This is a genomic window from Mesorhizobium amorphae, from assembly GCF_014843845.1.
Taxonomy (GTDB): domain Bacteria; phylum Pseudomonadota; class Alphaproteobacteria; order Rhizobiales; family Rhizobiaceae; genus Mesorhizobium; species Mesorhizobium amorphae_A.
Genome location: NZ_JHQS01000124.1, coordinates 1 through 43,223, shown reverse-complemented (window position 1 = coordinate 43,223; position 43,223 = coordinate 1). Strand labels below are relative to the sequence as shown.

Genomic DNA, 43,223 nt, shown 5'->3' with positions numbered 1-43,223 from the left:
AAAGCTGAACGCCCAAGGCGACCGGGGTGTCGGTCAGGCGATGCTTGCAGCGGCTGTCCGGAAGTCCAAACAGGGCTGAGGAAGTTGCCCCATCGCATTGTGACCTTTGCTAGGCTTTGTCCGCGGCAATTATTGATTGACCGGTCCCCAGCCTCGGTCAGGAGATTTGAGGTGGCGGATCAAAGGCGGGAGCAGCGACAATGTCGGTTCCTTAGAGGCTCTTGGCCTGTCCGGCCGGTTAGACATCTACTCCGCACGTGTGGCTTTTGCATAGGACTTCTCCCTAAAAGTCGTGCGTCCCTCGGACCGGTGGACCTGCCGCGGTGAAGGCCGACGGCCAGCTTTCCGCCTAAAAGGGCGAGGCCTTGACCTCGCTCCACGAACCGTCCGCCAGCGGCGTCGTCCACAGCCCATTCGCCCAGGCGATCACCTTCTCGTCGCCTTGGGCTGTAGCTCTTGCCTTTAGGCGAGTCGCTTCGGCATCCACGCTATGCATTGTTCGAGGCGTGCTAGACGAGCCTTCTGCGACCGAAGCTCGTGACCAACGTTTTGCAACTTGGATTTGCCTTTCGACGCTGCCGCATTGATCAGTTCGCATTCAAGCCAAGCGATTCGATCCCGCATCTGCTGAGCTTCAGCCTGCCGTATATCTCTGATCCAACCTGGGCCACGCATATTGCTCACCATCCATGCAGCATGGGTAGCATCTGAAAACTAACGTCGGCCGAGTTGAAAAACTCGAATTTTAACATTTGCTAAAATTCGCCCCTCTGTCGGCAACTTGCTCGCCGTCTCGCCCTCGGACGGCGGCATTTTTGCTTCCTTGCCCTTCGCGTCCCGAATAATCTTAATGGACTTGGTAACGGCTTGTTCAGCGCCAATGTCTAAAGAAATAACGCCAATGCCTAAAGAAACAAAGAAACAATATGACACCGCGCACCAAGCGTATTCTGGCCAAATCCCTAGTCGTGACGATAATTGCAATCGTCGCCACCTTCGGTCTGTCGTTTACGGCAAGAATCGCCTTGCAGATGCCGATCGACTGGCTGAGTTGGCTGGAATGTACATTCATTCCCATTCTCATTGGGATGCCGGTCAGCGCCTTCATCTTCACCCAGGCGGAAACGATCCAGGAAACGTGTGACAAGTTGGAGAAGTCCCATGCAGCCCTGAAAGAGACGCATGGCAGGCTCACCTTCGTCACCAGTCATGACCCCATGACGGGACTCCTTAGTCGCGGTGAATTCATGGCAAGGATGGACAGAAGCCGCGATGAAGGCGAGTGCGACACCCTTCTCCTTATCGATCCTGATCACTTCTCTTCAATCAATGATAAGCACGGACACGCCAAGGGTGACGAGGCTCTGGTCCGGATTGCGAAGGCGCTCGTCTATACGACGCGCCCGGGGGACTCGATCGGTCGCCTTGGCGGGGAAGAGTTTGGGGTGTTGTTGCGCGACGTCCCTAAAGGGCAGGCAAATACCATTGCGGAGAACATCCGCCGTTATATCGAGGGGATTCCGTGGGGGAAAGGGCAACAAGACGGCGTGAAAGTGACGGTCAGCATCGGTGGTGCGGAAATCCCGCACGATGCAGATACTCAGGATGTCCTTCGCACTGCCGCACGATGCCTTCTTGAAGCGAAACAACGTGGGCGGAACCGCGTTTCGTTCGACTATGAAGCAGCCAGGTTGCGAGTTGTGGCACCGTAGCGCATCCCGCTTGGAGACAGACTGATGGAAAAAGCACTCGGCGGTCTGGGATAGTTCCTTAGGCGCGGCAGTGGCCATTGCGATGTTCGCTCCGGGTTCTCTACCATAAAGACATGGAACCTCACGCTGGACGGTACGTGAGGAGATACAGCCGCCGATCAAACCGGGCCTTGCAATTTTCTCATTCTTGCTTGCGCCTAACTCCAAAGTTTCGGCTATGAATCGGGACTGGCCTAACGGCCTATGAGCGTCGCTTGCGCACAGCCAGTCTTTGTCCCGTATAGCCGGTAGACGCGGCTGATACTCGATGCCTCGCCCTCGCGCCTGAGCCGAATGAACAGCCGCCCATAGCCGAAGCGCCTGCACTCGTTGCAAGGTTGCGTAGTGGGTACACTAGGCCGAGCTTGCGTAGAGACGAGCGACGCTTGCCCCACTTCCATCTACCTGCAGTGGACAAAAAGATGGTCGATATCACGGACGACTGGACGGAAGATGATCTATTGGGCCTCATAGTCCTCGTCAGGAGTCTCTGACCAGCAGCGTCAATCAAGCTGGGTTAACTGGACATGACGCGAGTTAGAGCTCCGGACCTTCGAGCCACCCTTGCGTGTTGCTTGTAGGGCGGCATACATTGCAATCACGCTCCTAGCGTCGCTCGTCAGGCGAAGCGGACAAGATGCGGCCGAAAGAACTCAATAACAGCGCCTAACTCGACTTGGCTGAAAAAGCAGTAACATCAAGTTTCATCCTCTCGCGCGCTGGCAACGATGAGACAGCAACGCAGGTCCTGGCAGGTTTGTGGGGCGCTAAGGCATTCAGATACACCGCGTTGACGCGGTCATAGTCTGCCATGTCTGTCAGGTAGACAACGACTTTGACGATATCATCAGGGCGACAGTCGCACGCCTTCAGTATGGCCATGACGTTTGCAAGGGACTGCTTTGTTTGCTCGACTATATCGTCGGAGACAACTTCCCTTGTCCGAGGATCCATGCCCCCCATGCCGGAAACGAACACCCAAGGTCCTACGACCGCTGCATGCGAGAACGGACCATCGGGGGCATCCGGTGTTGTAACAAATCTTGTCATGCTGCTTCCGAGCTCTCTTGAACTTCGGCATGCTATCTGGCTCCAATGAAATGTGAACCGGGAATTCAGCACTTCAGTGTTGCCGAAATTGTAACACCAACCCCAACCATGCAGATCTAATACGCATGACAGTGTCGCCGGGGAACTTTGATGTGAAGCCGCCGAGGATAGCGATAATCGGCTACGGGTCGATAGGCCGGGCTGTGATTGACATCGCCCACCATGCGCTTCCCGCAGACACAGCATACGCCGCATTGACCAGGACTCCTCAAAAACTGAAAGACATTAGGCGGCTAGAAGCGCTTTCGACCTTGGATGATCTCGTCGCCTTTGGCCCTGACATCGTGGTCGAGGCTGCAGGCCATGGGGCGCTCGAAGCATATGCTCCCGCTATTCTGGCCAATGGCATATCGCTGATCACAGCGTCGGTAGGGGCGTTGGCGCAGCGGGATCTTTTCGAGCGTCTTTCGCTTTTGGCAAGTTTGCATTCTGCGAAGCTCGTCATCCCATCGGGTGCGATAGGGGCGCTGGATTATATCTCCGCGGTTGCGCTCATCCCAGGCACGAGGATCGACTACAAGAGCAGCAAGCCCATCGCCGCTTGGTCCAACGAGTTAAAAGCCATGGGCATTGAGGCGGGAACGCAGATTAGTCCCTTCGAGATCTTCGCCGGCGATGCGATCGAGGCAGGCCAGACCCATAAAAACAACGCCAATGTCGCGGTCGCGCTCGCGCTGTCATCCGGTACGCTTGATGTGCCGCTGGCCAGGTTGGTCGCCGACCCGCAACTCACCCTGAACACCCATGAAATCACCGTCACGGGTCCAGCAGGCAACATGCACATCAGGATTGAAAATCGCCCGATGGATGACAACCCAAAAACCTCTTACGTTACCAGCGCAAGCATCGTGGCGGCGATCAAAAACCTGCTCGCCCCAATCCGGTTTGGCTGATTTGACCAATGGGCGACAGCATCAGACGGCTTTGAAAGTGAATTCGCCGGCCGCTGGTTCGCCAGAACATTCCCATATATACACTCTGAAATGCTCGATCAGTCACTTAGGTGCTTTACCGAGGTCATCAATGCCAAGTCAATCAGGCTGGCGGCTGACCGGATACACATCGCTCCGAGCGCCATCAGCCGACGAATAGCCTTGCTCGAGCATACACTTGGCACGCCACTCATAGTCCGGACGACCAAAGGCGTCTCACCAACCGAGCAGGGTCGGCTTCTGTTTGAATATGCAACGCGTGCATTGCTCGATGAAGAGCGGTTCCTCAAGGAAATCGACGATGTTGGGGCGCTTCGCCTCGGGAAGGTTTCGATTGTCGCCGTAGAAGCGACCATAGGGCGCATATTGCCACAGGCGATACAAGCGTTCCGAACCCGGTTCCCTGGAATCAGAATTGCCGTTCATATCGTTGGGGCTCACGAAGTGACCGAAGCTCTAATCCACAGCAACGTGGACATCGGGGTGACCCTCAATCCGGCGCAAAAGAGTGAGATCCTGCTGCGAATGCGGTGGCCCCAGCCATTGCGAGCGGTCATGCGGCCTGATCATCCTTTTGCCGGGCGTCAAAGAATGTCGATCGCCGAGCTGCTCCGCCACCCTTACGCTCTCCCCGACCGCAGCTTCGGAATACGGGTCTTGATCGAGAGGGAAGCGGTGCGTCAGTCGATCGATCTCAATCCTACAATTGAAGCCAATTCGCTTCAGCTCCTCAAGCGGGCTGTCGAAGAGAGTGATCTTGTGACTGTCCTACCACCCGAGGCAATGCGGCTGGAAATCGAGGCCGGTACGCTTGTGGCCGTCGAACTGGTCGAGCCGCCGTTGAACAAGGCGGAGATCTGCGTTTTGACAGCCCGCGGCCGGCCGTTGACCCGCGCTGCCGGCGAGATGTTGAAATGCATCAAGGCGATGATTGCCGACGTCATCATAAAGTAAGCCGCTGCTCCGGCGTCGTGTTCTAATTTCGGCATCACTAGGTTCGCCTAATTGAGCACGCCAGCCCATCGCGGTTCTGACATCGTCGGGTGATCGACAGCCTCCTGGTAGCTAAATCAAGGACACCTCGTGAACAATATCAATTCCGAAACAATCTGGTCACCGTTCGATGGCTCTCCGGTCGGCCTGATGCCAATCGCTGACGAAAAAGACGTTGAGGCAGCCACTGTGGCCTCGATCGAGGCCTTCGGCGTGATGAAGGCGTTACCACGCTTTGTCAGAGCCGACATCCTTGATCGCGCTGCCCAAATTATAAAGAGGCGCCGCGCCGAATTCGCGTCAACCATAGCAAGCGAGGCTGGAAAGCCATTGTTTGACGCGCGCGGCGAAGTTTCGAGAGCCATCTTCAATTTAACCAATGCGGCGGCGGAAGCTCGCCGGTTCGTGGGTGAAGAGGTACCCCTCGATGTCGATGGCGGCGTCCATGAATATCAAGTCACAGGAACCGATGGACATCGAATTGAGATCGAAAAGGCGCAACTGCAGGAATTAAAGGCAAGCAGACAACGTGTCGGCATCGCACGGCGATTTCCAATTGGACCGATCCTTGCGATTGCGCCGTTCAATTTTCCGCTCAATCTCGTCCTTCACAAGGTCGCGCCAGCCATCGCGGTGGGAAATAGCGTCGTTCTCAAGCCGGCGCCGCAAACGCCGCTGACCTCGGCCTTGCTCCTGCAGGTGTTCGAGGAAGCCGGGTTACCGCAAGGGGCCCTGCAGGTTGTACATTGCTCGGTCGCCTTGGCTGAGAAGATGGTTCGAGACGACCGTTTCGCTATGGTCACCTTCACCGGTTCAGCCAAGGTTGGCTGGCACATCAAGTCAATCTCCGGACGAAAGAAGGTGGCTCTTGAGCTCGGAGGGAACGGAGCCGTCATTGTTTGTGACGACGCCGACGTCGACCTTGCCGTTGCTCGATGCGCGCGCGGAGGTCTCGTCTACGCCGGTCAGTATTGCATCGGTGTTCAACGGATCCTGGTCGCCCGCGAGATCTATGACGTCTTCTGCGAGAAACTGATTGCAAAAGTGAAATCCTTCAACGTGGGCGATCCGCTTGTCGAAGGTGTGGATGTGGGGCCGGTCATCAATGAGGAAGCAGCGAAAAGGATCTCCGCCTGGACGGAAGAGGCGCTCTCTACCGGCGCAAAACTGCTTTGCGGAGGAACCCGCAGCGGAACTTTAGTTCAACCGACATTGCTCAGCAATACGACCCCTTCAATGAAGGTGGAGTGCGAGGAAGTGTTCGGACCCGTCATGACAGTCAACCCGTTCGACAACTTCGACGACGCGCTCAATCGGGCAGCATCCGGAAACTATGGCCTGCAGGGCGGGCTATTCACAAACAACCTTCGACGTGCGTTCCAGTCGATCGAAGAGTGGGATGTTGGCGGCTTGATCGTGAATGACGTTCCTATCTTCCGCATTGACAATATGCCGTTTGGAGGTTGGAAGCAGTCGGGTCTGGGTCGGGAGGGAACACGCTATGCCATGGAAGAAATGACCGCGATCAAGCATCTGGTCCTCAACTATTCTTAGGGCCATTGCCAGATGTTTAGTCCCGATTCAGTCGTCAGCTTTAAAAACGTAAGCAAAACGTATGATGGAAAGACGTTTGTTGTCAGGAATCTCAACCTTGAGCTGAAGAAGGGTGAATTCCTGACCCTTCTCGGCCCGTCAGGATCGGGTAAGACAACCACACTGATGCTTATTGCAGGTTTCGAGCATCCCACGACGGGCCTCATTCAAATGGGCGGCAAAGTTATCAATGACCTGCCGCCCTCGCGACGAAACATAGGGATAGTTTTCCAGAATTACGCGCTTTTTCCGCACATGACGATAGCGGAAAACGTGGCATTCCCATTACAGGTGCGCCGGGTTTCCAAACCCGAGATACAGGAACGGGTCTCGGCGGCCCTGGTGAAAGTTCAATTGACCGGGTTTGCCGAACGCAAACCTTCGCAACTTTCAGGGGGACAACAGCAACGCGTGGCCTTGGCGCGAGCTCTGGTTTTCAACCCCTCACTGGTGCTCATGGACGAGCCTCTGGGTGCCCTCGACCGCAGGTTGCGGGAGGTGATGCAGTTGGAAATCCGCTCCTTGCACGCCGCTTTAGGCACGACCTTCGTCTACGTGACCCATGATCAGTCCGAGGCGTTGACCATGTCCGATCGCATCGCAGTCTTCCATGAAGGGGCCGTACAGCAACTCGCGACCCCAACCGACATATACGAGAACCCCCGCAATGGTTTTGTTGCGCGCTTCGTGGGCGAGAGCAATCAATTCCCCGCCATCCTGCGTGGGACCGAAGACGGTTGCGCGATTGTCGAAACGCCTGACGGCGTTCTCAAAGGTCGCCATTTCCTCGCCGACGAAGCAGGAGGCGACCAGGTTCTCGTCTCGATAAGACCCGAAAACATCAGTTTCGACGGCAATGCGGGTGACGACAATTGCATCGGTGCCAAGGTCATCGACCGCATTTTTCACGGAGACCACGTTCAGCTCAGCCTCGAAACCGCAAGTGGAATCAAGTTCGTCGGCAGAAGCAGTGCCGAATTAGGGCTGCAACAAGACGATGATGTTGTGGTTCGAATAAGGAAGGAGAAGTGCATCATTTTTTCCCAAAAGTAAAGTGCAGTAAAATAACAGAGTGTTGCTAATCCAGAAAGGGAACAGGGATGGAAAAAACAATCAAAGAGGCAATAAGGCATCTCGCCGTCTTAGGCTTGGTGTTTTGCTTGCCCAGCGTCGCCTTGTCGGCTTCGGCGAAGGAACTGACCGCCGTTTCATACGGCGGCAGCTACCAGACGAGTCAACGGAAGGCCTATTTTGAGCCGTTTGCCCGCGCGACCAACACGAAGGTCACCGAGGATGAGTGGACGGGTGAAATCTCCAAGATCAGCGCGATGGTCCAGTCCAATCAGGTAACCTGGGACGTTGTCGACGTCGATTCCTATAGTATGCAGCAAGGATGCGATGACGGCGTTCTGGAGAAGATCGACTACTCAAAGCTTCAGGGCAAACAGATCTTTGAAGGCGGGATAGCCTTCGAATGCGGGGTTCCAAGCGTCATTCTGGCGACCGTCGTTGCCTATAACGCCAATAAACTCAAGGATGGGCCCACAACCATCAATGATTTCTTCGATCTGAAAAAATACCCCGGTAAGCGTGGCATGTGGCGCCGGCCGGTGGCGAATTTGGAGTTCGCCCTCATGGCAGATGGTGTTCCGGTGGATCAGGTCTACAAAATGTTGGGCACCAAGGAGGGACTTGATCGCGCCTTCGCTAAGCTTGATTCCATCAAGAACGACATCGTTTGGTGGGAAGCAGGCGGACAGCCTCCTCAATTGCTCGCATCCGCCGAAGTTGTGATGTCCACCGCCTGGAACGGAAGAATCTACAGCGCTAACAAGGACGAGGGCGCAAATCTTAAAATCGTTTGGGACGGCCAGGTCCAGGATTGGGATATCTGGGCTATCCCGAAAGGAGCGCCTAACCTCGAGACGGCATACGAATTCATCAAATTTGCGTCCCAGCCTGAGAACCAGGCAGAACAGACCAAATACACCTCCTATGCCCCGGCGGTGGCAGCGGCCAAGGACAAGGTCGATCCAGCCGCGCTCGAGAACCTGCCGACCGCTCCCCAGAATTCCAAGCGTGTCCTGAAGACGGACGCTCAATTTTGGGCCGACAACAATGATGCTGTGCGGAAGCGTTTTGACACCTGGTTGTCGAACTGACAGATGGCCCTGCAGGGACGGAGGTATCTACAAGGATACCTCCGCGCTCTCGCTATCTCATAGGAGCACAGAGTTGGAAATCGTCGATGACCAGATCGGCAAGCAGTTTCGACGCCAGAAGCGGCGCGAGAGCGGTCGCGGGGTGTTGCTGGTATTGCCGGCGTTCCTGTTCCTACTTGTTGTTTTCGTTGTGCCGATTGGCTCAATGATAATCCGCGCCTTTGACAATTCGGAGACGGCCGCGCTGCTGCCGCGCACAGCTGAAGGCCTGAAAAGCTGGAATGGAGTCGGCCCGCCACCCGCCAAGGCCTTCAGGGGATTGACCCAGGACCTTCGGCAGGCGACAGCCGACCGAAGTGTTGGCGCGTTGGCCAGAGCCCTCAATCAGCAGTCCGACGGCCTTCGCACATTGGTAATGAAGACCTCGCGCGCTCTGCCTGATACGGAACTCAGCAATGCCGCGGACGCATTGGCCGCCATTGACTCGCGGTGGCGCGAAGCGGACGTCTGGTTCGCACTCAAACGGGCCAGCGCCTCTCTGACGCCGACCCATTTCGTAAAGGCGGCAGATCTCGAATATGGCGCCGATGGAAAGATCACGCCGCTCGGTCCGTCTGAAAAGCTATTTCAGTGGGTGTTCTTGCGAACTTTCGCCATTGCCGGGACGGTCACCTTGATTTCGATCCTGTTAGGCTACCCGGTTGCTTACCTTTTGGCGGCATCAAGCGGCGTGCGTCGCCGCGTCGTGATGATGTTCGTCGTAATTCCTCTGGCCACGTCAATCCTTGTGAGAGCAATCGCATGGCTCGTGCTCTTGCAAACGCATGGTCTGGTCAACGACGCTCTCAGTCTGATCGGGATTATATCGGAGCCGGCGCAGCTGCTTCATACGCGGACCGCCACGATTCTGTCGATGGTGCACATCCAGCTTCCCTTCATTATACTGCCGATTTTTGCTGTTATGACCACGATTTCACCGAACTATGTCAGGGCTGCACGATCGCTTGGCGCGGGGCCTATTGTGACGTTCCTGCGGATCTATCTTCCCCTCAGTATGCCTGGCGTTGCCGCGGGCGGATTGATCACGTTTATCCTGTCGCTGGGACATTACATCATTCCCGCCCTGGTCGGAGGGTCGACGGACCAGATGGTCAGCTACTACGTGGCGCTCTATACAAATAGAGAGCTGAATTGGGGATTGGCGTCAGCCTTGGGAATAATCCTGCTGGTTGCGACCATCGTAATCTACGGTGCCTTTGTGCGGCTGATCGGCGCCGAACGCGTAAGCCTGGTGCCAAGATGATACGGTTTCGCCCCGCGTCCACTGTTGGAGCACGGTTAGCGTTCCTGACCGTCTGCGCTCTGGTGTTGCTGTTTCTGGTTCTTCCGGTGGTGGCAATCGTGCCGCTGTCGTTCAGCGCAGATCCCTGGTTTACTTATCCGCTCCCAGGTTGGTCGCTGAGATGGTATCAGGATCTTTTTGGATCCGAGCAGTGGCGAAACGCTTTTTTTAATAGCCTGATTGTCGGATCGGCATCAACGGTCTTGGCAACACTATTAGGAACGCTGGCCGCTTTTGGCCTCGCCTTTCACAGGGTGCCTTTCCGCTCGCTCGTCATGGCGATCGTGATTTGTCCGATGATTGTCCCGGTTGTCATCACGGCGGTGGCGATGTACTTCAGCATGCAAGCCGTCGGCCTCGCAAATTCGTATACCGGGATAATATTGGCCCATACGGCGTTGTCATGCCCGTTTGTCGTCCTGACGGTTATGGCGGTTTTAAACAGGTTCGACCGGAATCTGGAGCGAGCTGCCGCAAGCTTGGGGGCAGGACCTATCACGGTGTTTCGGAAAGTCACGTTCCCGATCATTGCCCCGGGTATTGTCTCTGGCGCGCTGTTTGCCTTCTTTACCTCGTGGGATGAGGTCATTGTCGTCCTTTTTCTCGGCGCACCCGATCAGCGGACACTGCCCCGGCAAATGTTCAGCGGCATCCGCGAGCAACTCAGCCCTACCATTATCGCCGCCGCTACGCTGCTGATAGCGGGGTATATAATTCTGGGTATATTCATGGCATTCAGGAGGGACACGGGGGTCCAGCGATAACAACTGCGAGTTCCGGCAGAAGTTTCCTGATGGACAGAACAAAAAGCTTGCTTTGGCTAGAAATATTAAGTCTAGACTCGGGTGGGCGCGCTGCGACCCGTGTGTTCCGCCAGGGTTCAAACCGTCACCGATTGGTGCAATTGCTGTAACAGCAGTCTGCTCCAGTCGCCAAGAAAAGACAACACCCGCACCAGCCCCTCAAAACGCACCACTATTCCTTCCGATCCACGACAGAGAACTGCACGCTCAAAGTGGCATCCATCTCAAGGAGCCGATGATACCACTTTCTTAAAAACTGGACTTCTTTTACGCGAGGTCACTCTGACATGGTGCCCAGCACGAACTTTTCCAGAAAGGACCAAACGGTGACTAAAGCTCATTCTATTGCGGTAAGTGACATCCCCGATCTCGTGGAAACTGCACATACTCGGACCGCCGGCCATATTCACCGCACCCCTCTACAGCGGTCCAACTACTTCAGCAGCCGGGCTGGGGCGAACGTTTTCTTCAAGCTTGAACAGCTTCAAGTTTCTGGTTCCTTCAAGGGCCGCGGGGCGATGAACAAGATCGCCTCGTTGTCAGACGCCGAGCGTGCTAGGGGGATTGTCGCTGCTTCTACAGGAAACCATGGCGCTGCTGTTGCGTATGCAGCAAATGCATTCGGAGCAAAAAGCCTGATCTTCATGCCCGAGAACGCCTCGTCCGTTAAGGTAGACGCAGTCCGCGGCCTCGGTGCAGAGGTTCGCTTTCACTCGAACGACGCCGGACAAACCGAAATCTACGCCCATGCTTTCGCTGACGAGCGCGGGCTGACATTCGCTTCTCCTTACAACGATCCGGCGATCATTGGCGGCCAGGGGACGATCGGCAAGGAGTTGCTGGAGCAGATCGGTCAGGTCGACGAGTTATTCCTTTCGGTCGGGGGCGGCGGACTGCTCAGCGGCATTGCTGGATACCTGAAGGGAATTGGGCAGACAGTTCGAGTCTGCGCGTGCTCCCCACAAGCCGATCATGCGATGTATGCATCAATCAAGGCTGGCAAGGTTGTCGTTTTTGATGCTGATCCAACGATTGCTGACGGATGCGCTGGGGGCATGGAAGAGGATGCCATCACCCTTCCATTGGTTACTCAGCTCGTTGACGAATGGCATCTCCTTTCGGAGGAGGCCACGAAGGCAGCGATGCGGCTTTACATCGAGAACGACAACCATCTTCTGGAAGGGTCAGCAGGACTTGCCATCGCTGCCCTGCTCGAAGCCGCAGAACGAGGTTCTGCACGCTTCGAGGGCAAGACAGTTGTTCTCGTCATTTGCGGTTCCCGCATCAGTGCAAAGACGTTGAAAAGTCTCCTTTGATCTCCGCTATTGAGTGACCCCTTCGGCTAATACAACAGGAACACAAAAGTAGGCGACCCGTCTCAAATTCCTCCAGTGAGCGATAGCCAAGAGCCGATTGCAGAGTTCCATAGCTGGCGAGGAAGAAAGTCCGAGGCCGCTGGATGTAGTTCAATCGGCAAAAAAGGCAGTGAACAGCAAGTAGCAGACCGGTTCTTGAGCAGCGGCGTCGACGGGCTGAAGGAGCACCGGCCACAGCCAGCTTGGCTTTGGAACCCAATTTCCGAGCATAGGCGCTTCGCCGAATTGTCGAGGGCGTTCATCGATTACGGCGCCTGCCCTCAAGCAGGTCAATAACCGTACGCGCTGCATCCAAGATATGCGTTCCAGGGCCGAATACGGCGGCGACCCCATGATCCATCAGGAATTGATAATCCTGGCCCGGTACTACGCCACCGCACACGACGATGATGTTTTCGGCGCCTCTTGCCTTCAGCGCCTCGACGAGCTGCGGCAGGAGCGCCTTGTGTCCGGCCGCGAGCGAGGATGCGCCGACGACGTGGACCCCAGAGGCCACGGCCATGCTTGCTGCTTCTTGCGGTGTCTGGAAAAGCGGCCCGGCGACCACATCGAAGCCGAGATCGCCGAACGCCGATGCGATCACTTTGGCGCCGCGGTCGTGGCCATCCTGACCGAGCTTGGCCACCATCAACTTTGGCCGTCTGCCGAGTGACACGGCGATGTCCCCGATGCGAGAAACCAACGTCCTGTATTCCGGTTCGTCCCGGAAGGCGGCTCCGTAAACTTCAGTAATCACCTCGGGAACGGCCACATGATCGCCGAAAGCGCGGCGCAAGACATCGGAAATCTCCCCCACCGTGGCGCGAGCGCGCGCCGCTTCGACGGCTGCTTCGAGAATGTTGCCCTTGCCGCTGGCTGCGGTCTCACCAAGCGCGGCAAGGGCTGCGTCGACGCGCTTGGGATAGCGTTGACGCTTGGTCAGTTCGATACGGCGGATCTGTGTCTCGCGCACCGCCGCATTGTCTATCTCAAGAACCTCGATCGGGGCCTCGGTCTCGAGCCGGTACTTGTTGACGCCGACGATCACTTCGTCGCCGCGATCGATCATCGCCTGGCGGCGGGTGGCCGCCGTCTCGATCAGGCGTTTTGGCAAACCTTCGATGACGGCCTTGGTCATGCCGCCGATGGCCTCGATTTCCTCGATGAGCGCCCACGCCTTCTGCGCCAACTCGTTCGTCAGGCTTTCGACGTAGTAAGAGCCGGCCAGCGGATCGACGACCTTGGTCACGCCGGCCTCGTGCTGGAGGATCAGTTGAGTGTTGCGCGCAATGCGCGCCGAAAACTCAGTCGGCAGCGCGATCGCCTCATCAAAGGAGTTGGTGTGGAGTGACTGCGTGCCGCCGAGCACTGCGGCGAGCGCCTCATAAGCGGTGCGCACGATGTTGTTGTAAGGGTCCTGCTCCTGCAGCGACACGCCCGATGTCTGGCAGTGCGTGCGTAGCATCAGCGATGAAGGCTTCTTCGGTTGGAACTCTTCCATAATACGCGACCACAGAAGTCGCGCTGCCCGCAACTTGGCGGCCTCCATGAAAAAATTCATCCCGATGGCGAAGAAGAACGAGAGCCGTCCGGCAAAATCGTCGACATCGAGACCTTTCTTCAACGCGGCACGAACATATTCCCGCCCGTCGGCCAGTGTGAAGGCGAGCTCCTGCACCAGCGTCGCGCCCGCCTCCTGCATGTGATAGCCGGAGATGGAGATAGAGTTGAACTTCGGCATCTCCTTTGTGGTGTACTCGATGATGTCGGCGACGATCCGCATCGAGGGTTCGGGCGGGTAGATGTAGGTGTTGCGGACCATGAACTCCTTCAGGATGTCGTTCTGGATGGTCCCGGAAAGCTCGGCGTGCGAGCAGCCCTGCTCCTCACCGGCAACGATGAAGCAAGCGAGGATCGGGATGACAGCACCGTTCATGGTCATGGAGACGGACATGTCCTTGAGCGGTATGCTATCGAACAGGACCTTCATGTCCTCGACGGAATCGATTGCCACACCCGCCTTGCCGACATCGCCGACGACACGTGGATGGTCGCTGTCATAGCCGCGATGGGTGGCGAGATCGAAGGCAACTGAGACGCCCTGCTGGCCGGCGGCGAGCGCCTTGCGGAAAAAGGCGTTCGACTCCTCCGCGGTCGAGAAGCCGGCATATTGCCGGATTGTCCACGGCCTGCCGGCATACATCGTCGCGCGGGCCCCGCGGACGAAAGGTTTCAGCCCGGGCAGCGTGGCGAGGTGGTTGATCCCATCCAAATCGTCTGCCGTGTAAAGCGGCTTGACGTCGATGTCCTCGGGCGTGCGCCAGACGAGGGTGTCGGGCGATGCCTTCAGTTCCCGTTCGGCAACAGCGCGCCAGTCTGCGAGTTTGGGATCGGCCATCATTCGAACTCCAGAATGGGTTCGTCGACGGCGAGGCTTGCGCCCGCCTTGGCGGCGATCCGTTTGACAACAGCCCGCCGTTCGGCGCGCAGCACGTTCTCCATTTTCATCGCTTCCACCGTTGCAAGAATCTGGCCAGCCTCGACCGGCTCTCCTTCGGAAACGACAATCGCGGTGATCACACCGGGCATCGGGCAAAGCAGCAGCTTTGAAGTGTCCGGCGGCTGCTTCTTCGGCATCAATCGCGCGAGCTCGGCGACAGGTGGGCTGCGTACATGGGCAACAACATCCATGCCTCGCCAGCGCAGTCGGTAGCCAGTTCCTGACCGCGACGTTTTGATCGACGTGCTCTCGGCGCCAATTTGAAAGTGCGCCAAGTGCCGTCCCGGCTGCCAGTTGCCTGCGACGGCCAGGACCGAGCCGTCATCGAATGACACCACGGTTCCGTCTTTCTGATCGCACACGGCCACCGCAAAGGCATGGTTGCCAAGCGCGACCATCCAATCGCCAGGGACTTTGCGACGATGATTATCCATCGCCCCGGAGATCAGGACATTGCGGTGCTGGAGTTTCCAGTTGATATGTGCCGCAACCGCCGCGAGCTTGCGCTCATCCGCATCGGTTGGAGATACACCTGCGAAGCCGTCTGGAAACTCCTCGGCGATAAAGGCTGTGCTCAGCCGCCCCTCGCGAAACCGGGGATGGTCCATGACAGCAGAGAGGAATGGCAGGTTATGGCCGATGCCTTCCACTTCGAAATCATCCAGCGCCGCGGCCATGGCGTTGATTGCGCCCAGCCGATCGGGTGCCCAGGCGCAGAGCTTGGCGATCATGGGATCATAGTGCATCGAGATTTCCGAGCCCTCGACCACACCGGTATCGTTGCGGATGAGTGAGCCGTCCGCACGCGCACCTTCGGCGGGCGGCCAGTAGCGCGTCAGACGACCGATCGAGGGCAAGAAATTGCGATACGGGTCTTCAGCGTAGAGCCGGCTTTCGATAGCCCAGCCATTCAGTCTCACGTTCTCTTGGTCAAAGCGCAGCTTTTCGCCGGCGGCGATGCGGATCATTTCCTCGACCAGATCGATGCCGGTTACAAGTTCGGTGACCGGATGTTCGACCTGAAGCCGCGTATTCATTTCGAGGAAGTAGAAGTTGCGGTCACGATCGACAATGAATTCAACGGTACCTGCCGAGTGGTAGCCGACCGCCCTGGCAAGAGCGACGGCCTGCTTTCCCATCGCATGCCGGGTCGCTTCGTCGAGGAACGGTGATGGAGCCTCCTCGATGATCTTCTGGTTGCGGCGCTGGATCGAGCATTCCCGCTCACCGAGGTAGACGATATTGCCGTGCTGATCGCCGAGCACCTGGATTTCGATGTGACGTGGCTCGGTGACGAATTTCTCGATGAAGATACGGTCGTCGCCAAAGGCGTTCTTCGCCTCGTTTCGCGAGGAGTGATATCCTTCGCGCGCCTCGACCTCGTTCCAGGCAATGCGCATGCCCTTGCCGCCACCGCCGGCGGATGCCTTGATCATGACAGGAAAGCCGATCTCTGCGGCGATGCGCAACGCTTCCTCTGCATCCTCGATCAGGGCCATGTGGCCGGGCACGGTCGAGACACCGGCGGATGCCGCGATCTTCTTCGACGTGATCTTGTCGCCCATCGCCTCGATTGCGACGGGCGAGGGCCCGATGAAGGCGATGCCCTTGGCTTTCAGCGCGTCGGCGAAATTCGAATTCTCAGACAGGAAACCATAACCCGGATGAACTGCATCAGCGCCCGTGGCAGAGACGGCATCCAGGATGTTTGCAATGCGAAGATAGGACTGGGCCGAGGCGGCGGGACCGATATGGACCGCTTCATCGGCTTGCCGGACGTGCAGGGCGTCGCGGTCAGCGTCGGAGTACACGGCAACGGTGGCAATGCCGAGCCTGTGCGCCGTTTTGATCACCCGGCAGGCGATCTCGCCACGATTGGCAATCAGGATCTTCTTGAACATTTTTTGCGCACTCAAAGCGGGATCGTGTCGTGCTTCTTCCAACGCGTCTCGACGCTTTTTCCGCGTAGAGCGGCAAAGGCACGAGCGATCCGCTTGCGTGAGGAATGGGGCATGATCACTTCGTCGATGAAGCCGCGCTCGGCGGCAATGAAGGGGTTGGCGAAGCGCTGTTCGTATTCCCTGGTGCGAGCGGCGAGCCTCTCTGGATCGCCGAGTTCAGACCGGTAGAGGATCTCGGCAGCGCCCTTTGCGCCCATCACCGCGATTTCGGCGGTCGGCCAGGCGTAGTTGATGTCGGCGCCGATATGTTTCGACGCCATCACGTCGTAAGCACCGCCGTAAGCCTTGCGCGTGATCAATGTGACCATCGGCACGGTCGCCTGGGAATAGGCAAACAGCAGTTTGGCGCCGTGCTTGATGACGCCGCCATATTCCTGGGCGGTGCCCGGCAGGAAGCCTGGCACGTCGACGAGCGTCATGATCGGGATGTCGAAGGCGTTGCAGAAGCGAACAAAACGCGCCGCTTTGCGGGAGGAATCAATGTCGAGGCATCCGGCCAGCACCATGGGCTGGTTGGCCACCACCCCTACCGTTCTGCCCTCGATGCGCAGAAAACCGGTGATGATGTTGCGGGCGAAGGCGGCCTGAAGCTCGAAGAAGTCGCCTTCGTCGGCAACAGCGAGGATCAGTTCCTTCATGTCGTACGGCTTGTTCGCACTCTCCGGCACGAGCGTGTCGAGGCGCAACTCGATCCGCTCGGGATCGTCATAAAACGGCCGCACGGGCGGCTTTTCCCGATTGTTCAGCGGCAGGAAATCAAAGAGGCGCCGGACCTCTTCCAAAGCCTCGATGTCGTTTTCGAAAGCCCCGTCCGCGACAGAGGATCTTTGCGTGTGCGTTGCCGCACCGCCGAGTTCCTCCGCGGTCACGATCTCGTTTGTGACCGTCTTGACCACATCGGGGCCGGTCACAAACATGTAGGAGGAATCCCGAACCATGAAGATGAAATCGGTCATGGCCGGGGAATAGACCGCGCCGCCGGCGCACGGGCCCATGATCACCGAAATCTGCGGAATGACGCCAGAAGCATCGACGTTGCGCTTGAAGACGTCGGCATAGCCAGCAAGTGAGGCGACACCCTCTTGGATGCGCGCGCCGCCAGAATCGTTGAGGCCGATCACCGGCGCCCCGTTACGCACCGCCATGTCCATGATCTTGCAGATCTTCTGAGCGTGTGTCTCGGACAGTGATCCGCCCAGCACCGTGAAGTCCTGTGAGAACACATAAACGAGCCTGCCGTTGATCGTACCCCAGCCTGTGACCACGCCATCCCCGGCAACCTTCTGGGCATCCATGCCGAAGTCCGTCGCACGATGCGTGACGTACATGTCGTATTCTTCGAAGGAGCCTTCATCGAGAAGCACCACGAGGCGCTCTCGGGCGGTCAGCTTGCCTTTTGCGTGTTGAGCGTCGACGCGCTTCTGTCCGCCACCCATGCGAGCTTGAGCACGACGGACTTCTAGTTGTTCGAGAACAGCTCGCATCAGCGCCCAGCCGTTTGCTCGAGCATCTTCCAGGCCGTCTGGAATCGCAATGCGGTGAGCCGGCTTTGCCTCGAACTCGGGGTTGCTTGGCTGGACAATCGCATGAGCGCCTCCACTGGAATTACGCTCCGCATTAGTTCGCCGGCAATGGACGGGAAAGGCTTGACCGGGTGCGATTGCAAAATGTATGAAATTGCAAATAGAAATATGCGAATTTGCAAATGGCAAACGGCAAGCTTTTCATTGGGCGACGCGTGCGCGAACTGCGGGAGGCCAGCAAGGCCACCCAGGCGGCATTTGGCGAGCGGCTGGGGATATCGACCAGCTATCTGAACCAGATCGAAAACAACCAGCGACCGGTTTCGGCCGCAGTGCTTCTTGCGCTGGCCGAGAAGTTCAACGTCGATATCGCTTCAATTGGCGGCAGCGACGCCGACCGGCTGCTCTCTGTACTGAGCGAGACACTTGCCGATCCTGTATTCGGTGGTGTTTCCCTCGGCTTTCAGGAGCTGAAGCTCATTGCGCACAACGCACCGTCCTTCGCTCACGCGCTGATTGCCTGCCATCAGGCTTATCGCCGAAATAGCGAGCAGCTTGCCAGCTTCGACGACCAACTGATCCGAACCAATGCTTTTGCAGAACCGGCACCCTACGAGGAAGTGCGGGATTTTTTTCATTTTGTTGACAACTACATCGATGAGCTTGACCGGGCGGCCGAGCATCTGGCGAAAGCCTTGGGCGTGTCGGATCGAGATGTCGGTACGGCGTTGGCAGATCACCTGGAACAGCATCATCACGTTCGCGTTGCGCGCGCTGGCAATGGCGAGCGGGTGATCAGGCGCTTCGACGCGTCAGCGCGCGTGCTGTATTTGAACTCTTACTCACCTGCGTCGACGCGCAGTTTTCAGATGGCATTCCAGATCGGCGCCTTGGAGCACCGGGCGGAAATCGACGCCATCATCGAGCGAGCGCGCTTCCGTACCTCCGAAGCAGCAGAGATTTGCAGGATCGGCCTCCAGAATTATTTTGCCGGCGCGCTTATGTTGCCATACCGTCCCTTCCTGGCCACGGCAAAAGAACTTCGGCACGACCTGCACCTGCTCGCAGTGCGATTCGGCGCCAGCCTTGAGCAGGTGGCGCATCGCCTTTCGACGTTGCAAAGGCCTCGGATGAAGGGCGTTGCCGTCTTCTTCGCGCGTATCGATCGCGCCGGCAACATCACGAAGCGCCATAGCGCCGCAAAGTTGCAGTTCGCACGCTACGGTGCAGCTTGTCCTTTGTGGAACGCGCACCAGGCTTTCGAAACGCCGGGTCGCATCATCTGCCAATTGGCGGAGACACCCGACGGTGTGCATTATCTCAGCATCGCGACCGAAGTCAGCAAGGCGGACGGCGGGTTTGGCTCACCCAATCGACGCTACGCGATCGCGCTCGGATGCGAGATTTCCCATGCGGGCGATTTCGTTTATGCGGATCGGCTGGATTTCACAAACAGCTTGGCATTTGACCCCATCGGCGTTTCATGCCGCGTTTGTGAGCGGATTGATTGCATTCAACGAGCCGTCCCACCACTTAAGAGCACGATTACAGTCGATCACAACCGCCGCAGTGAATTACCGTACGCGATTTGCTAGGTGAGGTGGCCGGAGGGGTGCCACTTGTCTCATGCCGTTTCCACATCTAGGCTATTTCGGCGTTCGATTCTGAGTTTGTGACGGGTGTTCGACCCGTCTTTTGTGGCTTTCGACCAAGCAAAGATGGCGTGCGTGGGCGGGATGACTGCCCTGGGCGTGTCGCGTGAGACCGATCAGCTCTATCCGTCAAAGGTGTGCCGTACACGAAGTCGAGAATGCCGGCTTTGACGGCGCTCGACGGTACGGTCGGGCTTGTTGGTCGGGTTGTGTTGCAGCAATTTGCATATCGACATTGTGGTAGGAGAGCCTCTGACATTTTCGGAGGAGTATATGTTCTAGGTCCGCCAGTTCGATCCGTCAGCGATTGCTTTGTGCGCGCTGGTACCTGGCCTACAATCTGAGCTTGTGTGATCTGCAGGAGATGATGACCGAGCGGGGCATTGCTGTCGACCGCACGACCGTTCATCGCTGGATCGCCCGTTACGCATCGCCATTGCTGGAGCGTTTCAACCGACCCTGGCGGAGTGACCGGCAGACGGTATATCGACGAGACCTACATCAAAGTCCCCGGTCAGTGGACGTAGCTTTGCCGCGCCATTGACAGTGTCGGTACACCGTCGAATTCTGGTTCAGCAAGCAGCGTTACCTGTTGTCGGCCAAGCGGTTCTTCACAAAGGCACCCGCGCGCGGTGGCGGCCAGACCGCCTAGTTATCGACGGTAGCCAGACCAACCAGGAGGCTATCATTTCCTGTGACACCGCTTGCAGGATTGCTCTCGGTGCCGACGCGCCTAAGCGGGTCATGTTGATCCCTTGGAACCGAAGCATTGCAGCGACGAAAAAATATGAACTCCAAGAAGAATATGGGGCACGCCGTTCTGTTTACTGGCGCTGGCCTGACGCGGGAGTACCGGGTTCGCGAGACCGATCTTTAGGAGCTGCATACTGGTTTCTGAGGTCTGTCGGCGTAACCCCGATATGTTGGCGGAAGACCCGGCTGAAATGTCCGGCATTGCCAAAGCCGCACCTGAAACCAATTTCACCGATCTGGAGGTCGGTAGCTTCAAGAAGCGACTTTGCGTATTGAAGCCGGACCGCGAGATAGGCGGCCATTGGGCTCACTTCCAATTCAATCGCAAAAAGTCGTTCGAGTTGACGCCTCGAGACGTTCAATTTCGCGGCGATATCAGAAACTGTTATTGTCTCCTGTAGGCTGCTCTCCATCAGCAAGAGCGCTCGCTTGACTGCGCGGCTTGACGCTTCTGGAAAAAGGTCGCCAATCGGTTGCACGTCGTAGCTGTTGCGAATTCGATCCATTACCAGAATTTTCGCGGCTTTCTCCGCGGCCCTCGGTCCGATTGATTTCAAAACAAAGTATCCAGCCAGATCCGCCGCACCCGTGCCTCCAGCGCATGTCGATCGCTTGCGGTCTACGCAATACAGGCCGTCTGCTTGCGCCCGCACATCGGGAAACGACTGCCTGAAATCCTTAATATGAAACCAGCTGACGCAAGCATCGTAGCCATTCAGCAATCCGTAGCGCGCCAGAACAAAGCTCCCGGTACAAAGCGCCGTGATATGCACCCCGCGCTCTGCGGCGCGCAGCAGGAATGCTTCCTTTTCCTGACTGAGGTTCTGTTGGGGGTCCAAGAGGCCTCCAACGATGACGATATTGTCGAAGTCTTCAGGATCCCCGATAGCTCTCGTCGGGAGCAACTCGATCCCGCAGCTTGAGCGTATAGGCAAGCCCCTTTCTCCGAGTATCTGCCAGTCGAACTCTACCCGACGACTTCGATCGCCTTCGTCTCCGGCCAGACGCAGCGTATCGATGAACAGGGAAAGCGGCGACAGCGTAAAGTCGCGAACGAGGAGAAATGCGAACGTCTTTGCCATCCAAAACGTCCCCGTGACGATCGATTATATAGGCTCCCGCGGGAGCCCTCGCATAGGCCCATACATTTCAAATTAAAGTCGCCAGCGCTTTTCATCGGCTTCGCACACGCATAAGCCCCGCTTGCTCGTTCCGCGAGCTAGTGGCGGCAATATGTATGTGGCTGAATGCCGTCCGCCACGACACCCACATAGCGGCTTCGACATAGTATTGGGCTGCTCTATCCTGCGCTAATGGATAGAGCCCCCATCGGTGATGCTATTTAGGCAACGCTGCACTGCCCAAAGCTCGGCTTCACGCGACCGCCGGCGTATCTTTGCAATTGTCTCCATAATCAACATCCAAAACACAAATGCCTCGGATCAAACCGGAGGGACTTTGAAAACCCCGGCGTCAAAGGGGTCCGTTTGGACGAAAATCATCCCTCTTCTGTGCCCAGTCCGAAGGTCGTCCAATGCTAGAAGCCGCTCAACGCGAGGTTGGGGACTATTTGGGACTAATGGATACCTTACGCGCGAAGCAGGTCTTGAGGCTGGAGGCGGACTGAGCGCTCCGATCATAGAAGCCTGCTCCTTTAGCCCAATTGGATTGAAGTGGATTTGTTGCGCCCGCGTCTCGCGGCTGGTGGGCGGGCGACCCTAATGGTTCGGCTGGCCATTGCGGGCGGACGTAATCGCGAGCTCCGGCAGAAGTGTCTGGATGAACAGGGCAAAAAGCTCGCTTTGACTGGAAATATTAAGCCTTTTGTAGATGTTCTGGCGGTGCAGTTTGACCGTGCCTTCGGTCACGGAAATGATCGACCCGATCGAGCAGTTGCTGTGGCCGCGCAGGATGAGCTGCACGATTCTGCGCTGTTGATATGTCAGCCGGTCTTGGCAGAACGTCGTAAAGGCCTTCTCCATCAAATCATTCAGACTTGGTGGGCGCATGGTCGCCCGAGCATCCCGCCACTGGCTACGGATGCTCTCGCGCACGACCGGCTCAAGCGCTTGCAGGCCAGTCTTCTCCGTCACGGAAAACGGGGCGCCCCGCAGACGCATCAGCGAGTAAACGGCGTTGAACCCGCCTTCCAGCGGGACGAGGAAGCCGATCTCCTCAACAAGGGAACCCGCCTGCATGGAAATGCAAGGATGGATCTCTGTTGAGCCGTAAAACTCCGAATCGAAGAAGCGGTCGGGCGCCAAGTCGCGCATACGCCATAGGCCCGGTTCCCAGCCCTGGACACAGGCCGTGTAGAACGGGTCCAGCAGGTAGGCGCCGTTGAGGTAGGCTTCCAACGCCGATGGCGCTGCACCCTGACGATAGCCATCGTAGAGCAGCAGTGGTCTGGCATCGAAGGGAAAACCAAAAATCGCCGACAAATCGAACGGAGCAATGCGGGCGAGCATATCATCGAGCGCCGCCGGCAGCGAAGGCTTCCCGATCTGTCCCATGACCGAGGCGATTGCCGATACGTCGGGTAAGTTATTCAGCGCAAGCAAGGCCCACTCATGAAGCGGAGCTCACGCACCGCGATGTATCACTTTTGGAATATGGCCCAGCTGAAACGCTTATGCAAGCATGGGCCAAAGCGTTACCCGTGTGGGCGAAAGACCTTCAGGCAAAGTGAACCTGCCTTGATCGTAATAAACCCACCTTTACAGGCGACATAACACAACAGGGGTGCAAATGGGTGGTCGGCTTCAAGGCAAGGTTGCGCTCATCAGCGGCGGTGCGGGAGGATGCGGTCTTGCGGCATCGGAACTTTTTGCGCGCGAAGGTGCGGCAGTTGGCATAGTCGATCTGCCATCCAGCGACGGTGAGGCGGCTGCAAGCCGTTTGCGCAATCAAGGCTACGAGGCTGCATTCGCAGCTGCCGATGTCTCAGATGAAGGGCAGGTGGCTTCTGCCGTTAGCGCGCTCAGTGGCGCTCTGGGACAGATCACCGTCCTATTTAACCATGCCGGCACCATTATCATCCGGCCGTTCCTCGAGACAACCCTCCAAGATTGGGACCGGCTGATGGCCATCAATGTGCGCAGTATGTTCCTTGTAACCCGTACAGTGATTCCGCAGATGATAGACGCCGGTGGCGGATCCATCGTCTGCACCTCTTCCATCTCCGCGGTCGCAGCCACTCCAATGGAAGTTCTCTACAACACCACAAAGGGCGCCTGCCACATGTTCGCGCGCTCGATCGCAGTCGAGTTCCGCGACCGCAACATACGGTGCAATGCGGTTTGCCCAGGCTTCATTCAAACGCCCCACGGCCAGAGGGAAGTCGAGGAACTGTCAAGATACGGTATCGACGTCTCCGATGCCGCGATCGCGGCCCAGCAGGGACGCATGTGTCGGCCCGACGAGGTTGCTAAGGCCGCACTTTATCTGGCAAGCGATGATGCAAGCTTCATCAGCGGCGCGCATCTGTTTGTCGATAATTGTTTCACCGCGATTTGAGGGCAAGGACATGACTTTCGAAAAAGGCGGCGTTTGGCGCAACTGGGTCGGAAATCAATACTGCGTGTCACAATACAAGGCTTCTCCCGAGACGGAGGCGGAGCTTGTCGATCTGGTCCGGGAGGCAGACCAGCGGGATCTTGGAATTCGCGTGTCGGGCTCGGGACATTCATTCACACCAGTCGTGGGAACCAACGGTCTTCTCCTGTCGTTGGCCAATCTTCATGGTGTGCACAGAATTGATCATGAACACAAGCGAGTGACAGTCGCCGGCGGCACCAAGATCAACGAGGTCGGCAGGACACTCAAGCAGCACGGCTTATCGCTGATCAACCAAGGCGACATCGATAGCCAAGCCGTTGCAGGAGCCTTCACCACGGGCACGCACGGCACTGGCCTCCGGCTTGGTAACCTTGCATCGTCGATTTGCGGGATGCGCATCATCAAGGCCGATGGCAACATCCTCGACATTGACGACAGCGACAGCGACCTGCTGCACGCGGCACAGGTGTCGTTGGGGACGCTCGGCATCATTTCCTCGCTCACCCTTAACGTCATGGATGCCTACAACCTTCATGAGCGCTTGTGGAGAGACGACTTCGAGACTTGCATGGAACGGCACGATGAGCTGGCGGCGAACCACCGTCACTTCGGCTTCTTCTGGTGCCCAACGCCAGAGAGTCGTCATCTCTACTGCCTGCCGGACACTGCAGCTGTGTCGAGCACCGAAAAGCTGGCTGATGTCTGCGAAATGAAGATTATGGACATCACCGACGCAGCTCCAATGGAGGCGGACTTCGAGAAAATTGCGTACAGTTCCGAAGTGTACCCCATTGAATACGTGCCGAACTTTGTTGAGCTCGAATACGCAGTACCGCTGGAGCACGGCAAGACCGCTGTCAGGGCAGTGCGCGAGCTCATGCTCACCAGGCACACCAACTGCATCTACCCGATCGAATATCGCTTTACCGCCGGGGATCCCGGTTGGATGAGCCCGTTCCACCACCAGGACAGCATCACGCTGTCGGTCTCCGGCGGTCCTGGAATCGATTACTGGCCTTTTTTGAGGGACGTGGACGAAATCCTGCGCCGATACGGCTCCCGTCCGCATTGGGGCAAAATGCACTTCCTCGATACCGACGATGTCACTCAGCTTTATCCGCGAGCGAACGATTTTCGGAAACTGCGGCGCCAACTCGATCCCAAGAATCGATTTCTCAACGACCACCTGAGACTGTTGCTCGGCTAGGCTATTTGTCGACGGAGATCGAAATCGGTCGCCGCATGTCCGGCCATAAGAGATGTCCGCTCTCGCTGCTTATGTAACCGTGAAGCTCAACCGGGTCGTTGAACATATAAGGAATGTTGCTGTGTTGACAGCTCTGCTGGAGCCAAAATCGATCGCCGTCGTTGGCGCTTCACCTCGTGAAAACACGGCAGGCTGTGATGCGCTCCGCCAAATTATCGATTTTGGCTATACCGGCGAGGTGTACCCCGTTAATCCAAAGTATAGTCAGGTTTTCGGCAGAAAATGCTATCCATCTCTTAACGATATTGTCGGATTGCCTGAACATGTCGTTATCTGCGTTGCCAATCAGAATATTGAAAGCGAGATTGACAAGGTAATAGCCTGCGGTGCGAAAGCCGCGACTATTTTCGCAAGCGCTTACATATCGAACGATACAAATCCCACTCTGCCGGAACGCATTGGAAGGAAGCTCAGGGAAAACGGCATCGCCTTGTGCGGCGCCAACAGCATGGGCTTTCTTAACCTCGAAAAACGCGTCGCTGTAAGCTGGTTTCCCTTTGAAAACAGGGCATCCGGATCGATTGCGACGATCTGTCATTCTGGCGCGATCCTATCATGCCTTCTCAACCAAGATCCGCGCTTGCGTTTCAATCTAGCGGTTTCGAGCGGCCAGGAGCTTACGACCACCGTTGCAGATTACATGAAATACGCCCTGTCACTCCAGACGACGAAGGTTGTAGCGCTTTTCCTGGAAACAATCCGGGACGTTCCAGGCTTCATTGAGGCCGCGGCGATGGCTCGTGAAAAGGGCGTGCCGATCGTCGCGCTGAAGATCGGCAAGACGTCCCTGAGCGCCAGACTTGCCGAAAGTCACTCAGGCGCCATCGCCGGGAACCATGCGGCCTACCGCGCACTTTTCGCCAAAAGCGGGGTCATCGAAGTAGAAACGATTGACGAATTGGCAGCGACAGCATTGCTGTTGTCCTCGCCGAAAGACATGGCGGATGGCGATCTCGGCGCCGTGCTCGATTCGGGTGGCGCGCGTGGCCACCTGGTCGATGTTGCAGAGGCCGTTGGAGTCAACTTTGCCGCAATAAGCCAAGCTACGGCCAATCGCCTGACGGGGCATCTGGCACCTGGCCTGGACGCTGTGAACCCGCTGGATGCCTGGGGCACTGCCACCGATTTTATTGAAAACTACACACAGTGCCTTCTCGCCATTAGCGAGGATGCAGCTGTAGGCCTCACCGCGCTCGTCTGCGATGTCCCAATGGAGGACTATATTTCCGAGGGGTTCGTCGAAGCATGCATTGCAGCCAATTCTAGGACTGAAAAACCAATCTGCGTGGCGACGAACTTTGCACGCCTGCCAAGGACGCGTCTGGCCGAAAAATTGTCAGAGGCGGGGATACCGCTGTTCGATGGCGTAGAAAACGCATTGCGAGCCATTCGGAACGTGATGGCCTGGAAGAAATGGAGGGGCCGAGCAGTTGCGATGGAGGTCCCATCAAAGGCTGTGAAGGGGATGGATCCGGACCTTCGACGCATAGTCCAATCGGATACAATGACGGAGTCAGACTGTCTTGACGTACTGGACGCCTATGGCATCCCGACAGCCGCGCGCATTCCGTCAGATTCGGCAGCAACGGCCGTGGCCGCGGCCGAGCGCATCGGCTACCCGGTAGTATTGAAAACAGCAGCCATCGGAGTCCTTCACAAATCTGACGTTGGCGGCGTGAAGCTGAACCTGCGCTCGGCCGCGGAGGTCTACGCAGCTTACGAGGATGTAGCCTTTCGCCTCGGCCCGAAGGTGCTTGTTTGCGAAATGATCAAGACAGACGGCGTCGAGGTAGCTCTCGGAATCGTCAATGACGATCAGGTGGGGCCAATCCTGATCGTTAGCGCGGGCGGTATCATGATCGAACTTCTTGAGGACTCGGCCAGCTTGCTTTGCCCAGTAAGTGAACGGGAATTTATTGATGCGTTGGCGGGTCTGAAAATTTACAGGTTGCTTTCTGGATTTAGGGGCAAGCCGGCATATGACCTCACTGCGCTGGCGCGTGTCGGGGTAAGTCTTTCGCGCCTGGCAATCGAAGCCAGAGATATTGTCAGAGAAGTCGACATCAATCCGATAATCGTGAGTCAGGGTTCGTGCGTGGCGCTTGACGCTCTCATACGCAAAAGAACGCAGAGGTGAGGGAAGACAAATGCTTTTTACAGATCAAAGGCTGAATCTTCTCCAAAAGGTGCAACTTTTTACGGAAGAAGTCCTCCGTCCGGAAGCTCTTCGTCTGGACGCCAAGGCTAAATTTCCGAGTGAGATTTACGCCGAGTGTGCCAGTCGTGGCCTGCTCGGTATTGGGCTGCCTGAAGAATTTGGGGGAACAGGCGAGGACCATATCGTTGCCATCTTGGCAAGTGAAATCATAGCACGCGTCAGCCCAAGTTTTGCGATGTCATTCGGCATGTGTGCAGATGTGGCGTTGCCGATCATCGTCTACGGCGAGGAGTCCGTTAGACAATCCTATATCCCAGGGATCATTGACGGATCTGTTATCCCCTGTGTTTGCATTTCTGAAGCAAATGCGGGGTCGGATGCTGCCGCTTTGCAAACTACGGCACGAAAGTTTGGCGCAGCTTATGTCCTCAACGGAACAAAGAATTGGGTAACAAGCGCGTCAGTTGGCGATGTATTCGTCGTTCTGGCGAAGACCGACCCCGAAGGCGGAAACAAAGGGGTGTCGGCCTTTGTCGTTGATCGGCAACTGCCCGGGATAAGGATCAGTCCCGATCACGACCTTCTCGGTTTCAGGGCAAGCCCCACGGCCTCCGTAATCCTCGAGGATGTGCACGTACCAGAGCGCTGCCTCCTTGGGGATGAAGGGGAGGGGTTTCGCATCACTATGAAGATGCTTGACCTCTATCGGCTGAACGCGGCCGGGATCGGCCTTGGCATTGCGACTGCCGCGCTTCAGCACTCAACGTCCTTTGCGCGTGGTCGTCAGATCTTTGGCCGGCCTTTGATTGAACATGAAGGCATTTCGTTTGAGATAGGCAGCGCTGCCGCTGAACTTGCCGCCGCCAGGGCTCTCTGGGAACAAGCGCTTGTCCTGATGGGTGCCCCGCGCACAAAACTCGGCAGTGCGTACGCTGCCATGAGCAAGCTCGTTTGCGCCGATCTCGGGATGAAACTTAGCACGCAAGCCGTGCAAGTGCATGGGGCTGCCGGGCTAGACGCCTCGAGTCCCCCAGCGATGCTTATGCGCGACGCGAAGGTAGTGCAGATGATCGACGGCACGAGTGAAGTGCAAAAATTGCTGATCTCCAGGTTCCTGGCCAAAGAAGATCTTCCTCAGTGGCGTGGCGATCGCGTGCACCCACATCTGGAGGGTAGAAAACAGTGACGAAGCAATTGGTCGGTGAGGCGCTCGTTGATTTGCTTTCGCAGTATGGGGTTAAGGTCGTTTTCGGCATTCCTGGCGTCCACAACATAGAGCTATATCGCGCTCTGCCAGCCTCCACGATTACCCATGTGCTCGGGCGCCACGAGCAAGGCGTTGGCTTCATGGCTGACGGCTATGCCAGAGCAACCGGAAAACCAGGTGTATGCTTCACCATCACGGGGCCCGGCATGACGAACATCATGACCTCGCTTGGCCAGGCTTGGTCCGACTCGAGCCCTATTCTGGTTATCTCGTCCTGCTTGGATTTACGCGATAGCGCACAAGGCCGTGGCAGGCTTCACGAAATGATCGATCAGTTTGGCGCTGCTTCATCGGTCACCGCCCACGCTTTCCGCGTCTACAACGACAAGGATCTTCAGGATGCTGTAGCGGCAGCCTTTTCCGTATTCGCGTCTGCGCGCCCACGTCCGGTTTACATTGAAATACCTATCGACGTTCTACAGGCGGACGTGACGGATCGGTGGCTCGCCCGGACCCTTCCGCGCAAGCCGTTACCTGATCCCGCGCTTATCGAAGATGCTGCGAAATTGATTTCGCAGGCGTCCAGAACCGCGATTATTCTCGGCGGTGGCGCACTTGATGCCGGCACATACGCACTTGATTTGGCTGAAAAGGTCGGGGCCTGCATTATCACAACCACGGCGGGGAAAGGAGCCGTCCCAGCAGAACATGGCGCGGTCTGGGGTTCGGTGTTGAGCCTGGCATCCGTGCAACAGGAGCTGCAGACCTTTGACTGCATTGTGGCTGTAGGCACGGAAATGGCTGAGACGGACTTCTGGCGCACGGACATCTCCTTCCCGGGAAAGATTGTGCGGATCGATTTGGACGCCTTCAATATAGCGCGGCCCTACCCGGCAGCGGTTGCCATAATAGGCGATTCCAGCCACTGTCTTGAGAACATTTCGGCACGGATTGGTGTTCTCAAGCGGCGATTCAGGCCGCCCACAAACTTCGTTATGGAAACCCCAGCAGGTTCGTCTCTTGTTGCAAAAATCCTTTTTGCAATCCGTGCAGCGGTCCCTGTCGAGGCAGTGATTTGCTCGGACATGACCCAGATTGCTTATTCCGCGAATGTACAATTTCCGGTTTCACGGCCACGCACGTGGTTACATCCTGTAGGCTTTGGCACACTAGGTTTTGCCTTGCCCGCCGCCATCGGGGCGAAGATAGGCAAAGGCGGGTCCACACCCGTCGTGGCATTGGCTGGTGATTACGGGTTTCAATACACTTCGAACGAACTTGCTACCGCGGTTGAATTGAACCTGACACTTCCAATTGTGCTCTGGAACAACAGTCTGCTGGGCGAAATTCGCGACAGCATGATGACGGCCGGAATAGAACCGAATGCTGTGACTGCCCGGAATCCGGATTTCTGTGCCTTGGCCAAAGCATATGGAGCCAAGGCCGTCAAACCCGCGACCGCCGGCGATCTCTACACCATGATCAAGGACGCTCTGGACACCAATGGGCCGACAGTGATCGAGATCACCCCGGATATAGCATTCTAACCCGCCGGAAAAGCGTAGGCCGATGGTCCATCGTCAAATCGGCAAACTCCATACGCATCTCAGCTTTCGAAGCTTCAGTAAGCGGGCACAATCATTCTGGCATCAATTTCGTCTCATCGCGATGATGTCGCTGGCTTTGCTCCCCTTTGTCCACGAACGGTCACACGGACGATGTCGCCTTGCACGGACCAGGGTTTGACCGGCAGGCGATCATGAATAGGATTGGTCAATGTCGCCTGAAACACAACAGCTTCTGTCTGCTCTGGGTGACCGTCTGGGCGCGGGCGGCGTGTGCGCCGGCTCCGACGTGGATCAGCGTTATCGCGACGATCCTGATGGCAAGCTTGGCGCGCTTCCCGAAGCAGTGCTGCGCCCGCGCGACACCGAGGGTGTCGCGGCGGCACTTGCCGCATGCAACCATCTCGGACAGCCAGTTGTCGTGCAGGGCGGACGCACCGGTATGGCGGGTGGGGGGCGCGTGCAGCCGGGCGAGGTGGTGCTGTCGCTGGAGCGCATGACCGGTCTTGATGTCCCAGATCGCCAGGCGGCCAGCATCGTCGCCGAAGCGGGTGCAACGCTGCTGGCGGTGCAGGAGGCAGCCGACGGCGCCGGGCTGATGTTCGGCGTCGATATCGGTGCGCGTGGTTCGGCCACGGTTGGCGGCAATATCGCCACCAATGCCGGCGGCATCCGCGTGCTGCGCTACGGCATGTACCGGGCGCAGGTGCTGGGGCTGGAAGCGGTGCTTGCCGATGGCAGCGTGCTGACATCGCTAAAAGGTCTGCCCAAGGACAATTCCGGCTATGACCTCAGCCAGCTCTTCATCGGCACGGAAGGGACGCTTGGCGTCGTCACACGTGCCGCGCTCCGGCTGCATCCGAAGCCGGCGTCCGAGGTGAACGCGTTCTGCGCGCTCCCGTCACTCGACGCGGCGATCGCCCTGCTTGGGCTGCTGCGCCAAAAGCTCGGCCCGCTGCTCTCCGCCTATGAGGTCAATTTCGCACCGCTTTATGACCTCATAGTCGCCAGCATGGACATGCCGGCGCCGCTGCCGGCGGGTTCACCGGTCTATGTGCTGGCGGAGGTCCAGGGCAGCGAGCCCGAGCGCGACGGCGAGCGCTTCGCCGAGGTGTTGATGCAGGCGGTCGAGGATGGCGTCATCGACGATGTGGTCGTCTCGCAGTCGCCGCGCGAATTTCGTGCCCTCTGGAACGTACGGGAGGACGCCAATCGCGTCCTGTTTTCAATCAAAGGGCTGATCAGCGTCGACATCAGCATCCCGCTGGCGCGGATGGGAGCATTCCTGCGGGACGCGGACGCTGCCATCCATGCCATGGACCCCGGCGCCGACATCTACGTCTTCGGCCATCTCGCCGATGGCAATCTGCACTACCAGGTTCTGACGGTCGATCCGGCGGCGGCATATGACATCGTCTATCGCGGCGTGGCGGCAGCCGGCGGCGGCGTCTCGGCCGAGCATGGCATCGGCCTCGACAAGAAGAAATGGCTGCATCTGGTTCGCAGCGACGCCGAACTCGCCACGATGCGGCGGCTGAAGGCAGCGCTTGACCCCAGGAACATCCTCAATCCAGGGCGGGTCTTCGATTTCGGCCCATCGGCCTTGCCTCGGTGAAATTTGACAGGCGCTCAGGTTCGCTCAATTGCGATTTGGCTGGGAGTCCGAAACGGGCGACGAGCACGCACAGCAGCACGATGAAGGTCGGGATCAGCACCACCAGCGCATTAATGTCGGGCGAGAAGCCGAGGCGCGTGATTGCCCACAGCCTGACCGGCAGCGTGCTTGCATGCCCGGTGAGCAGGATGGTGATCATCGTTTCGTCGAACGACGGCGCAAAGGCCAGGATGGCGCTGCCGACCATCGCGCTCGACAGGTTCGGCAGACGCGATCGGCACGAACAGTCGGCTGTAGAGCAGCCCGGCAGCCAGTTTCGTGATCGCCGTCAGGAAGACAGTGGAGAGCCGGCGCGCGAGGCGGCGGCGGGGACGCTGAGCGGCAAGGTGATGCGCGGGAACGTCTGCAAGCCTGCGACCGGATCGTCGGAGGCGCGCAGCAAGGTCTGCGGAATGCGCTCCAGCGACAGGAAGATCGGCAAGATCGCGAAGGGAATCAGCAGCAGCGTCAGCGTCAGCAAGATGGCATCGAACACGGAAAGCGTCGACGGCTGCTGCAGGATACCAGGACCAAATCTCATCTGCCTAACGCGCCTTGAGTATCTCCAAGAAAGCGTCACCGAAGATGTGCAGAGGCTGCGGGTTGCTTTCAAGCTTTGCTCTCAAAACCGCTCCCTCCCAGCCAGTCCAGAACAGCCGAGCCAATCGCTCGGGGTCGAGATGATCGGAGATCTCGTTTCTAAGCTGCCCGTCGGCGATGCAAACGGCGAATCTCCGTTCCCACCCTTCAAGGACCGCCACGAGTTTGATCCTGAAGGATCCGGGAAGGGCCCCCATCTCCTGCCCAAGATTGCCAACGAGGCAGCCTCTACGGAACTTGTACTTGCTCATCCCGTGTTCAGCGTCATCCATGAACGCTACGATGCGCTCGATTGTACTGCGCCGTTGGTTTCCAAGAAACTTCTCAATCTTGTTCACAAAAAATGCGTCATAGGCGTCGATAGCTTCGAGCCCAAACGCTTCCTTGCTCGGGAAGTAATAGTAGAATGATCCGCGGGGAACTTCAGAACGAGACAATACTTCCTCAATGCCGGTTGAAAGGAAGCCTTTCTCCGTCATCAATTCCAAAGCGACACGCATGATCCTTTCCTTGGCGGTTTCCAGGGCAAGATGCGTTGCCGTCTTCAGTGCCGAATTTTGGTGTTTTGTTCTGTGTGCCATCAAACGGCTATAGACCGACCGGCTACCGCAGTGCAAGAGGTCACAGCCTGCCATGGCCGGGAGTTTAGTGGTGCAGGCTGGTCCAGCCGTACATATCCGTCGTAGTGGCGTAAACGCCCTTGTTTGTTTGAATCCGGCGTAAGATCGGGCGATCCAAGGGCAGATCTGGAGTGCCGCGCTGTTTTCAGCCGCGTCACCGAGAAATGCGCTTGCGGGAACTAATAGACTGATCTACTAGTAAATCAAGAGCGGCGGTCAGAAAGGCGATGGGCGCTGCAAAAAAGTGAAATCCAGGGTGGAAAGACAGGAGGAGTTTTAACCTATGAAAAAGTCAGGATACAGGTTCAGCAGACGCGGCTTTTTGAAAACCGGCGCCGCTCTTGTGGCGACGCAGAGCATTGCTGCGCCCTTTGTGATCACTAGGGCCTTTGCCGGTGGCGGGACTGTTAATTTTATGGGCTGGGCGGGGTACCCTCTGTTTCGCGAGAAAGTGTTTCCCGCCTTCGAGGCCGCGACAGGCGTCAAGGTAAACTTTATTGAGCAACCCGATCAGGACGCGATGTATGCACAAGCGAAGCTTTCGCTTGCCACAGGCAACATTGACGTCGCGGAACCGACAGTGGATCGTCTCGCAGCCTGGAATAGCCAAGGGCTGGTGCAGGGTTGGGATGAGTCCAAACTCGACCTCTCAAATTACCTCCCGGGTATGGCCGATGGTGCGATGGGCAAACGCTCAACCATTGACGGGAAGCGCAAGTTTTTGCCGGCCGTCTGGGGCACGGAAGCGCTTGTGTATAAGAAGGGCGACGCCAAGCTGAGCTCACCTGCCAGCCTTGGCGATTTGTTCAGTCCAGACAACCAGGTGACCATTCGGCCTCATTCAGCGCTTGCGGCCATGGGCCGGTGGCTTGAGGCAAATGGCAAATTGCCGCGTCCGTGGTCGGATAGCTACAGCGATATGGCAGTAATGACCCAACTTTGGGATATCGCCCTTGCCGAAGCGATAAAGCACAAGGGCAATGTTGTGCAATGGTGGTCAGGCGAGAACGATGCCAATGCCGGCTTCACTACAAATGGTGCGACTCTCGGGCTTTGCTGGGATTCGACTGGCTTCAACCTGCGCAACAATGGCTTTGTATACGCCGCGCCGGGAGAAGGTGCGTTCGCGTGGAATGAAGGTTTGGTGCTCCTCGCTAACGCTAAGAATGTTGACGAGTCTCATGCTCTTGCGAAGTGGGTTTCCACTGCGGAAGGCTCAGCGCTGTGGGGGGCGGCAGTGTCAGCAAATCCGGCTGCAAAAGGTGGACCCAAGCTACTCAATCCGGACAACGCTGCATTTTACGAAGGTGCATTCGACGAGGGTGCTTTGAAGAAGCTTTGGTGGTGGCCGGACCAGAATAGCGAATTTGTGGCTAAGCGCGGAGAATATGCCGACAAATACAGGGCCGCATAGGCAAGATGCGTGTGTCTAGCCATTCACGCAATCTTGTGCCGCAGGCCATTTCCAACTCGGCAGATCCGGAGAAGCCTTCTGAAGGATCTGTCGAGCTTGAACATGTAAGTTGCAGGTTCGGGAGCTTCCGCGCAATCGAAGATCTGAGCCTTACGATCAGGGCGGGCGAGTTCTTTTCGATCCTCGGCCCATCCGGGTGCGGCAAGACGACGATCTTGCGGATGATCTCGGGTTTTATCGACCCAAGCGCCGGCACGATCCGGATCGGCGGGGAGGACGTCCGCGGCAAGCGCGCAAACCAACGCCCTACCAGCCTGATTTTTCAAAATCTCGCTCTATTCCCGCTGATGCGCGTCTGGGAAAATGTAGCGTTCGGCTTGGAGATGCGGCGAGTGCCACGCAGCATCCGGCGTAAAAGAGCCGAAGAACTGCTGACATTGGTGGATCTGGTTGGCGCTGAAGACAAAATGGTAAGCCAGTTGTCGGGTGGCCAGAGGCAGCGGGTCGCGATTGCGCGTGCCTTGGCTGTAGAGCCTTCGGTTATGCTTCTTGATGAGCCGTTGTCAGCGCTTGACCTCAAACTGAGGCAGCACATGCGAGCGGAACTGAGGTCGATCCAGAAGCGGACGGGCGTGACGTTCATCTACATCACTCATGACCAGAGCGAGGCACTCGCCATGTCCGACCGCGTGGCGGTGATGAACAAGGGAAGGATGTTGCAGGTCGCTCCACCTCACGAGATCTATCACAATCCAAGCTCCGGTTTCGTGGCAAAATTCGTAGGCGAAACCAATGTGATCGAGGGCAAGCTTGTACGAATAGCAGACGGTTTTGGCACCGTAGAGTCACCCTTGGGCCAGCATCGCGCCAGGGTAAGCCACAACGTGCAAGGGGAAAGCGTTGCACTGTATGTCCGTCCAGAGCATGTGGATGTCTCGCGGCAGCGACAGGGCGACAACGCCATCGAGGCACGGCTGCAAGATGTCTCTTTCGAAGGAAGCTTTGCGCTGGTTAAAGCAGTCACGGCGCATGGACATGTCTTCCTGGTGGCAACTGACAACAATGATCTTCAACGCCTTCCAAGCAATACCGAGAACGTTTACCTCCATTTCGACGAACAACAGGCATTCCTTCTTCAATCAGATCGTGAACAATGCATCACCTAGTTAAAATGTACGGAAGGTCAATCTCTGCTCTGTTCCTAGTATTGACACTAGGCTGGCTCTTGATGCTTATCATTTTGCCGAACATTGCGCTGATTGAGAGCTCGTTCCGTCCCTACCTGCCGCTGAATGAAATTGACGGGCCTCGCGATAGCTATACCTTGGCTAACTACCAAAGGTTTCTTTCGACGCCGGTTGGCTTCGACATTTTTGGTATGTCGATCGATGTTCCGATCCATCTGAGAATTTTCATCACTACGGTTTTGTACTCAATTTTCGTCACCGCGATAATACTCATCATAGGGTATCCGGCAGCTTATTATATGACAAAAACTATATCACCTAGCAACATGGCGATTTTCTTCATCGTCCTGACGGTGCCCATGTGGGTGTCTGAGATTCTTCGCTCGTTCGCGTGGTTTACGATACTATCGTTTAAGGGGCCGCTCAATGCGTTATTGATAGAAATTGGGGTGATAAACTCCGAAGTCAGGTGGATCAGGGGATATTACGGGATAATTATCGGGCTTGTGTATACTTATATGCTTTTCATGGTATTTCCACTATACAGTTCAATGCAGTCCTTGGATAAGAACCAGATCGAGGCCGCGCAGGATCTTGGGGCGTCGTGGTGGCGTACGCATTGGCGGGTCATCGTTCCTCATTGCAAACCGGGCATTGTGTCCGGCTGTGTCATGGTATTCATGCTATCAGCCGGTTCGCTCCTTGTCCCTTCTCTCTTGGGTTCGCCGAACTCGCTATGGTTCACTCAAACAATACAGCAGTTGATGTTGGAAGCGCTTGATTGGAACACCGGGGCGGCTTACTCCCTGCTTTTCTTGAGTCTCTGTACTTTTGTGGTGGTGGCAATGATGTGGGCGTTCAAAGTGAAACTGTCTGACATCACAAACTAGGCATGGATTAATGTTCAGACACTCGCAAATAAAGATTGGCCATCTCTACCTGGCGCTTTTCTTGCTCTATCTCTTGCTCCCCCTCGGCGTTATGGGCGGGGCGTCGCTGAACGACAGCAGGTTTCCGACCGTCTATCCATGGATGGGCCTCACCGACAAGTGGTTCATCGCGCTTTGGAACGACTCTAGAATGTGGGGCGCTCTGCGCAATTCGGTGGTTGTCGCGATTGGCGTTGTTTTGCTGGCCGTTCCAACGGGGACGGCAGCCGCCTTTGTAATTTCGTCGATGTCTGGAACGGCGCGCACAATTCTCTATGGGGCGCTGATCGCCCCGGTATTGGCCCCAGGCGCTGTGATAGGGATTTCGACCCTTCTGTTCTGGGCGAAGCTGTCGGTGCCTCCCGGCCTGCATTTGTCCGTTTTGGGCCAAGTTAGCTACATTGCATCACTCGTCATGCTTTTGGTGCTCGCAAGATTGCGCAGCCTTGACGCAAGCCTGGAGGAGGCGGCCATTGATCTCGGGGCCAGCCATGCGCAGGTGCTGCGCTACATTGTCTTCCCCCATTTGGCGCCTGCGTTAACCGCCTCTGCCGCTGTCGCGTTTTTCCAGTCCATGGAGAATTTCAACATTACGCTGTTTACCCGCGGGACCTCGAGCTCGGACACGTTGACTGTCTACGTGTTCTCGATGGTGAGAGGTGGGGTTACGCCGAGCATAAACGCGCTGGCGCTTATTATTGTCTCCGTAACTTTGCTTGTCACAACGACTTTCGCGCTTTTGCGGCAATCTTCAAAGCGACCATAGTCATCAACGTCCGGCGCCGATTGCCGCCTCAGTCGAGCCGCTCGAGCTCTCCGTAGCAACCAATCTCACGTTCCCCCCCTCGAATGATGAAGACATGAGGACCCGCCAATGAGCTTCCAAGCAGTTGTTGTCCGCAAGCACGATCACGGCCATTGTGCGCAACATGAACAGGTTGAGGACTCTGCACTGCCCGAAGGCGAAGTCCTTGTGAACATTACGCATTCTACGATCAACTACAAGGACGGCCTCGCTATCACTGGCAAGGCGCCTGTGGTGCGTTCGTTCCCATTGGTGGTCGGGATAGATTTCGCTGGCACTGTCAAGGAGAGCAGTTCTGGTGACTTCAAAACGGGCGATGCCGTTGTGCTCAACGGCTGGGGCGTCGGCGAAACGCATTGGGGAGGTCTAGCGCAGCGCGCACGAGTCAAGTCCGATTGGCTGATCCCGCTTGCTGACGGCTTAACCAGCTGGCAGGCAATGGCAATCGGCACTGCTGGGTACACTGCCATGCTTTGCGTGTTGGCGCTCGAAGAACAGGGGGTGGCACAGGGCGGCGACATCCTCGTCACAGGTGCCACCGGCGGAGTTGGCTCCATCGCCATCAGCCTACTTTCGAAACGCGGCTTCACCGTGACGGCATCAAGCGGAAAGCCAGCCCAAGCCGACTATCTGAAGGCCTTGGGAGCGTCGGAAATCATCGATCGCGCCACACTTTCTTCACCGGGGAAACCCATCGCCAAGGAGCGCTGGGCCGGCGTCGTTGACACCGTGGGCGGCGCTACGCTCGCCAATGCTTGCGCAGCAACACGCTATGGCGGTGTCGTGGCGGCTTGCGGTATGGCGCAGAGCCTCGATTTTCCAGGAAGCGTCGCGCCATTTATCCTTCGGGGTGTAACGCTTGCGGGTGTTGATAGCGTCTACTGCCCCAAGCCGAAACGCTTAGCGGCTTGGCAGCAGCTGGCGCGAGAACTTGACCTCGATCATCTGAACACGATCGCGAAGGAGATCGGCCTCGGCGAGGTTATCGCTGCGGCGACAGATATTGTCGAGGGCAGGCTGCGTGGGCGCGTAGTCGTCGACGTGAATCGTTGAATATTCGGGAAACGGCTCGCTGATCCGGGTTGACAGCGCAGCCGACGCCCTGTTCGAGGGCTTCCTAGCGATGCTTGCCTGACCGGATATGGCTATTCATTGCTAGGCGATTTCATGGTCGCAGAGGACGTCGCGGAAAAGCGTCTGGTGCAGCTGCTACCAAACCTCGAACCCGTGCAGCAACCAATCTATGCCTTTTATGCGCAAACGGCGCCATACATGCTGGACCCCCGAGTTCGGGCGGGCGCCCATCGACGACACCAGCAGCACCTCGAAAACCAGCCTCAACCAGGCGCCATGCGATGGGCCTACGATAATCGCACCTTCGAAGCCGCAATCACCGCCATCATGAGGAAGCTCGCCATCCTCGCAAACGCAGTCTTGCGCAACAAGCGAAAATGGACCCCAAAACCCGCTTGATCAAAACGGATATTCTAGCGTGCAGCCGAAGTGTCCGGAGAGTTCCTTCTCACCCGTTCGACAGCGTTCGTGAGCAATCGAACGCCGTTCTCGATTTGCCCTATGGTCAAGGCGGAATAGCCCATCACCAGTCCGATCCGGTCGGCGCGACCTTCATCCGTTTCCCGGCCGTAGAGCGGCGATATTGAATGGACACCCACGCCTTCTCGTCGCGCCTCTTCAATCAGCGCGTCCTCCAATGACCGATAGAGGTCCTTGAACCAGACGACGACATGCAGCCCGGCATCAGCGCCTTCGATAATGATGCGGTCTGCGAACGCGCGTCCAAGGGTGGCGAGCAGGGTCTCTCGGCGCCCGCCGTTCAGACGGCGGACGCGGCGCACATGGCTTTCATAGCCGCCGCTCTCGATGAGCGAGGCCAGGGCCTCCTGCTCCGCCACCGGAGAATGCCTGTCCACAAACTGCTTGGCCGTCGCGAAGACGTCTTGCAATTCCGGCGGAACCACGAGGTAGCCGATGCGCAGCATCGGCGACAGCGTCTTGGAGATCGTACCTAGATAGATGACGGAACTGCGGTCCTCCAGCTTGTGCAGCGGGGGCACCGGACGAATGTCGTAGCGGTATTCGCCATCGTAGTCGTCCTCGATCACATAGGCGTCGTTGCGCCGGGCCCATTCGAGGAGCTGATAGCGGCGCGAGACCGGCAAGACGCCGCCGAGCGGAAACTGATGCGACGGCGTGACATAGGCCAGCCGCGCCGTGATCCCCTCAAGCAACTCCGTCTTCATCCCATCCTCATCGACGGCGACGGAAACAGGCCTCGCGCCTGTGCTGGCAAAGACCTGGCGCGCCATCCTGTAGCACGGGTCCTCGACCACGAAGCTGTCGGAAGGATCGAGCAGCAAGCGCGCGCAAAGGTCGAGACCCTGTTGCGAACCGCTTGCGATGATGATCTGCTCGACCTCGCAGCTTAGGGTTCGGGCGCGCCACAAATATCCCTGCAGCGCCTGGCGCAGGCGAAGCGATCCACGCGAATCGTCATAAGCTAGGCGCCCTGGGCGTTGCGACATCGCCGTGTTCATGGCGCGCTTCCACATCAGCGCCGGAAAATCGGACGGCGCGAGGTCGCCATAACGGAAATCCACTTTCAGCCGTTTGGGCAGATAAGCCGGCCAAGGCGAACTGGCGCGCAGTCTCTCGCCGTAGGCGGAAAGATGAATCGGTCCGGCCCGTTTTGAGACGGTGCTGCTTGCCTGGTGACCGATCAGCGAAGATGCGACGCGGGGTCGTGCGCCTTGGCGGACTTCAATGAAACCTTCTGCGGCCAACTGCTCATAGGCGACGGTGACAGTCGTGCGCGAAACGCCGAGTTCATCTGCGAGGCCCCGCGACGACGGCAACTGACTGCCGGTTTCGTAGACGCCCCCGAGGATCTGCTCGCTAAGAGCTTCGTAAATCTGGCGCGCACCCATACCATGAAAGCGACCCGCAGAACCAGCATCGGAAGACTGGACCATTACATTCATCGCCAACTGGACGTTACATGTGAGCCAGTATGGCGACTATCTTTCGGAATTCCAAGCGAACTTCAGAGAGAGCTATGACTGGCCCCAAAGATCGATCCGAAACCGATGCAACGAAACGGTCCCTGGGCGACGCCGATCTCGGCTTCGCCACCCGGGCGATCCATCACGGCTACGATCCGGCTGGCTTTTCCAATGCCGTTCAGCCTCCGGTCTTCCTAACCTCCACATACGGCTTCGAGAGCGTGGAGGCGAACGAAGCAGCCGCCGCTCTCGGCGGCAGGCTTTACGCTCGCGAATACAATCCAACAACTGAGATCCTTGAAAAACGGCTCGCCAATCTCGAAGGAGCTGAAGCAGGGCTGGTCGTCGCCTCGGGGATGGCGGCTTTCGGCACGCTGATCCTGTCGCTGATGTCCCAGGGCGACGAACTCATCGTCCACAAGACCCTTTACGCGAACACGCTCGCCATGGTCGAACAGGCGGTCCCGCGGTTTGGCATCAAGGTCGTTCCAGTCGATCTGTCGGAGCCAGAGAGTCTCGATGCGGCGATCACTGACCGGACCCGGCTTGTTTTCTTCGAGACCCCGGTCAACCCGCTGAGCCGCATCCTCGACATCGCCGAAATCGCCCAACGCGCCCATGCGCGCGGCGTAAAGGTGGCGGTAGACAGCACTTTCGCCTCGCCCGCACTCCAGCGGCCGCTGGAACACGGGGCCGATATCGTGATCCACTCGCTGACCAAGTATATCAACGGCCACGGCGATGCTCTCGGCGGGGCGATCCTTGGTGACGCGCAGACACTCCACACACTGCACGAAACGGGTCTGCGCTATATCACCGGTGCAGCACTCTCGCCCATGTCAGCGTTCCTGATCCTGCGCGGGCTGAAGACGCTGACGCTCAGGATGGAACGCCACGGTGCCACCGCGCTGACTGTCGCTCAGGCACTTGAGGTTCACCCGGCTGTGGCCTGGGTGAGTTACCCGTTTCTCGACTCTCATCCCGATCAGGCGATTGTCCGAAAGCAGATGTCCAAAGGATCAGGTATGTTGGCTTTCGGCCTCCACGCCGGGTTCGAGGGCGCGCGCCGCATGATGGACCGGCTTAACCTGATCACCCGAGCGGTCAGCCTCGGCGACGCTGACAGCCTCATCTACCACCCGGCCAGTCTGACACGTGCCCGCAAAAGCATCCGCAAGGATGCTCATCTTGCCGATGGCGTCGGCGAGGACCTCATGCGTCTCTCGGTCGGTCTGGAAGATGCCGGCGACTTGATCGCCGATCTGAGGCAGGCGCTGGACGTGCTGTAATGAACCCGTTCCCGTCCTCGCGTCCAACACTGACGCGCTCATGCAGAAATCTGGAGCAACGCAATGGCATTCCTGAGCGGGCTTTCCGCATTCCCGATCACGCCGAGTGACCGTGACGGCCGCGTCGACACCAAAGCCCTGCGCAAGCTGATTACACGGCTTTGCGCAGCAAAGGTCGATTCCATCGGCCTTCTCGGCAGCACCGGCACGTACATTTACCTCACGCGCGAGGAGCGGCGACGGGCCCTCGCCGAAGTGTTGGACGAAACCGATGTGCAGACGCCGGTCGTGGTGGGCGTGGGCGCGCTGCGCACCGACGAGGCGGTATGCCTTGCGCAGGACGCCAAGGCCCTCGGCGCTGCCGCAGGGTTGCTTGCGGCTGTCTCGTACACCCCGCTCACCGATGACGAGGTGTTCGAACATTTCTCGGTCGTGGCCCGCGAAGGCGGCCTTCCAATTGTCATCTACGACAATCCCGGAACGACCCATTTCCATTTCACTCCCGCACTTGTCAGCCGCCTGGCCAAGGTGCCGGGGATCGTCGCCATCAAGAATCCTACGGACAAGAGCGACGAATTCCGAAGCCATCTGGCCGGGCAGCGGAGCATCGTGCCGGAAGGCTTTTCCATCGGCTACAGCGGCGATTGGAATTCCACTGAGGCCATGATCGCCGGAGCCGACACCTGGTACAGCGTCCTTGGTGGTATCCTGCCCGAGGTCTGCGTAGAGATTGTCAGGGCGTCGCAGGCGGGCGATGCGGCCGAAGCACGCCGCCTCGACGCCGCATTGACGCCAATCTGGAATCTCTTCAAGCAATTCTCCAGCCTTCGTGTTGTCTATGTGCTCGCCGAATTGCTCGACATTTGCCGCGCCGAACCTCCGCGCCCGGTCCTGCCGCTCTCCGCTGTAGCAAAGCGCCAGATCGTCGAGGCGCTGGAACGCCTGCCGGCGGGCATTGCTCGATGAATCGTGAAACCGACCGACAGCGAAGGAACCTTCATGTATGTACCTCCACATTTCGACGAACCCAGCCAAGAGGCTCTCCACGATCTGATCGAGACGAGCGCCCTCGGCGTATTGATAACTCATGGCAGGAGCGGGCTCGATGCCAATCACATTCCTTTCGAACTTGACCGGGCGCGGGGGAGGTACGGCACTCTGAACTGTCACGTCGCGCGTAACAACCCGGTCTGGCAGGACGTGTCGACCGGCGATGAGGTGCTCGTCGTGTTCCGCGCGGCCGACGCATACATCTCGCCGCAATGGTATCCGAGCAAGCAGGAGTTCCACCGACAGGTACCGACCTGGAACTACCTCGTTGCACATGCATACGGACGGATCACGGTCCGTGACGAGGAGAGCTATGTCCGTCACAATGTCGCCAGACTGACCCGCCGGCACGAGACGGCCCAACCTGTCCCGTGGAAGATGGGTGACGCGCCCAAGGACTTTATCGATGCAATGGTCAAGGGCATCGTCGGTCTGGAGATCGAAATCACCCGCCTTGTCGGCAAAGCCAA

Annotated in this window: 35 protein-coding genes and 2 pseudogenes; 26 read left to right on the top strand and 11 right to left on the bottom strand. The window is 57.6% G+C overall.

The window, feature by feature from the left end; genetic code table 11:
* Nucleotides 1-926 precede the first annotated feature (926 nt).
* Complete coding sequence (locus DH08_RS32025; RefSeq protein ID WP_192183224.1) at nt 927-1,712, top strand: GGDEF domain-containing protein; 786 nt, start codon at nt 927-929, stop codon at nt 1,710-1,712.
* Nucleotides 1,713-1,956: 244 nt separating this feature from the next.
* Here the strand turns inward: DH08_RS32025 and DH08_RS37550 are convergent.
* Both DH08_RS37550 and DH08_RS32020 read right to left on the bottom strand, forming a co-directional pair.
* A pseudogene (locus DH08_RS37550) lies at nt 1,957-2,080 on the bottom strand (IS3 family transposase); the annotation flags it as partial.
* Nucleotides 2,081-2,417: 337 nt separating this feature from the next.
* Complete coding sequence (locus DH08_RS32020) at nt 2,418-2,801, bottom strand: RidA family protein (RefSeq protein WP_192183223.1); 384 nt, start codon at nt 2,799-2,801, stop codon at nt 2,418-2,420.
* A gap of 125 nt (nt 2,802-2,926) precedes the next feature.
* Here DH08_RS32020 and DH08_RS32015 point away from each other — a divergent pair, with 125 nt between their 5' ends.
* The 8 genes from DH08_RS32015 to DH08_RS31980 all read left to right on the top strand — a co-directional run bounded on the left by DH08_RS32015 (nt 2,927) and on the right by DH08_RS31980 (nt 12,002).
* Entirely contained in the window at nt 2,927-3,754 is an 828-nt protein-coding gene (locus DH08_RS32015) for an aspartate dehydrogenase domain-containing protein (RefSeq protein ID WP_246801131.1), read from the top strand.
* Between the two features lie 90 nt (nt 3,755-3,844).
* Entirely contained in the window at nt 3,845-4,747 is a 903-nt protein-coding gene (locus DH08_RS32010) for a LysR family transcriptional regulator (RefSeq protein ID WP_192183221.1), read from the top strand.
* A gap of 129 nt (nt 4,748-4,876) precedes the next feature.
* The gene (locus tag DH08_RS32005; RefSeq protein WP_345892478.1) at nt 4,877-6,340 is read left to right on the top strand and encodes an aldehyde dehydrogenase family protein; all 1,464 of its coding nucleotides are present in this window, start codon (nt 4,877-4,879) and stop codon (nt 6,338-6,340) included.
* Nucleotides 6,341-6,352: 12 nt separating this feature from the next.
* Entirely contained in the window at nt 6,353-7,432 is a 1,080-nt protein-coding gene (locus DH08_RS32000; protein WP_192183220.1) for an ABC transporter ATP-binding protein, read from the top strand.
* Nucleotides 7,433-7,479: 47 nt separating this feature from the next.
* The gene (locus tag DH08_RS31995; RefSeq protein WP_192183219.1) at nt 7,480-8,541 is read left to right on the top strand and encodes a polyamine ABC transporter substrate-binding protein; all 1,062 of its coding nucleotides are present in this window, start codon (nt 7,480-7,482) and stop codon (nt 8,539-8,541) included.
* A 73-nt stretch (nt 8,542-8,614) separates the two neighbouring features.
* A complete protein-coding gene (locus tag DH08_RS31990; RefSeq protein ID WP_192183218.1) occupies nt 8,615-9,844 on the top strand; it encodes an ABC transporter permease in 1,230 nt (409 codons plus the stop codon).
* Nucleotides 9,841-10,647, top strand: coding sequence for an ABC transporter permease (locus DH08_RS31985; RefSeq protein WP_192183217.1), 807 nt, complete (start codon nt 9,841-9,843; stop codon nt 10,645-10,647). Before DH08_RS31990 ends, DH08_RS31985 begins: the two co-directional genes overlap by 4 nt.
* Before the next feature lie 326 nt (nt 10,648-10,973).
* Nucleotides 10,974-12,002 carry a threonine/serine dehydratase gene (locus tag DH08_RS31980; protein ID WP_192183216.1) on the top strand — a complete coding sequence of 343 codons (1,029 nt, stop codon included), beginning with the start codon at nt 10,974-10,976 and terminating at the stop codon, nt 12,000-12,002.
* Nucleotides 12,003-12,300: 298 nt separating this feature from the next.
* On the opposite strand, the gene scpA is transcribed toward DH08_RS31980, so the two are convergent.
* From scpA to DH08_RS31965, 3 genes are read right to left on the bottom strand one after another with little or no spacing between them, the layout of a single operon-like run.
* Nucleotides 12,301-14,442, bottom strand: coding sequence for a methylmalonyl-CoA mutase (gene scpA / locus DH08_RS31975; RefSeq protein WP_192183229.1), 2,142 nt, complete (start codon nt 14,440-14,442; stop codon nt 12,301-12,303).
* Nucleotides 14,439-16,442: an acetyl-CoA carboxylase biotin carboxylase subunit gene (locus tag DH08_RS31970; RefSeq protein ID WP_192183215.1), complete on the bottom strand. Its 2,004-nt coding sequence runs from the start codon at nt 16,440-16,442 to the stop codon at nt 14,439-14,441. The genes scpA and DH08_RS31970 overlap by 4 nt, the downstream gene beginning before the upstream one ends.
* Nucleotides 16,443-16,453: 11 nt before the next feature.
* A complete protein-coding gene (locus DH08_RS31965) occupies nt 16,454-17,986 on the bottom strand; it encodes an acyl-CoA carboxylase subunit beta (protein WP_192183228.1) in 1,533 nt (510 codons plus the stop codon).
* 221 nt (nt 17,987-18,207) lie between these two features.
* Here DH08_RS31965 and DH08_RS31960 point away from each other — a divergent pair, with 221 nt between their 5' ends.
* The gene (locus tag DH08_RS31960) at nt 18,208-19,620 is read left to right on the top strand and encodes a helix-turn-helix domain-containing protein (protein WP_192183214.1); all 1,413 of its coding nucleotides are present in this window, start codon (nt 18,208-18,210) and stop codon (nt 19,618-19,620) included.
* Between the two features lie 328 nt (nt 19,621-19,948).
* Nucleotides 19,949-20,391: pseudogene (locus DH08_RS31955) on the top strand (IS6 family transposase); the annotation flags it as partial.
* Nucleotides 20,392-20,501: 110 nt separating this feature from the next.
* On the opposite strand, the gene DH08_RS31950 reads toward DH08_RS31955, so the two are convergent.
* Together DH08_RS31950 and DH08_RS31945 are read right to left on the bottom strand one after the other, a co-directional pair.
* Complete coding sequence (locus DH08_RS31950) at nt 20,502-21,512, bottom strand: GlxA family transcriptional regulator (protein WP_192183213.1); 1,011 nt, start codon at nt 21,510-21,512, stop codon at nt 20,502-20,504.
* Between the two features lie 636 nt (nt 21,513-22,148).
* Nucleotides 22,149-22,991, bottom strand: a complete 843-nt coding sequence (locus DH08_RS31945; RefSeq protein WP_246801130.1) for a helix-turn-helix transcriptional regulator — start codon at nt 22,989-22,991, stop codon at nt 22,149-22,151.
* Between the two features lie 187 nt (nt 22,992-23,178).
* Here DH08_RS31945 and DH08_RS31940 point away from each other — a divergent pair, with 187 nt between their 5' ends.
* The 6 genes from DH08_RS31940 (at nt 23,179) to DH08_RS31915 (ending at nt 31,800) form a co-directional block, all read left to right on the top strand.
* On the top strand, nt 23,179-23,946 hold the full coding sequence (locus DH08_RS31940) for an SDR family NAD(P)-dependent oxidoreductase (RefSeq protein ID WP_192183212.1): 768 nt from the start codon (nt 23,179-23,181) through the stop codon (nt 23,944-23,946).
* 10 nt (nt 23,947-23,956) lie between these two features.
* Nucleotides 23,957-25,195 (top strand): D-arabinono-1,4-lactone oxidase, encoded by a 1,239-nt coding sequence (locus DH08_RS31935; RefSeq protein WP_192183211.1) that lies wholly within the window; start codon nt 23,957-23,959, stop codon nt 25,193-25,195.
* Between the two features lie 52 nt (nt 25,196-25,247).
* A complete protein-coding gene (locus DH08_RS31930) occupies nt 25,248-27,392 on the top strand; it encodes an acetate--CoA ligase family protein (RefSeq protein ID WP_192183210.1) in 2,145 nt (714 codons plus the stop codon).
* Nucleotides 27,393-27,402: 10 nt separating this feature from the next.
* The gene (locus DH08_RS31925) at nt 27,403-28,599 is read left to right on the top strand and encodes an acyl-CoA dehydrogenase family protein (RefSeq protein WP_192183209.1); all 1,197 of its coding nucleotides are present in this window, start codon (nt 27,403-27,405) and stop codon (nt 28,597-28,599) included.
* The gene (locus tag DH08_RS31920; protein ID WP_192183208.1) at nt 28,596-30,167 is read left to right on the top strand and encodes a 5-guanidino-2-oxopentanoate decarboxylase; all 1,572 of its coding nucleotides are present in this window, start codon (nt 28,596-28,598) and stop codon (nt 30,165-30,167) included. The genes DH08_RS31925 and DH08_RS31920 overlap by 4 nt, the downstream gene beginning before the upstream one ends.
* A gap of 229 nt (nt 30,168-30,396) precedes the next feature.
* Entirely contained in the window at nt 30,397-31,800 is a 1,404-nt protein-coding gene (locus DH08_RS31915; protein WP_192183207.1) for an FAD-binding oxidoreductase, read from the top strand.
* Here DH08_RS31915 and DH08_RS31910 read toward each other — a convergent pair.
* The 3 genes from DH08_RS31910 to acuR form a co-directional block, all read right to left on the bottom strand.
* On the bottom strand, nt 31,751-32,047 hold the full coding sequence (locus DH08_RS31910; RefSeq protein WP_246801128.1) for an ABC transporter permease subunit: 297 nt from the start codon (nt 32,045-32,047) through the stop codon (nt 31,751-31,753). The genes DH08_RS31915 and DH08_RS31910 overlap by 50 nt on opposite strands.
* Nucleotides 32,048-32,128: 81 nt before the next feature.
* Complete coding sequence (locus tag DH08_RS31905) at nt 32,129-32,380, bottom strand: hypothetical protein (protein ID WP_246801126.1); 252 nt, start codon at nt 32,378-32,380, stop codon at nt 32,129-32,131.
* Between the two features lie 4 nt (nt 32,381-32,384).
* Nucleotides 32,385-33,020 (bottom strand): acrylate utilization transcriptional regulator AcuR, encoded by a 636-nt coding sequence (gene acuR / locus DH08_RS31900; RefSeq protein WP_192183206.1) that lies wholly within the window; start codon nt 33,018-33,020, stop codon nt 32,385-32,387.
* A 322-nt stretch (nt 33,021-33,342) separates the two neighbouring features.
* On the opposite strand from acuR, the gene DH08_RS31895 reads away from it, so the two are divergent.
* The 6 genes from DH08_RS31895 (at nt 33,343) to DH08_RS31870 (ending at nt 38,867) form a co-directional block, all read left to right on the top strand.
* Entirely contained in the window at nt 33,343-34,473 is a 1,131-nt protein-coding gene (locus tag DH08_RS31895) for an extracellular solute-binding protein (protein ID WP_192183205.1), read from the top strand.
* Nucleotides 34,474-34,484: 11 nt separating this feature from the next.
* Nucleotides 34,485-35,639 carry an ABC transporter ATP-binding protein gene (locus tag DH08_RS31890; protein WP_428339614.1) on the top strand — a complete coding sequence of 385 codons (1,155 nt, stop codon included), beginning with the start codon at nt 34,485-34,487 and terminating at the stop codon, nt 35,637-35,639.
* 62 nt (nt 35,640-35,701) lie between these two features.
* Nucleotides 35,702-36,550, top strand: coding sequence for an ABC transporter permease (locus tag DH08_RS31885; RefSeq protein WP_192183203.1), 849 nt, complete (start codon nt 35,702-35,704; stop codon nt 36,548-36,550).
* A gap of 10 nt (nt 36,551-36,560) precedes the next feature.
* Nucleotides 36,561-37,355, top strand: a complete 795-nt coding sequence (locus DH08_RS31880; RefSeq protein WP_192183202.1) for an ABC transporter permease — start codon at nt 36,561-36,563, stop codon at nt 37,353-37,355.
* Between the two features lie 108 nt (nt 37,356-37,463).
* Entirely contained in the window at nt 37,464-38,447 is a 984-nt protein-coding gene (gene acuI / locus DH08_RS31875) for an acrylyl-CoA reductase (NADPH) (RefSeq protein WP_192183201.1), read from the top strand.
* Between the two features lie 114 nt (nt 38,448-38,561).
* Nucleotides 38,562-38,867, top strand: a complete 306-nt coding sequence (locus tag DH08_RS31870) for a type 2 periplasmic-binding domain-containing protein (protein WP_192183200.1) — start codon at nt 38,562-38,564, stop codon at nt 38,865-38,867.
* 14 nt (nt 38,868-38,881) lie between these two features.
* On the opposite strand, the gene pdxR is transcribed toward DH08_RS31870, so the two are convergent.
* Complete coding sequence (gene pdxR, locus DH08_RS31865; protein WP_428339625.1) at nt 38,882-40,393, bottom strand: MocR-like pyridoxine biosynthesis transcription factor PdxR; 1,512 nt, start codon at nt 40,391-40,393, stop codon at nt 38,882-38,884.
* Between the two features lie 74 nt (nt 40,394-40,467).
* Here pdxR and DH08_RS31860 point away from each other — a divergent pair, with 74 nt between their 5' ends.
* The 3 genes from DH08_RS31860 to DH08_RS31850 all read left to right on the top strand — a co-directional run.
* The gene (locus DH08_RS31860; RefSeq protein ID WP_192183226.1) at nt 40,468-41,703 is read left to right on the top strand and encodes a trans-sulfuration enzyme family protein; all 1,236 of its coding nucleotides are present in this window, start codon (nt 40,468-40,470) and stop codon (nt 41,701-41,703) included.
* 63 nt (nt 41,704-41,766) lie between these two features.
* Nucleotides 41,767-42,669: a dihydrodipicolinate synthase family protein gene (locus tag DH08_RS31855; RefSeq protein ID WP_192183198.1), complete on the top strand. Its 903-nt coding sequence runs from the start codon at nt 41,767-41,769 to the stop codon at nt 42,667-42,669.
* A 3-nt stretch (nt 42,670-42,672) separates the two neighbouring features.
* The coding region (locus DH08_RS31850; protein WP_345892476.1) for an FMN-binding negative transcriptional regulator at nt 42,673-43,223 on the top strand (551 nt) is incomplete at its 3' end.

Coding starts and splice junctions, on each gene's coding strand:
- DH08_RS32000 (WP_192183220.1), top strand. CDS start 6,353: ATGTTTAGTCCCGATTCAGTCGTCAGCTTTAAAAACGTAAGCAAAACG.
- DH08_RS31950 (WP_192183213.1), bottom strand. CDS start 21,512: ATGGCAAAGACGTTCGCATTTCTCCTCGTTCGCGACTTTACGCTGTCG.
- DH08_RS31980 (WP_192183216.1), top strand. CDS start 10,974: ATGGTGCCCAGCACGAACTTTTCCAGAAAGGACCAAACGGTGACTAAA.
- acuI (WP_192183201.1), top strand. CDS start 37,464: ATGAGCTTCCAAGCAGTTGTTGTCCGCAAGCACGATCACGGCCATTGT.
- DH08_RS32015 (WP_246801131.1), top strand. CDS start 2,927: ATGACAGTGTCGCCGGGGAACTTTGATGTGAAGCCGCCGAGGATAGCG.
- DH08_RS31960 (WP_192183214.1), top strand. CDS start 18,208: ATGGCAAACGGCAAGCTTTTCATTGGGCGACGCGTGCGCGAACTGCGG.
- DH08_RS31915 (WP_192183207.1), top strand. CDS start 30,397: ATGTCGCCTGAAACACAACAGCTTCTGTCTGCTCTGGGTGACCGTCTG.
- acuR (WP_192183206.1), bottom strand. CDS start 33,020: ATGGCACACAGAACAAAACACCAAAATTCGGCACTGAAGACGGCAACG.
- DH08_RS31995 (WP_192183219.1), top strand. CDS start 7,480: ATGGAAAAAACAATCAAAGAGGCAATAAGGCATCTCGCCGTCTTAGGC.
- DH08_RS31940 (WP_192183212.1), top strand. CDS start 23,179: ATGGGTGGTCGGCTTCAAGGCAAGGTTGCGCTCATCAGCGGCGGTGCG.
- DH08_RS32025 (WP_192183224.1), top strand. CDS start 927: ATGACACCGCGCACCAAGCGTATTCTGGCCAAATCCCTAGTCGTGACG.
- DH08_RS31895 (WP_192183205.1), top strand. CDS start 33,343: ATGAAAAAGTCAGGATACAGGTTCAGCAGACGCGGCTTTTTGAAAACC.
- DH08_RS32010 (WP_192183221.1), top strand. CDS start 3,845: ATGCTCGATCAGTCACTTAGGTGCTTTACCGAGGTCATCAATGCCAAG.
- DH08_RS31935 (WP_192183211.1), top strand. CDS start 23,957: ATGACTTTCGAAAAAGGCGGCGTTTGGCGCAACTGGGTCGGAAATCAA.
- pdxR (WP_428339625.1), bottom strand. CDS start 40,393: ATGAATGTAATGGTCCAGTCTTCCGATGCTGGTTCTGCGGGTCGCTTT.
- scpA (WP_192183229.1), bottom strand. CDS start 14,442: ATGATGGCCGATCCCAAACTCGCAGACTGGCGCGCTGTTGCCGAACGG.
- DH08_RS31930 (WP_192183210.1), top strand. CDS start 25,248: ATGTCCGCTCTCGCTGCTTATGTAACCGTGAAGCTCAACCGGGTCGTT.
- DH08_RS32020 (WP_192183223.1), bottom strand. CDS start 2,801: ATGACAAGATTTGTTACAACACCGGATGCCCCCGATGGTCCGTTCTCG.
- DH08_RS31870 (WP_192183200.1), top strand. CDS start 38,562: ATGGTCGCAGAGGACGTCGCGGAAAAGCGTCTGGTGCAGCTGCTACCA.
- DH08_RS31885 (WP_192183203.1), top strand. CDS start 35,702: ATGCTTATCATTTTGCCGAACATTGCGCTGATTGAGAGCTCGTTCCGT.
- DH08_RS31910 (WP_246801128.1), bottom strand. CDS start 32,047: ATGGTCGGCAGCGCCATCCTGGCCTTTGCGCCGTCGTTCGACGAAACG.
- DH08_RS31965 (WP_192183228.1), bottom strand. CDS start 17,986: ATGCGAGCTGTTCTCGAACAACTAGAAGTCCGTCGTGCTCAAGCTCGC.
- DH08_RS31855 (WP_192183198.1), top strand. CDS start 41,767: ATGGCATTCCTGAGCGGGCTTTCCGCATTCCCGATCACGCCGAGTGAC.
- DH08_RS31880 (WP_192183202.1), top strand. CDS start 36,561: ATGTTCAGACACTCGCAAATAAAGATTGGCCATCTCTACCTGGCGCTT.
- DH08_RS31925 (WP_192183209.1), top strand. CDS start 27,403: ATGCTTTTTACAGATCAAAGGCTGAATCTTCTCCAAAAGGTGCAACTT.
- DH08_RS31860 (WP_192183226.1), top strand. CDS start 40,468: ATGACTGGCCCCAAAGATCGATCCGAAACCGATGCAACGAAACGGTCC.
- DH08_RS31985 (WP_192183217.1), top strand. CDS start 9,841: ATGATACGGTTTCGCCCCGCGTCCACTGTTGGAGCACGGTTAGCGTTC.
- DH08_RS31970 (WP_192183215.1), bottom strand. CDS start 16,442: ATGTTCAAGAAGATCCTGATTGCCAATCGTGGCGAGATCGCCTGCCGG.
- DH08_RS31905 (WP_246801126.1), bottom strand. CDS start 32,380: ATGAGATTTGGTCCTGGTATCCTGCAGCAGCCGTCGACGCTTTCCGTG.